The organism is Variovorax boronicumulans NBRC 103145, assembly GCF_001591345.1.
GTDB lineage: Bacteria > Pseudomonadota > Gammaproteobacteria > Burkholderiales > Burkholderiaceae_C > Variovorax > Variovorax boronicumulans.
Window position 1 is genome coordinate 1 of the sequence record NZ_BCUS01000050.1, and the last position, 43,035, is coordinate 43,035.

Below are 43,035 nucleotides of genomic sequence, written 5' to 3' on the forward strand. Positions count from 1 at the left end.
CGCTCATCGCGCGATCGGCAACCGACTGTGGTTCCTGGCGCAGACCCGCTCGGGGAAACACGCCGGACGGATCTGGATCGGTCTGACCCTCATCGACTGCAGGGGCGGCCAGGTGGCCGTCAAGAGCATGGACGAGAGCTGCGGCCCGTGCTACTTCGACTGTCCATTGGCCTTTCTGGATCGCGCCGATCCTCCGACTGGCCCCTACGCAGGACCCTGGCGCGAGAAGGTGCGCGAGTTCCATGCCAACCGAATGGCCAAGCGAGCAGCCATTCGGCAGGGGCTGCGCGTCTCGTACGACGGGCGTACCTACGAACTGCGGCGCAGCCTGGGCCGGCGCGGTTGGGAGGTACAGCGCGAGGACGGGGTGCTCTTCCGCATGAAGGCAAGGCAGCTGCAGCAAGCGACGGCGCTACCTGCGCCAGAGGCGAGGGCGCGCGCATGAAGCAATCTCAATCTCAGACCAACGTCGAGTTCGTGGTGGATCTGATGGAGTTCAGCGCCCATGGGGCGTTGATCCAGGCCTTCGTACTGCAGGCATTGACGTACTACGCGCAGAAGGTGGCCGCAGCTGAGCCTGAGGCACTGGATACCGGAATGGTCAGCGGCCATGCCTGGCGCGGCTGCGCCCTGGAGATCCAACGAAAGCTCAAGCAGCGCCTCGATAGCTAGGCCCTTCATTCCTTCTTGGGCTCCGCGAGCCCGAGCCATCCCTTCCATCCCGCAGGCCCGGACTTCTTCTCGAGCCCAGGCAGTGGGTAGGCGAGGGCGGTGCGCTGCGGCATTGATTCTCAAAGGAGAACACCTTGGTCACCACGATCTCACGAGGTGGTCTGGCGCTGCCCGCTGCGTCGACTGCACCCGCCGAACCATTCACCTATCACTTCACCCGCATCAGCCGCAATGCGAAGACCGGGCCCATGGCGGTCACGACGACGAGCGCGAACACATGTCCTGCGAACTGTGGCCTGCGGCGCAACGGCTGCTATGCCGAGAGCGGGCCGTTGGCGATTCACTGGAAAGCCGTCTCGGAAGGCTCACGCGGCTCGACCTTCGACGAGTTGCTGCAGGAGATCGGCACACTGCGTCGTCGCGCGCTGTGGCGCCACAACCAGGCAGGAGACCTGACACCATCCTCGCCGGACGTGATCGATGCTGGGTTGCTCGTCAGGCTGGCGAGGGCGAACAGGGGGCGGCGCGGGTTCACCTACACCCACTACCCGCCCACACCAGCGAACGGCGCAGCCATTCAGCAGGCGAATCAACTTGGCTTCACGGTCAACCTGAGCGCACAGACGCTGGCTCAGGCCGACAGCTACGCCAGCCTGGGGATCGCACCCGTCGTCGTGATTCTGCCGCAGGGCACCACCAAGCCAGTGCGCACGCCAGGAGGCCGTCAGGTCGTTGTGTGCCCTGCAAGCCTGGGCAACATTGACTGCCTGAATTGCGGCATCTGTCAGCAGCGTGATCGCGCCGTCATCGTGGGCTTCCCTGCCCATGGAGTAGGGGCCAAGCGTGTGGCGGCGATCTTCCTCAAGGAGGCGCCCCGGTGAGGGACGTCGATAAGACGAGAGCCTCAAGTGCACAGTCTCAAAAGGCGGACATCTCGCTCGACGAAGAATTTCTCAGCCAGGTGGACCGCGCAATGCTTGCACGCAAGCAAGCTGATCCCTCTCGCTTGGAAGAAGTGCGGCGGGCTGTGGAGGCTGAGAGTCAGCGAGCCAACTTGACGAACGCCTACGGGATTGATCGACGAAGCGATCGTGGCCGTAAGGAAATCGGTTGAAAGACGGTCTGGGCACTCCTTCACGAAACGAATTCGTGAAGGAGTGCCCAGACCGTTAGCTACGACTTCTTTTTTAGAAGTTCTCGTATCGTCTTAGAGCGAAAGAGTCCATGACTCAGAAGGCGTTCGAAGTTGCCTGCTTGGCCAAACTGTCGCTAGCTGTGAAGGCCCAATAGGTTGTTTCGGGTGTTCACCCGGAGAAGTTTTGAGAGACTGGAAATCGCCAAACCCCCAATCCACTCAAGACCCCGAACCGGATGAACACCCATAAGAATGCCCGATTGACGTACCTGCGCCGCCTGGAGATGGTTCAAGACATCACTGAGCGTGGCGTCAGCGCATCAGATGCTGCAGCCGTGCAGGGTGTCAGCGCTGTTACTGCCCGCAAGTGGCTGGCCCGCTACCTGGCTGATGGCGCGGCAGGTTTGCTGGACAAGTCCTCTCGCCCCGAGAAGTCGCCCCGCGCCATCGAGCCTCATGTGGCCCTGGCCAAGGAAGTGGAACTGCTTCGCGGGCAAGCAATCTTTGAGACGGATCATCGTGATTAGCGACTGCTATTCCTGCTACTCGTAGCAGGAATAGCAGCTCGTCACACCCCGGCGGCCTATGGAATCACTGTTCGCCGAAAAAGAACCCAGGAGGCACCGGCCAGTGCTTCCAGCCCGTCGGGGTCGGGGCGACGGGGAATGTGTGAGGGTTGAGCAGCACCCAAGCCGTCTTCTTGATCTGGCGCACCTCGGTCTCACCGCGGCTGGCCAAGATCTCCAATGCGATTTGGCAGCGCCCCTTGTTGCGCAGCGCGGTGGGGCCGTACTGGAGGATGTGGTTGCGCGGAAGCGCCATCGGGCCGTTGCGCTGCAGACAGCGGTCCCACAGCCACTTGCCCAACACATTCGCGTCCTGGAACTCCTGTGGCTGCTGCGGCTTGTCGCCGAAAATGCGCTTGAACTCTTCGAGATACCAACGGCACACGGAGACGGCGCTGCGAACTGACTCTACTTCGATCACAGTGGTGTCCGAGACCAGGCAATGGAACAGGGCGGCCACGCGAGCGACTTTTTCCGAGTGCTTGGAAGCAGCGTCCTTCACATCGGAAAAATATCCACCCGGCCCCAGTAAGCTCTCGATCGAGTTGAAGTCGTCAATCCACGCTTGCTTGGCCTCTGCAGAGAGCTTCAGAACCGTGTCCTCCACCGATTCGGGGTTGTCGGGGCAGTTTTTTTTAAGCAACTCCGAGACGCGGCGGTTGAAGAGTTCTGTCTTCGGCCACTCTGGCTCGATTCCGCTGATCATCCGCGTTCCCTGGGTCGACGGCGGGGCCGCGGGCAAGGAACGGGCGAGAAGACCGATGTCACGGATAGTGTTCTCGTTTTTCTGCACGACCCCCATACCGACTCCAAACTGGACCATGAGGGAGATGACAAAGCGCGCATCGCGTACGACAAATGATTCGCTGCTTACGCGTTCAACGTGAACGGCATCGCCGTCCATGAGCTTGTTGAGGATGCCCAAGTTCTGCATGGTCTGCGCATTGAAGACCGTAGCACCTTCGCTCGAGAAGATGCCTCCGACGGGATGGTGCAGGTGCAGCATCTTCAGCAGCGCTTGGGGCGTCGCATCTTCCGAGACCAGCTTGTACCCCTTGGGACGAACAGGCTTCATCAGATTCAGCGCGTCGACAGCGCTTTCGAGTTCTTCCGTAGGCAGGTCTTTCTTGCGCGCGTTTTTCAGGTTGCGATCCGCAGCCTTCTTTTTCGTTTCCCAGTGGTCCATGGCCAGCATGTGCTCATGCAAACGCTTCGCAAAACGTACTTCGTGCTTGGCTTGGAAGTCACGCACAGGCTGCATGTAGGTGCGGTCGGCAGAACTTTTACGCTCGCCTGATGCGGCGAAGGTCAGCAAGTTGACGCCACAGGGAGAGCGCATGCCATTGGGACGCTCGACCAGCGTCTTGCCAACGCAGGCGGTGGAAAGAGGGGCAAGCATCGCCGCGAAAACAAGCTCCTGAGGAGCTTGAATGTTGCGCTCGCCTTCTTCGAACGCATCGAAAAAGAGCTTGGGAAGGACATAGCGCGGAAACAGCAAGGCCGAGGGAGGTAGCGACAGTTCGATGTCACGCAGTTTCATATCTGAATTTCAAAAAAGAGGAGGAAAGGACGCGCGGCAAGGCGTGACCAGTCCCTGCCTGCGCTTCTGACGCAGGCAGAGGCAATCGCCGTGCCCATCCGGGTGACGATTTCTGATCAAGACCCAAGCAGTAGCGTGGCCGTCGTGGTGACTGCTGGAGAAGGGACTGGCCTACTGCCCAGGGTTGGTAAACAACTGCTGAACAGCATCCGCAGGCCAACGCAGCTTTCCGCGAGGGAGCTTGCTGGGGCGAATGCCGAAGTAGGAGTCAGTCTGCGAAAAACGCTTGCGGACGCGTGTGCGCTTGGACATGTCACGGCGAGTGAATTGGCGCGGACGGGGCGCACCATGCGGCTGGCTCACTTTTCGCTCCCTTCTTCGAGCTGAATTTCTGTCGCCTGGGGCGTCAGCTGAACCCCTCCGCAGATGGGGCAGCGGATGCCTTCCTGGCTGTCGTTGCGCTGAGCACGCGCTTCGTCAAGCAGCTTCTTGAACTTCACCGGGTGCAGCTTGATGCCATCGCGCTCAAGCGCTTCCATGATGGCGCGCTGCGTCACGCCGCGAGCGAGGGCTTGTTCGATGTTGGGATGCAACGCCGAGAACTTGGCGGCGATGGTGCGTTCGGCCGTGGGCTGGAGCGCGTCGATCGAGGTCATCAGCGTATCGATGCCTTGGATCTCGATGGTGGTAGTCATGTGGCTCATTGCTGGCTCTCCTCGATCAGCGTGGCGATCGAATCGGCCGGCCACAGCAGGCGGCGGTTCGGCAGGCGCAGCGGCTTGACGCCGAAATACGAGCCGTGATTGCTCAGGCGCTTGCGGACAGTTTGCGCATCGACCAGATGCTGCGCGGCGAACTGGTCGGTGGTGAAGCGGAAGTGATCCGCTGGAGGAGGCTGCTTGCGAATATCGAGTGCCATGATGGCTCCTTCTGAACGGTTGAAGAAAAACTTCGCGCCGGGTAGGAGTCACGTGGTCAGCGTCGTATTGCGTGGTTCATCGTGGCTCCATCCAGATGCGTGGAGCCAGTGTCAATTTAAGAACTGCGGGACACGTCCTTATAAGCGTTCGTGAACGGTCGTGATCGTTCATGAGCGGTCAGTGTCATCTGATGGAACCGCTTCGGGTAGGAGATGCGTCTCGTTGCGGTTGAGCCACTGTTGAAGGGCGGTTAAGGTAAAAGGCTCCCAAGGACGCTTCGATCCTCCGGGGATCTCGATTGTGTTGGTGCCTTTGAGTCTGAGCGCTGGGAACCGCCCGCTTCCGGCCATCTCGAGCAACTCCCCCCAAACAAGTAGGGGCCGCCAAGGCCCAGTCGAGGCTGTTCTGTCGAGCGCCTCGGCGATCTCACTAGCGATGGGCGATCTGATCTTGCGATCCTCAACCAACTCCACCATGCGTTTGGAAAAAAAGCCCGGCCTCAGGAGGGCATCATGTGGCAACTGAGCCTCAACGACCAAAGGGGGTCTATTTCGTTCCACGGCGGCATGCTGTTCCAGTTCGAGGAGGCGAGCCACCACGTTTTGCTGCACCGGAGTCGCATTTTCGAATCCTGCGAGGACGAGGAAGTGATCTAGAAACACCGGTCGACGTAGCGAGCCCCTGTATTCTTCTTCGCACCAAATTAGGAAGGAGATTGGCTCTTCCTCCGTTGGTACTTCGGAACTGCAGCCATCCTCGTCCTCGTGACATTCGGACCAATCCTTCATCACGGAGCGAGCGCTTTGCAGCTGACTGGGCCGGGCGGGAGAGATGGGATCCGACAGTTGACAAGCTTCGTCTGGGACACTGATAGCCGGCGGCACAGGTTGCACTCCGCTGATCAACATTGCACCGGTCGCGACGGTCCACTTTGGAAGCTTCAAGAAACCGGTGAACGTTGCGTTAAGGCTGTCCAGCTTCTTTAGCTCTTGTATCGTGAAGCTTGTTGATTTCATGGTCATTCGGTGTCTGGGGTGCGTGCCTGGCGGTGAATTCGACGCCGGCCTCGGTCAAAATCCAAGCTTCAATCTGGTCATGCCACTTGCGCAGCAGGTCCAGTGGCCGGCGGCGGTAGTGCTTCTCGGCGATCGCGCTGGGCTTGTGCCCCTGGATCTGCGCAATGGCACCGGCCGGCGCCTCGCACCATTCGGACAATGTGCCGAACGATCGGCGCAGGCCGTGCAGCGTGACGTGCGGCAAGTCGGCCTGTTCGAGCGCCTTGGTGTGGGCACTGCGCGGCTCGGCGAGCCTACCATCTGCTGAGGTCGGGCTTGGAAAAACCCAGGGTGACGGGCTCCAGGTGCGGCCTTGTGCTTCGAGGCGTCTGATTTGTCGCCGAGTCGGCGGTACTTCGTTCAGCCGCTTGAGTTTGAGCAGCAGGCTGGACAGATAAGGGGGAGAGGGATGGTCCGCCCTCCCGTTCCTTCCACTTTGTCGTTGAGCGTCAGGCTGCGCCAGCGGAAATCCACGTCTTCTCAGCGCAGCGCCGCCAACTCTTCGCGCCGGGCGCCAGTGAGGAGCAGGCCTTGTAGGTACGCGCTGATGACCGGGTTGGGTAGTTCGCGCACGCTGGTGAACCAGGAGGCCAACTGTTCGCGCTGCAGGCAGTCGCCCTCTTTGGCTTTCACGCGCGGCACGGCGTCCTTCACGCTGCGCGTTTGGTAACTGTCGGCGGGAATGAGCCCCTTGTAGGCCGGCGTGTCCTTGGCCCAGCGAATGAAGCCTCGCAGCAGTCGAAACGACAGGGCGGTCATCGTCGGGCGGGTGGCGGTCTCGGCCGTGAGCCATTGCGCGAGGCGGGCTCCCGTGAGGTCCGGTAGCCGCAGCGGGCGCAGCGCAGCCAGCGGACCAGCCTGGGTGAGGCCCTGTCTCCGCTTCCTGGCCACCCCGCCTTCCGAGGCGTGCTGGACGTGGTCGCTGTAGTGACGTTCGCTCCAAAACGTCTTGCGCTCCTGGATGTAGGCGTCCCACGCCTGACCAAAGAGCACATCCTGGCGTGCGGCCTCTTCTCGGCGGGCCTCCAAGGCCTGGCGCTGCTCGGCCTTCACCTCCCTGGGGTCCTTGCCCTCATTCACGAGCATCTTGAGGCGGCTAGCTTCCGTGCGCGCGCGGCCCAGTTCCCAGGCGCGTGCATCGCCGATCGTGACGCGCAGCGTCTTGCCGAACAGGCGGGACTCGAAGACGTAGGCGTGCGCACCGGCCACGGTGACCCGCAAGCCGAACCCGGGGGTCTTGGCGTCCCAATGGATGGTCTGTTGTTTGCCGGGCTCGCAGGGTAGGTTCTCTACCCGTGCAGCGGTCAGAGTCAGTTTGGTCGTCATAGATGCCTACATGGTGCCGTGTAGGCACCATGTAGGCAGGTTAGAGCAATTTTGGGCAACACCGATCTATGCAAAGAATTTTCGATAGCGATGTAAGTTATTGATTTAAAAAGAAATCACCTCCTGTATCACCATCGATCAACACAAAAGCATGTCGACTTGTTCAGATTGAAAATCCGCGTGTCGGTGGTTCGATTCCGCCCCAGGCCACCAAATTCAGTCAAAAAGCCCGACCTTCCGAGGTTGGGCTTTTTGCATTCTGGCGCCGTGTTTGGGGAATCGCGTTCGCGCTATCCGGCCCGATCCCCGTTGATGTCGTCATGCCCGCGGCGCCTGCGTTCGGCCCGCGCCTTCGCCAGCGTGGCCTGGCTCTGCTTGGCCGCCGCCTCGCAGCGCGCGTGCAGCGCGATCAGTTCCTTGTCCGTGAGCTTCTCGATGCCGATGAAGTCGTCCTCCGCGTCGGAGGTGCGGATCAGTTCGTCGAGCTTGGTCTGCAGGGCGACGCTGTCGCGGTTCTGCGTGTTCTGGATCAGGAACACCATGAGGAAAGTGACGATGGTGGTGCCCGTGTTGATCACCAGCTGCCACGTTTCCGAAAAGCCGAAGAACGGCCCCGCGACCGCCCAGGCCACGACGACGATCACGCAGACCAGGAAGGCCGCCGGGCTGCCCGTCCAGCGTGCGACGGTGTTGGCGAAGGAATCAAAGAGTCGCTCCATGCGCGTGTCCTCCAGTCGGGGCGATGCTGCCGCGGCGGTGCGCGCGAGCGCGTCAGCCGAGGCCCGCCTCGCATGGCATCGCAATTCCCCTGAGGCTGTCGGCGCATGGCGGTACGCGGCTGTGGCCTCGGACACGGCTTACACGCGTCGTCGGGTCGAGACGACAGGGCGCTTGCCGCACCGTGTCGACCATGAAGGCTCATTGCAGTCTTTCTTTCTCAACCCGGCCCTCGCTTCGGCGACCGGCCTTCAAGGAGCAACCACCCATGGCCAACGATATCCAGGCAACCACCGCGGACGCGGTGTCCAACGATCAGGTGATCGACGTTCTGAACGACCTTCTGGAGAACACGCGCGACGGCGAGTACGGCTTTCGCGCCTGCGCGAAGGAAGTCGACTCGGCGCAACTGAAGCCGGTGTTCGAAAGCCGCGCCTCGCAATGCGCCAGCGCGGCATCCGAACTCGTCGCACTCATCCGCCAACTCGGCGGCAAACCCGACGACGGCGGCACGGTCAGCGGTGCGATGCATCGCGGCTGGGTGCATGTGAAGGGCGCGGTCGGCGCGAACAGCGCGCTGTCGATGCTCGAGGAATGCGAGCGCGGCGAAGACGCGGCACTCGCGCGTTACCGCAAGGCCCTCAAGGCCGACCTGCCGGCCGAGGTGCGCATGCTGGTGCAGCGCCAGGCCGACGGTGCGCAAGCCAACCACGATCAGATCAAGGGCCTGCGCGATCAATTCCGCAGCGCCAAGGGCTGACCGGCCGGCACCCTCGGGATGCCATTCACCATGACCGGTGACAGCCGCGCGCCCGCCATGCCCCGTGCGCCGTCTGCGACGGAAGTTGCGGACGGCGTCGGCGAGCGCCTTCTCACCTTCAGCTATCTCGGCTGGTGGTTTTCGTGCGCCGCGCAGCGAGTGGACGATCAGACCTTCAGGCCCGTGGTCTTCTGTCGCGCCTATGGGGGCAGCGACGTCGAAGGCGCGGAGCAGCGCTTGCCGCCCGACACGGACAACGTCGCGTACGGCAGCGAGGCCGAGGCGCTGCGCCACGCCGAGCAGCAAGCGATTCGCTGGGCGCATGACCGCACGGGCGACGGCCAGGGCCGGTTCTGATCACGCAGCTCGGATGAGCGCGATCGTCGCGTCGTCCCGCGCGCCATTGAAGTACTGCGCCAACACGTCGCCGAACACGGGGGCTTCAGGCGCCACGATCTCGAACAGCGTCATGCAGGAGCGCAGCTTGAGATCGTCCGGCGAGCCGAAGACCTGGTGCGCATCGCTGCCGGGCAGGGCGCGCACCAACTCCGCGCAGTGGCGCAGTCGCTCACCGAGCACAGCGTGCTGCCAGTACGCCGTCGCCTCGGCGGTACCGTCGAGGCCGAAGAACTGCGCGGTCGCACTGCGGCCCAGTGCCTTCAGTTGAGGAAACACGAACCACATCCAGTGCGTGCGCTTGCGTCCCGCCGCGAGTTCCGCGCAGACCTGGGCGAAGACGGGCTCTTGCGCCGCCACGAAGCGTTCGAGGTGCCAGTCGATGGTCATGTGTTCACGCGCCCGGTGTGGTTGCAGTTGCCCGATCATGCTGCAACCGCGGCGGCAACCGAGGGTCGAGCCAGTCCATGCGCCACGCCAGCAGCAGCACCGCGCCGACCACGCAGGTGACGGCCAGCGCGCCCGCGAGGCCGTGCCGCTGGCGGTACGGATCGGGCGCGATGCGCTGGGCACCCGGTGGCACGCGCGCCGTCTGCGACAGCATGCCGCCCAGGCGCACGTTGACCTTCATGCGGCCATTGATGGCCCATCCGCTCGCATCGAGGATCGGACCCAGGCTGCGCTGGCGCAGCTTCAGCCACGCGATCAGCATGCTCGGTCCCGAGATCGCGATCACGATGCCGACGAGCGCCACCGGTATCCATTGCCCCAGGTCGACGAACTTGCCGAAGATGCCGACCAGCACCGCACTGATGCTGCCCAGCGCCACGCCGATGGCGGCCACGGTGCCGACGTCGATGCGGCTGGCGGTGGGAAGGATCGGTCCCGGCTTGGCCGGCGTCTTCGTTGACGAGGCCGCTGCGTCGGTCGGTTGGTCGGCGGTGGCGACGCGTCCGGCCAGCGTCTGCAACGCGCTCTGCGAGCCGGCCTCGCTGGCCGCCGCGCGTTTCGCCACCTGCTCCTCGATCAGCCGCACGAACTTCTTGTACGGCGCGAAGAAGGCCTGCGCCACGCTCGTGGGGTTCTCGATCAGCTTGGTGACGGTGGCGTCCCAGTCGCGGCCCTGGCGGTCGTAGAACACGCCATTGCGCCCGGCAAAAAGGAAGTCGACGTCGCCGGCCGTGAACGCGGCGACGATGCTCATCTTCTCTCCCTGGCGCGTGCAGTCGCAGTACGCGAGGCAGGTCTTCGCCAGGCCGGCCAGCGCGGCGTGCCGCGCGGTGTCCTGCACCTGCACCGTGAGCTCGCAGCTGCGCCCGTCGAGGTAGAGCGTGCCCGCCTGGAAGATCGCGCCCTCGCGCCGGTAGAACGCCCTGAACGACACGAAGTTGTGCAACAGCACGCGCAGGTCGCGCTGCAGCCGCAGCAGCTTTTCGAGGTCGGTCAGCAACCGGTTGTGGTGCTCGGCGGCCTCGTCTTCGGCAATGAGTGCGAGCAACGCGTCGCGTGTCGCGAGCAGGGCATCGATGCGTTCACGCGGCAGGCCCGCGAGCGCGTTGTCAGGGCGCGCGGCGATCCACGCGTCGCAAGGCGCGAGCCGCTCGCGCAGCACTTGCCACTGGGCTTCTTCGAGCGTGTCGCGTTCGCCGAGCAACGGCACCACCGCGTCGCGCGCGAACGCGGCCATGGCCTCGGCCCAGGCGGGATTGAGGCTCGCACCGCCCAGCGGCAATGCGCGATGGGGCGTCACCGGCGCCAGCGGCAACTCGGCCACCGGCTGCACGCTCGCATCGAAGGTGTGTCCCGCGAGTGCGTCGTAGGCTTCGGGCGAGGGGTTGAGTGCCACCACCGCCTGCACGTCGTAGGCGGCCACGCGGCAGCGCGCGAAGAAGTCGTCGACCTTGGCCGCGACCGCGCGCAGGGCCTCGGCCGCGGCCAGCGTGCGTGCGCCCAGCGGGAGCAGCGCCTCTGCGTCGCCCTGCGCATGCCAGTCGCGGACCGCTTGCGCTTCGGCCATGAAGGCCTCGGCACGTGCGCGATCGAGGCCGGGCGTCTGCTCGTGCCGGTCGGGCGTGCTGCCGTGGGTGCGCATCGCTTTCTCGATGGTGGCGTGCAGCGCGTCGTCGGTGCCGGCCGTGGCCGGCGTGACCACACCGTCGCCGTTGAAGCGCATCGCGGCCAGCCATTCGCCGCGGTCGGCAATGTCGGCGAGGGTCAGCGTGTGCGTGTCCTGCTTGCCGAGCAGGTCGAGGATGCGCCGGCCTTCCTTCGCGAGGTCGGCGCCCGGCGCGCGCGTGTCGTCGAGGTCGTCCAGCGACAGCGTGCCGCCGCCCGCGAGCAGCACGTCGGCGCTGCGCAGCCGCTCGCAGGCCCACCGGCAGGCCGCGATGACTTCGGGCGGTCGCACGCGGCCGTCGCCGTCGGTGTCGATGAGGTCGAGCGTGCGCGCATCGAAGTCGATGCCGCGCGTGGGGCAGGCGAGTGCGACCCACAGTTTCTGGTCGAGCTCGGCGATGCGTGCGATGTCCTCGCCGCTGCGGAACACCACCTGGTCCACGCCGCCCGCACGGATGAACTGCCAGCGGTGCGGCGTCGGGCCTGGCGTGTGGGTGCCGGGAAGGCCGGCGGGAACGGGGGCGGTGGCGGTCGTCAACGGGCTGATGTCCTTGGGGTGGTTGTGTGGGGTCGGGAGGAAACGGCGTGGGCTGCATGCGTCGTGCACGGCGCGGCGCCTTCCATTCGTGGGCGTCAGCCTAGATCGCGCGACGGGGCGGTCGTGAGGACAGACGGCGCGCAGCGATGTCGGTCGACGCCGACATTGCGCCCGGCGACCGCGGCATCCCACCCACGGCGAGGAGGGTCAATGTTGGGGGATTGAGCGGTTGCGCCGCACCGACTTATCCTCCGGTCGCCATGGCCGCCACACGCATCGATCTCGATCTGCCCGACGGGTGGAGTTGCTGGCTCGAACTGCAGCAATCCGCCGAAGGCGCCTGTTCGGGCAAGGCGGAACTTCGCGAGGGCAACGAGCCGCGGTGCGTGCTGGTGATTGCGCAGCAGCCGACGCGCGAGGCCGTGATCGAGCGATTGAAGTTTCGCGCCGACTACTTCGTCGGGGAGTGGCGCATGCGGCAGCGCGAAGGTGGGGCACCGCGGTCCTGAGCCTTTGGGTCTTGCGATCTTCTGCGCGGACCTCGGACTCGCAAGAAGTCGCCCCCCAAAAAGAAAAAGCGACCGTCTGAAGCGGTCGCTTTTCTTTGGATGCGCGAGGGTGCCGTCGCACCCCGGATCTCACATGCGATACGACGGCGCCGGCGAGGACACAGGTACCAGCTGGTAGCCCTGCCCGTAGACCGCGCGCAGCACGTACCCGTTTTCGCGCTGCAGCGACAGCTTTTCTGGAGAGATTTTTTGCCGTCGCTAGTTCACATGCACACTAGTTCAGTGCATTTTCGCCGTTGGCGCGACATGTCAGTGTGATGCGGTGGGCGCCAACGGTTCGACGGGCAGCGCCCGCTTGTGGGCGCTCTTGCGATGCGTCGAAAGAATCACCGCGCGCGCTGCAGCCGACACCGGCTTGCCTTCGAGGAAATCGTCGATCTGCTCGTAGCTCACGCCAAAGGCGTCTTCGTCGGGCTTGCCCGGCACCAGCGACTCCAGGTCGGCCGTGGGCACCTTGTAGACCAGCGCATCGGGCGCGCCCAGCAGCTGCGCCACCGCGCGCACGCGGCGCTTGTTGAGGCCGGTGAGCGGCGTGATGTCGGCCGCGCCGTCGCCGAACTTGGTGAAGAAACCCATGAGCGCTTCGGCCGCGTGGTCGGTGCCGATCACGAGGCCGTCGTGCGCGCCGGCCACCGCGAACTGCGCAATCATGCGCTGGCGCGCCTTGATGTTGCCGAGCACGAAGTCCTCGTGCGCCGCATCGCGAAACGCCTGCCCGCCCGCGCGCAGCGCGGCCAGCATCGCATCGGCGGCGGGGCGGATGTCCACCGTCAGCAGGCGGTCGGGGCGGATCACCGCCAGCCCGGCCTGCGCCTCGGCCTCGTCGCGCTGCACGCCGTAGGGCAGGCGCATCGCGATGAAGGTGGCGTCGCGGCCTTCGGCGCGCAGCTTCTCGACCGCGCGCTGCGCGAGGCAGCCGGCGGTCAGCGAATCGACGCCGCCGCTGATGCCCAGCACCAGCGTCTTCAGGCCGGTGCTGCGCAGGTAGTCGGCGAGGAAGTCGGTGCGCCGCGCGAGTTCGGCGGCGGCATCGAAGACGGGCGCCACGTGCAGGGCCGCGATGATCTCGCGCTGCGTGGCATCGACGGGGGAGAGGTCTGCACTCATCTGTGGGGCCTGGAAGTGAGGAAGATCAGAAATCGACAAGACTGAGGCCGATGCTCAGCACGGTGCGCTTGCGGTTGTAGTCCACCAGCGTGTCGCCATAGCCATGGAACAGCTGCGTGTGGAAGCGCAGGTTGCTCTTGGTCGGGTCGCCGATGGCCTTCAGCCATTCGAGGCGCACCGAACCGCGGCCGCTGTCGCGCAGGTTGTTGCGCACCGTGATGCCCAGCTGGTTGTCGCGGTTGAGGTTCCAGCGGCCCGTGACTTCGGCGCGGCCGATGTAGTCGGCGATGTCGGGGTTGTCGTCCTTCGCGGCGCTTTCGGACATGCGCTGCCAGACGCGGCCCGTGACGGTGAAGCGGTCGTCGAGCTCGGCGCCGCCCATCAGGTACACGCGGTTCCAGCTGCGCGACAGCGGCAGGCTCTGGCCGTTCGACTGGTGCACGATGCCCACGCCCGCATAGCGCCAGCGCCAGCCGCCGGGCAGCTTGAAGTCGGTCGGGTAGACATACATCAGCTCGGGTTCGTGGTCGGTGGTGCGGAAGGGCCGCGAGATCGCGCCGTTGAACAGCTGCCAGGTCGACTGCTGCGAGTACGCGAACCACAGCGAGTCCTTCTTGATCGGGTCGTTCTGCGTGAGCATGCCCTGCGCGAGCTTGGTGCGCACCGACAGGCCGATGCGCATTTCATTCGCCTGGTAGGCCACGGGCTCGGCCGTGTGGCCGGCCGACGGCGAGGTCGGCGGCTGGGGCTTGTCGGTGGCGGCCGAGGCCGACACCGTGAGCGGGCGGTAGCCGCGGAAGCCGAAGGTGCCGCAGTCGGTGGCGTTCTCGAGTTCCCAGAAGCGCGACAGCGTCGAGTACTGGCGGTCGCGGCAGCCTTCGGTGGTCGCGACCGAGACCACGCGCGTGGCCGGGATCGTGCCGTCCACCGGCGGCTGCGTGCTCGCGAGCACCGGCGGTGCCACGGGCACCGACACCGAGGGCAGTGTCTGTTGTTGCGACCAGCGGTCGTAGCAGGCCAGGCGCGCTTCGTTGTTCGCGCCGAGCGCGGCGCATTGCTGCCAGGTGAGTTGCGCGTCGGCCAGCGGGCTGGCGGGCTTGTCGACGGCTTGTGCTTGTGCGACAGATGCGGCGCCGAGGCATGCGGCCACGGCGGCCACGGTGCGCAGCGTGAACAGAGAAGCAGGGTGTCGTCGTGTCGTCTTCATGGCTTTCCTTCCTGTGCGACGGTTTTGCGCAGCACGAACGGGTGCGTGCGCTCGGTCGCGGCGTCGCGCCACGTGCCGCGGAACTCGCGGCCGCAGGCGCCGGGCTGCAGCGTGCCCGACCAGACGCCGCTGATGGCGCGGCCGTCCAGCGATTCGTCGATGGACAGCGCGCCCTCGTCGTCGACATCGCCCGCGAGCTGCGCGACGGTGGTTTTCGTGGCGGCACTGTCGGCGCGGCGCGTGATGGTGCCGCGCACGCCGGCGTATTCGGGGTGCTTGCCCAGCTGCACGACGGCCGTGCCGGGCAGGTCGTCGAAGCGGGCGTCCCACTGGCCGTACAGCGCCTGCAGCGGCAGCTCGCGCGCGTCGGCGGGGCAGTTGGGGTCGCGGGGCGTTGCGCAACCGGCCGCGAGGGCGGCGGCAAGCAGCGCGACTGCGACCGTCGCCGTCGTCCTCATGGCGTGGCAGCGGCCTTGGCCGCGCTGTCCAGCGCCTTGCGTGCGAACTCGGCGCGCAGCGCCTTCAGTTTCTCGCGCGGGTCTTCCTTGGTCGTGGCCTTGTCCAGGCCCATCTCGGCGATGAAGCGGCTGGGCATGCAGGGCACCATGTCGCGGCCCTGCTTGCGCTTCTTGGTCCAGCTCACGGCCAGGCTGCGCTGCGCGCGTGTGATGCCCACGTACATGAGGCGGCGCTCTTCCTGCAGGCGCTGCGTGGTCTCGTCGCTCACCACCTTCTGGCGGCCGTTGTCGTCATCGAGCTTGAAGGGCAGCAGGCCCTCGGTCACGCCGATGAGCATCACGTGCGGCCACTCCAGGCCCTTGGACGCATGCAGCGTCGAGAGCGTGACCACGTTCTGGTCCTGCTCGCGCTCGCTGATGGTCGACAGCAGCGAGATGGTCTGCGCCACTTCGAGCAGGCTCTTGTGCTCGTTCGGGTTCGTGTCGTCGGCACCTGATGCGTCGTCGAGCGAACCGCCGGCGCGTTGCGACATCCAGTCGACGAACTCCAGCACGTTGGTCCAGCGCGTGGCGGCCGCGGCCTCGCTGTCTTCGCCTTCGTACAGATGGCGCTCGTAGTCGATCTCCTTGAGCCACTCGAGCATGAAGGCGCGCGAGGCTTCGGCGCCCATGGTGCGGCGTGCGCGGTATTCCAGGTCGTTGATGTAGCGGCCGAACTCGTGCACGCCGTCGAGCGTGCGCTTGGGGATCACGCTCGGCAGCGACGGGCTGAACAGCGCCGCGAACAGGCTCAGCTTGTACTGGCTCGCGAAGCTGCCCAGGCTGGCCAGCGTGGTGTGGCCGATGCCGCGCTTGGGCGTGGTGATGGCGCGCAGGAACGCCGGGTCGTCGTCGTTGTTGACCCACAGGCGGAACCAGCCGCACAGGTCCTTGATCTCGGCGCGGTCGAAGAAGCTCTGGCCGCCCGACACCTTGTAGGGAATCTGTGCCTTGCGCAGCGCCTGTTCGAAGATGCGCGCCTGGTGGTTGGCGCGGTACAGGATCGCGAAGTCGCGGAACTCCTTGTACTGCTTGCCCTGCGACACCGTGTCGCCCGCGCGCAGGCTGATGATGCGCGCCACCGTGCGCTCGGCCTCGTGCAGCTCGGTGTCGGCATCGACGATGCGCACCGGCTCGCCTTCGCCGAGTTCGGAGAACAGCGTCTTCGGAAACAGCTTGGGGTTGGGGCCGATCACGTTGTTGGCCGCGCGAAGAATGGCGCTGGTGGAGCGGTAGTTCTGCTCCAGCTTGATGACCTTGAGCGTCGGGTAGTCGACCGGCAGCTTCTTCAGGTTGTCCAGCGTGGCGCCGCGCCAGCCGTAGATCGACTGGTCGTCGTCGCCCACCGCCGTGAACTGGCCACGCTCGCCGGCCAGCGCCTTGAGCACTTCGTACTGCGTGGCGTTGGTGTCCTGGTATTCGTCGACCAGGATGTGGCCCAGCATGGCCTGCCACTTGGCGCGCACTTCGGGGAACTCGTACAGCAGCTTCAGCGGCATGCCGATGAGGTCGTCGAAGTCCACGCTCTGGTAGGCCTGCAGCCGCTCTTCGTACTGGACCATGATCTCGGCCGTGATGCGCTCGTTGTCGTCCACCGCGGCGGCCGCGGCCTGCGCAGCGTTCAGGCCCATGTTCTTCCACTTGCTGATCGTCCACTGCCAGATGCGGGCGGTGGCGATGTCGACGGTGCCGCCGCAGTCTTTCAGGATCTTGGTGACGTCGTCGGCGTCCAGGATGCTGAAGGCCTTCTTCAGGCCCAGCACGTGGCCGTCTTCTCGCATCATGCGCACGCCCAGTGCGTGGAAGGTGCACACCACCACCTTGCGCGCGTCGCGCCCGATCAGGTCCTTGGCGCGCTCGCGCATTTCGGCGGCCGCCTTGTTCGTGAAGGTGATGGCCGCGATGCGCTCGGGCTTCAGGCCCGACTGGATCAGCCGGCCGATCTTGTGCGTGATCACGCGCGTCTTGCCCGAGCCCGCACCTGCGAGCACCAGACAGGGACCGTGCATGTAGTTGACCGCTTCTTGCTGGGCGAGATTGAGACCGTGGGACATGGGGGAGGGGGAACCGGGAAAACGGGAACGCGAAAAAGGCAGGAGGGGCCGCAGGGCGCGGCCGTCGCAAAGCGGGCAATGATACGGGCCCGGCTGCGGCCGTCCGTGTCAGCGGGCATCGCGCGACGAAGGAGGACGACAATGCCGGCGTGCTGCCTGTTTTCCTTGTTACTTTTCCTTTCTTCGCCCTGATCGCGGCCGGTTACGCCGCCGCCCGCACCCGCATCCTGCCGCTGGATGCGATCCCGGGGCTCAACACCTTCGTGCTGTATTTCGCGCTGCCCTGCATGCTGCTGCGCTTCGGCGCCGGCACGCCCATCGCGCAGCTGCTGGACGGCAGCGTTGCACTGATTTGGGGCATCTGCGCGCTGGCCGTGGTGGCGGGCGTGGTGCTGTTCACGCGCAATGTGCGTATCGGCTGGAACGACGCGGCCTTCGGCGCGCTGGTAGCGGCCTTTCCGAACACCGGTTTCATGGGCGTTCCGCTGCTGGTGGCGCTGCTGGGCGCGCAGGCCGCCGGGCCGATCATCATCACCATCGCGTTCGACCTGGTCGTGACCTCGTCGCTGTGCATCGCGCTGTCGCGGCTCGACGGTGCCGGCAGCGCGGGCCGGCACGGCGCCACGCTGGCCGCGCGCAAGGCGCTGCGCGGCATCCTCGTGAACCCGATGCCGTGGTCGATCCTGCTGGGCGTGCTGCTGTCGGCGGTGCGCTGGCAGTTGCCCGGGCCGGTCGAGCGCACCATCGCCATGCTGGCCGACGCGGCCTCGCCCGTGGCGCTCTTCACCATCGGCGCGGTGCTGGCGCGTTCGGCGCTGCTGGCGCGCGAGCACGGTGCCAGCGCCATGGTCGCTGGCGGCGATGGGCACCGGCGCCGGGCCCGCGCCGAAGGCCCCGCTGGCCGACGTGCTGCCCGTGGTGCTGGTGAAGCTGGTGCTGCATCCGCTGGCGGTCTGGGCGCTGGGGCGCGGTGCCATCGCGCTGGGGCTGCCGCTCGCACCGTCGGCGCTGGCCGTGATCGTGCTGGTCGCGGCGCTGCCGAGCGCGAGCAACGTGTCGATGCTGGCCGAGCGCTTCGGCGCCGACAACGGCCGCATCGCACGCATCATCCTGTGGACGACGGTGGCGGCGTTCTTCACCTTTCCGGTGGCGGTCGGCGCGCTGCGCTGACCGGGGGCGTCACTCGGTCAGCACGCCCAGCTTGTACGGATCGGCGTCGGAGAGCCGCTCGCACTTCGAGAAGTCGCGGCCCTGCGTGCCGTCGCAGTAGTAGGTGTTGTAGATGCGGCCGAACAGCGTCGGGCTGGCCGTGAAGAGCACGCCGTGGTCCGGCTGCCAGTTGTCCTTGGGGGCGGGCGCGGTGGCTTCCATCGGGCGGGCCGCGTCGGTGGTGCCGGGGGCGGGCGTGAAATCGGCCAGCGTCTTGCGGGCTTCCTCGCCGCGCCAGCGCACCGCCAGCTCGGCCGCCGTGGGGCGGGTCGCCACCGGCACCAGGATGCCGTTGACCTGCAAGCCGTGCCCGAAGCGGTGCGTCTTGCCGGCCAGGAAGGCGTAGGCGCAGGCCGCCATGCAATGGCCGCGCACCTCGGTCTGCACGCCGCTCTCGCGGATCGCGTCGGCGTACGCGCCGGCCGCTTCGGCGGTGCCGCCGAACGAGTCTTCGAAGACCACGGTGCGCACCGTGCCGCTGCCCAGGAGTTCGGTGAAGGCCTTGACCTTGCTGCCGTCGAGCGTGCCCGACACCACCAGCCGCCGACCCTGCAGTTCGAGTTCCGCCGCGCCCGCGGACCCTGCAGCGGCAAGGTACGAAAGCGACACGGCGACAGCCACAGCAACCCCAGCCAGAAGAGACGACGATTTCACGGCGACCTTTGCATCAAGCGAGCGGGCACGAAACACCGCGGACCCAGCGATGGAACCGCACAGGCACAGCTTGTGCAAGGGCGGGGGTACCGTCAACTCTTTTTGCAGATTATTTCGGGGTAATCCCAGGGCATGTCTAAAGGCATACCGTGCGTTATCTCTTCAGATGAATGCTTGCGTATGCAGTTGCACTGCTACAGTGGTTCCGAGTCCAAGGTGTGAAGGGTCCAAGTGGGGCGCGCGATGGCAATACTGGTTCGCATCCTGATGTGGTTGGCCTGGCTCGCTGCGGTGGGCTGGTTCTGGCATGCCGGCACGATCGGCACGGGCGCCGCGCTCGCGCTGGCCGCGCTGAGCCTCGTCGTGTTCGCCTGGCCGAACAGCATTGCGCGGCGACGGCACAACGAGCTGCGCTACGTCGACATGGGCAAGGAGCCCACCGGCTACCACTGACGACCGGCGCGGCGCGTTCGTGCAGCGCCTAGGACTTTGGTCCAATGCGCAACGACGCAGAGCTTCCTAGGATGGCGGCGCCTTACCGCCCTCCAGGAATCTCGCCGTGCCTCTTTTCTCCCCACGTTTTCGTTTCGCCCGTCTTCTGCTGCTGGCCGTTCCGATGGCCGTGCTCGTCGCCTGCGGCGGCGGGGGGGACGGCGGCTCTGGCGTCGGCTTCCTGCCGAACAGCGGCACGGGCACCACGCCCCCCGTCACCACCACCCCACCCACGACGCCGCCCGACGTGCCCGACGACGGCGATGCCCTGCGCAACGCGCCCTGGGTCGAGGGCGTGTTCCGGACCGCGAGCCTCTACAAGGACCGCTGCGCGGCGCCGCGCACCGGCACCGACTACGACGGCAAGCCCTTCGCCGACAAGACCGGCCGCACGCTCGACGAGAACAACTGGCTGCGCGCGTGGGTCAACGACACCTATCTCTGGTACGACGAGGTCCCGGACCTGGACCCCGCGCGCTACGCCACGGCCGACTATTTCGACCTGCTCAAGACCCACGCCGTGACGCCTTCGGGCAGGGACAAGGACCAGTTCCATTTCACCTACACCACCGAGGAGTGGAATGCGCTCTCGGGCGCCGGCTCGTCCGTCGGATACGGCGCGCAGTGGGCTTTCTTTGCCCTCTCCCCGCCGCGCGATCTGCGCGTGGCGTACGTGGAGCCCGGCTCTCCCGCGGCCACGACGGGCGCCGGCCTGCCGCGCGGCGCCCAGGTGCTCCAGGTCAACGGCATCGATCTGGTGAACAACGACACACAGGCAGGCATCGATGCCCTCAATGCAGCGATCTTTTCGCCCGTGTCGGGGACACCCACGCGCTTCACCGTTCTCGATGCGGGTAGCCGGACCCCGCGCGACATCACGCTGACGGCGGCGCCGGTGGTCTCGACCCCCGTCCAGAACGTCAAGACGCTCCCGAACGAGGGCCGCACGGTCGGCTACCTGCAATTCAACGACCACATCGGCACGGCGGAACTGCAACTGAAGGCCGCCATGGAGTGGCTGCGCGCGCAGCGGGCCACCGAGCTGGTCGTCGACCTGCGCTACAACGGCGGCGGCTATCTGGACCTGGCCAGCCAACTGGGCTTCATGGTCGCCGGCGAGACGCAGACGCGTGGCAAGACCTTCGAGACCGTGCGGTTCAACAACAAGCACACCGAGCGCGATCCGGTGACTGGCGACACGCTCGCGCCCACGCCGTTCTGGGCCACCACCCTGGGCTTTCTTTCTCCCATCGACCCGCCCCTTCCGCTGCCCAGCCTCGACCTGCGACGCGTCTACGTGCTCACGGGCCCCGACACCTGCTCGGCCAGCGAGGCGTTCATCAACGGCCTGCGCGGCATCGACATCGACGTGATCCAGATCGGCGACACCACCTGCGGCAAGCCCTACGGCTTCTATCCCGAGGACAACTGCGGCACCACCTATTTCAGCGTGCAGTTCCAGGGCGTGAATGCCAAGGGCTTCGGCGACTACCCGGACGGCATCGCGCCCACCTGCTTCGTGCCCGACGATTTCGGCCATGCACTTGGCGATCAGGACGAGGCGCGTCTGGCCGCCGCGCTCGCGCATCAGCGCACTGGCCACTGCCCCGCCGTACCCGCCGGGCGCTTCGCCAAGCGTGCCGTCGCCGGCCCTGCCGCGCCCTTGCTGCACAAGCCCGAAGGCCTGCGCAACCGCATCCTGCGTCCGCGCTGAAGCAGGCGCAGGCGCACGCGCCGCTCAGATGCTGTGCGGGTCCACGTCCACCAGCCAGCGGATCACGCCCTTGCCTTCGGGCGTGCGCCGCAGTTCGTGCAGCAGCGGCTGCCAGGCGGCCAGCAGGCGCTGCAGCGCGGCGCGTGAGGGGCTTTCGATGAGCATCTGCGCGCGCTCCACGTTCGCCACGCGCTGGATCGCCAGCGGCACGGCCGGGTAGCGCGTGACCAGGTCGGCGCCGGGCAGCGCCTCGGCCTGGTCGGCCGCGAGGTTCAGGAAGCCCTGCGCCACCGCCTGCTCGCGCGCGTCGGCGCGCACCAGCGCCTGGAACGCGAACGGCGGCATGGCGGCGGCCTGGCGTTCCTCCAACTGCTGCTTGGCGAAGGCTTCGTAGTCGTGCCGGCGCAGCGCCGCGAACAGCGGGTGCGGCGCGTGGTGCGTCTGGATCCACATCTCGGCCTTAGCGCCTTGCGCCGCGAGGTAGGCGGCGTCGCGGCCCGCGCGGCCGGCCGACTGCATCAAGAGGCTGAACAAGCGCTCGGGCGCGCGGAAGTCGCTGGAGAACAGCGCACCGTCGGGGTTCACGGCGGCCACCAGCGTGATGCGGCGGAAGTCGTGGCCCTTGGCGATCATCTGCGTGCCCACGAGCACGTCGACCTCGCCCGCATGCACGGCGGCGAGTTGCGATTCGAGCGCGCCCTGCTTCTTGGTGCTGTCGGCGTCGATGCGCGCGATGCGCACCGCGCTGCCGTCCGCATGCTTCACGCCCGCGAACAGCTCGGCCAGGTGCTCCTCGAGCCGCTCGGTGCCGCGGCCCACGGGCGCGATGTCGGGGTTGCCGCAGGCCGGGCAGGCGCGCGGCACGCGCTCGGTGAAGCCGCAGTGGTGGCAGCGCAGCGTGCGGTCGATCTTGTGGAACACGCGGTAGGCGCTGCAGTGCGGGCATTCGCTCTTCCAGCCGCAGTCGCCGCAGGCCAGCACCGGCGCATAGCCGCGCCGGTTCAGGAAGATCATGCTCTGCTCGCCGCGCGCGATGCGCTGGCCGATGGCGTCGAGCAGCGCGCCCGAGATCACCGTCTTCGGCGGCTGCAGGTTCATGTCCACCAGCCGCACGGCTGGCAGCGCGCCCGCGCCGATGCGCGAAGGCATGGCCAGCCGCACATAGCGCCCGCCCGGGTCGTCGCCCTCGGGCGGCCGGCTCTGGTGCCAGCTCTCGAGCGAGGGCGTGGCCGAGCCCAGGATCACCTTGGCCTTTTCGCGCTGGCCGCGCCACACGGCGAGGTCGCGCGCCGAGTAGCGCGCACCTTCCTGCTGCTTGTAGCTCGGGTCGTGCTCCTCGTCGACCACGATGAGCTTCAGCCCCGGGATCGACGCGAACACCGCCATGCGCGTGCCCAGCACGATGCGCGCGGCGCCGCTGTGCGCCGCCAGCCAGCTCGCCAGCCGCTGGGGGTTCGTCATGCCGCTGTGCAGCGACACCACGGCCTCGTCGCCGAAGCGCGCCTTGAAGCGGGCCTCGAGCTGCGGCGTGAGGTTGATCTCGGGCACCATCACCAGCGCCTGCGCCTCGGGGTCGCGCGCCAGCAGGTCGGCCACGCAGCGCAGGTAGACCTCGGTCTTGCCGCTGCCGGTGCTGCCTACCAGCAAAAAGGTGCCGGTGCCGGCCTCGATGCGGGCCAGCGCGGCCGACTGTTCGTCGGAGAGCGCGATCAGGTTCGCGGATTCGGCCGTCTCGGCCACCGGGCCGGCCGTGGTCTTGCGCTTGAGCCGGCGCGCCAGTTGGGTCGTGCTCAGGTCGCGCAGCTGCGGCGGCAGGGCGGCCAGCGCGATCTCGCCGATCGAGCGCTGGTAGTAGCGCCCGGCAAACGCCACCAGGTCGCGCCAGGCCTCGCCCAGCGGCGCGAGCGCGTCGAGCGCGGCGCCCACGGGCTTGAGCGCCATGTCGGGCTCGGCGCCCTCCAGCGAGGTCGGCTCGTTCCAGACCACGCCCAGCACCTCGCGCTTGCCCAGCGGCACCCGCACCAGCGTGCCCGGCACCAGCGGTTCGGCGCCAGCGTAGCTCAGCAGGTCACCCAGCGCGGCATGCGCGGGCGTCTGCACCGCGATGTCGAGTCGCCAGGGGCAGGAGACGTTTGTGGCGGATGTGACCGTCGGCGCGCCGGCTTCGGGCGGCGATTCGGTGGAGGGGCTGGGCGTCCTTTTTGGCAAGGTTTGTTAATGCGTTTTGGAGCAAGACCGCTTAAGTTGTTGATTTCACAGCGCTTTGGCGGTCATCCAGAGTTTCTGTGGATAACTTTGTTGACAAGACGGCTGGATAGTCGCCGAAGCCTTGATTTTCAAGGCTTCCGCTGGAATGCCTGTAAAAAAAGCAAAAATCAAAACCTATATAAATCAACCACTTAGCGTCGCTATTGGTTTAGGAGCAGAACCAACGGCCCCTCAGATAATCTTGCGCAGTGCAACACGCGTTTTGTGCATAAGTCGGGCGTCCGGGGCCGTTTTAGGGCTTGACAAACGCCGGACGACTGGCTTTCAGGGGGGCGCTGAGTCTGCCAACCGGGCGGTCGGCAGTTCACATTTGTCAGCTCAAGCGCGCAGCGCGCGCGACTGGTCGTGCACCGCCTGGACCAGCGCCGCGACGTGGTCGGGCGGCGTGAACTGGCTGATGCCGTGGCCCAGGTTGAAGATGTGCGTCGGGCCTGCCGTGGTGCGGTCGGTGTGGGGCTTGCCGAAGGCCTGCAGCACCTTGCCGACCTCGGCCTCGATGGCCGCGGGCGGGGCGAACAGCACGTTCGGGTCGATGTTGCCCTGGATCGCCTTGGCCTTGTCCTCGGTGCCTTCGGCCACGAGGCGGCGCGCGGCGGCCAGGTTCACGGTCCAGTCGACGCCGAGCACTTCGCAGTCGAGCGCGCGCATGGCGCCCAGCCACAGGCCGCCGCCCTTGGTGAAGACGATGCGCGGCACCGGCTGGCCGTCGGGGCCGTGGCGCTTCAGGCCGGCGAGCACGCGCGCGGTGTAGGCCAGGCTGAATTCGTGGAACGCGCCGTCGGCGAGCACGCCGCCCCAGCTGTCGAAGATCATCACGGCCTGCGCGCCGGCGTCGATCTGCGCATTGAGGTACGCGGCCACCGAGTCGGCATTGACCGCGAGGATGCGGTGCATCAGGTCGGGGCGGCCGTACAGCATGCTTTTCACGAGGCGGTAGTCGCTCGAGCCCGCACCTTCGACCATGTAGCAGGCCAGCGTCCACGGGCTGCCCGAGAAGCCGATCAGCGGCACGCGGCCGTTCAGCGCCTTGCGGATCGAGCCCACGGCGTCGAACACGTAGCGCAGCTTGTCCAGGTCGGGCACTTCGAGCGCGGCCACGGCCGCTTCGTCGCGCACCGGGCGCGCAAAGCGCGGGCCTTCGCCGGCCTCGAACGACAGGCCCAGGCCCATCGCGTCGGGCACCGTGAGGATGTCTGAGAACAGGATGGCGGCGTCGAGCGGGTAGCGCGCCAGCGGCTGCAGCGTGACCTCGGTGGCGTAGTCGGTGTTGGTGGCCAGCCCCATGAAGCTGCCGGCCTTGGCGCGCGTGGCAACGTATTCAGGGAGGTAGCGGCCGGCCTGGCGCATGAGCCAGACGGGCGTGTGATCGGTGGCCTGGCGCCAGCAGGCCCGCAGGAAGGTGTCGTTTTGCAAAGGGGCGAAAGGCATGGCCCGATTGTCGCAGGGCCCCCCGCGTTCGCCGTCAGTTGACCCACAGCGCACTTTGCGTTGCATCAACCCGCCCCGATGCGCCAGGGCGCGCGCCAGCCGCGAGCATCCGTTCCCGACAACAACTTCAGTCTGGAACGGACATGGCGCAGCAGGTTTTCGATGTGGTGGTGGTGGGCGCCGGCTCGGCCGGCTGCGTGCTGGCGCACCGGCTGGTGCGCGCCGGGCGCCGCGTGCTGCTGCTGGAGGCGGGCCCGCCCGACGACGACCGCTTCATCCACATGCCCGCCACCTTCGTGCGCGTGATCGGCACCGAGCGCACCTGGGCCTACGAGAGCGAGCCGCAGCCCGCCGCCGCCGGCCGCCGGATGTTCGTGCCGCAGGGCCGCACGCTGGGCGGCGGCAGCTCGGTCAACGCCATGGTCTACGTGCGCGGCACGCCCGCCGACTACGACGGCTGGGAGGCGCAGGGCTGCGAAGGCTGGGGCTGGCGCGACGTGCTGCCGTGGTTCCGCAAGGCCGAGGGCAACGCGCGCTTCGCCTGCGAGCTGCACGGCACGAACGGGCCGCTGAAGGTGAGCGACACGCGCTTTCGCCATCCGCTGAGCCTGGCCTTCCTGCGCGCCGCGCAGCAAAGCGGCCTGGCCTACAACGACGACTTCAACGGCGCCGCTCAGGCCGGCGTCGGCTTCTACCAGACCACCACCTTCGAAGGCCGGCGCGCGAGCACCGCCGCCACCTACCTCGCGGCCGTGCGCGACGACCCGAAGCTCACCGTGGTGACGGGCGCGCACGTGCTGCGCGTGCTCACGCAGGACGGCGCGGCCACCGGCGTGGTCTACCGCACGGGCCGCAACGGCAGCGGCGAAGAGGTGGTCGCCACCGCGCGCGACGAAGTGATCCTCTCGGCCGGCGCGCTCGCCTCGCCCAAGCTGCTGCTGCTCTCGGGCATCGGCCCCGGCGCGCAGCTGCAGGCGCTGGGCCTGCCGGTGGTGAAAGACCTGCCCGGCGTGGGCGAGAACTTCCAGGACCACCTGGAGGTGTCGGTCTACGGCCGCACGCGCGAGCCCGTGAGCCTGCTGGGCAACGACCGCGGCCTGGCGGCGCTGAAGCACGGCCTGCAATGGATGATGTTCGGCTCCGGCCTGCTCACCTCGAACGTGGTCGAGAGCGGCGGCTTCGTCGACACCACCGGCGAAGGCCGGCCCGACCTGCAGTTCCATGTGCTGCCCGTGCTCGTGGGCGACGTCGACCGCGAACCGCTGGCCGGCCACGGCCTGTCGATCAACCCCTGCTTCCTGCGCCCGCAGTCGCGCGGGCGCGTGGCGCTGCGCAGCACCGATCCGATGGCGCCGATCCTGTTCGACGGCGGCTACCTGCAGGCGCAGGCCGACGTCGACACGCTGGTGCGCGGCGTGAAGCTGGCGCGCCGCATCCTGCGCGCGCCGGCGCTGCGCGAGGTGGTGTCCGAAGAGCTGGCGCCGTCAGCCGCCGACGACATGTCCGACGAGGCCCTCGAGGCCTACGTGCGTGAGCGCGCCAAGACCGTCTACCACCCGAGCGGCACCTGCCGAATGGGCCGCGACGCCATGGCCGTGGTCGATGCGCGCATGCGCGTGCACGGCGTGGCCAGGCTGCGCGTGTGCGACGCCTCGGTGATGCCTTCGCTCGTCAGCGGCAACACCAACGCGCCGACCGTGATGCTGGCCGAGCGCTGCGCGGACTTCGCGCTGTCAGGCAACTGAGATTGCACGGTCGGTCAATAGCCGAAGCGCACTGAAACCTAGAGTCCTTCCCAACCAGGAGACACAGCGAATGAGTTCCCCGAATTCCATGACCGGCAAGGTCGCCTTCATCACCGGCGGCGGCACCGGCATCGGTGCGGCGGTGGCCGCGCAGTTCGTCGCGGCGGGCGGCCGCGTGGTGCTGATGGGGCGGCGCCTCGCGCAACTCGAAGCGGTGGCGACGAGGCTCGGCGGGCTCGCGGTGGCGGGCGACGCGGCCAGCACCGCCGACGTGCAGCGCGCCCTGGCCGCCGCGCGCGAACGCTTCGGCGGTGTCGACGTGCTGGTCGCCAACGCGGGCGGCCACGGCGTGGGCGACGCGCTGTCGACAGACGACGCCTCGTGGGCGCTGTCCACGCGCCTGAACCTCGACACCGCCTTCGTCTGCGCGCGCGAGCTGCTGCCCGAGCTCATCGCGCGGCGCGGCAACATCGTCGTGCTCTCGTCGCTCGCGGGCCACTTCGCGGGGCCGGGCGTGGTCGGCTACGTGACCATGAAGCACGCGCTCATCGGCCTCGTGCGTTCGCTGGCGCGCGACTATGGCCAACAGGGCGTGCGCGTGAACGCCGTGTGCCCCGGCTGGGTGCGCACCGAGATGGCCGACGAGCAGATGCAGGTGCTCGTCGACAAATACCGCCTGCCCGATGCCGACGCGGCCTACGCCCTCGTCACGCGCGACGTGCCGATGGGCCGCGCCGCCAGCCCCGACGACGTGGCGAATGCCGTGCTGTTCCTCGCCTCGCCGCTGGCCGCGATGGTCAGCGGCAGTTCGCTGATGGTCGATGGCGGTGCGTCCGCGGTCGACCTGCCCACCATCGCCTTCGCGCACGACGCCTGAGAAGAAGGAAGCAATCCATGAGCACCGACACCACCAAGCCCGCCGACTGGAAGACCTACGACCAGTTCGCCCTCGGCATCGCAACCAACCGCCTGCCTGTCACCGACGCACTCGCCGGCCAGACGCTGCGGCTCGCGCTGCCCGGCTTCCAGCTCACGCTGCAGCCGCGCGCGCAGCACACGCTCGACTGGCACGAAGACGGCGCACGCGGCGGCGAAGGCAAGGGCGACTGGTACGAGGCCATCGAGGTCGCGCCCGACACCTTCTTCCTCGACATCACGCAGGCCAGCCGCCCGAGCGAGGCGCTGACCGTGGTCCTCAACACGCGCACGGCCCGCGTGCTCGCGATCCGCTGCCGCATCATCGGCGCCGACGAGGCCGCGGGCCAGCCGCGCGTACCGCAGGACTTCTGGCCCGGCACGCTCGAAGGCGGCACTGCAACGGGGAGTGCACCGCACGCCACGCGCGACCTCATCGGCCTGCGTACCTGGCAGACCTACAGCCCCAACCACACCTACGAGCACACCTACCTGAGCGCCGAGCGCTATGCGTGGCAGTGCCTCGTGGGCGTGCAGCGCGGCCACGGCGACGTCGATCTCGCGAGCTACTGGAAGTTCGACGACGACCAGTACGTCTTCACCTTCCGCGAGTTCCTGATTCCGGTCGCATCGGTGTTCTTCTTCGACTTCGCGAGCGGCCGCTCGACCGGCAAGTTCCTCGGGCTCACCGGCACCGGCGCGATCGCCAACAACCCCGCCGGCGCCTTCATGCGCAAGGCCTCGCAGACCTTCTACCCGCCCGAGTTCGGGCCCGTCTGACCTCACCGTTGTCCAGGAGCTTTTGTCATGCGCACCCCTTACCAGATCGTGGCCGACCACTACGCCGCCTCCGACCGCCACGACCTCGCCGCGATGTTCGCCGACGTGGCCAACGACGTGCAGTGGACCGAGATGGCCGGCTTTCCCTGCGCCGGCACGCACGTCGGCCCCGCGCAGGTGGTCGAGAAGGTCTTCCAGGTGCTCGGCGCCGAGTGGGAGGGCTACCGCTTCGTGCTCGAGCGGCTGGTCGACGGCGGCGACACCGTGGTCGGCATCGGCGACTACCACGCGCGTCACCGCAAAACCGGCAAGCCGATGCAGGCCCGCGTCACGCATGTGTGGCAGGTGCAGGGCGGAAAGGTGCGGCGCTTCGAGCAGTTCACCGACACGCTGCTCGTCGCGCGCGCCATGCAGCCGTGACGCCTCTTTCTTTCGCACCCCTTCACGGAGCCCGCCCATGAATCTGCGCGACCTGTCGATCGAACACCTCGGCCAGGTGGGCCTGCTGGCGCAGCGCCGCCGCGGCAACCACATCGACGGCCACGAGGTCGTGCCCCGCAACGGGCAGTACCTGCCGGTGGTCGACCCGGCCACCGAGATGACCGTGGCCGAGGCGCCCGACAGCGACGCGGACGACGTGCACGCCGCCGTCGCCGGCGCGCGCCGCACCTTCGAGAGTGCCGCGTGGAAGTCGCTGCGCCCGGCCGACCGCGAGCGCATGCTGTACACGCTCTCGACGCTCATCGAGTCGCACGCCGACGAGCTCAGCGCGCTCGAAACCCTGCAAAGCGGCAAGCTGCGCGGCATCGCGCGCATGGTCGACGTGGGCGCGGGCGCGGAGTTCGTGCGCTACATGGCGGGCTGGGCCACCAAGCTCGAAGGCCAGACGCTCGACAACTCCATCGGCATCCCCGGTGCGCAGTGGGTCACGTACACGCGGCGCGAGCCGGTGGGCGTGGTCGCGGCCATCGTGCCGTGGAACTTTCCGCTCGCCATCGCGCTGTGGAAGGTGGCGCCCGCGCTCGCGGCCGGCTGCACCGTGGTGCTCAAGCCCTCGGAAGAAACACCGCTCACCGCGCTGCGGCTGGCCGAGCTGGCGCTGGAGGCGGGCTTTCCGCCGGGCGCGCTCAACGTGGTGTGCGGGCGCGGCGCCACGGCCGGCGCGGCGCTCGCGGCGCACCCGGACGTCCGCAAGATCAGCTTCACCGGTTCGACGGCGGTGGGCCGGCACATCGGCCACGCGGCCGTCGACAGCATGGCGCGCTTCACGCTGGAGCTGGGCGGCAAGTCGCCGCTCATCGTGCTCGGCGACGCCGACCCCGTGGCGGCGGCGCAGGGCGCGGCCAACGGCATCTTCTTTCACCAGGGCCAGGTGTGCACGGCAGGCTCGCGCGTGTACGTGCAGCGCAACCTGTTCGACGAGGTGGTGCGCCGGCTCGCGCAGGCGGCCGAGGGCCTGCACATCGGCTCGGGCTTCGACCCGAAGGCGCAGTTCGGGCCGCTGGTGTCCAAGCGCCACCTGGCGCGCGTGATGGCGCACATCGACGGTGCCGTGGCCGAGGGCGCCACGCTGGTCACCGGCGGGCGTCAGGCCTTCGACGGCGGCTGCTTCGTGCAGCCCACCGTGTTCGTCGATGCGCAGCCGTCGATGCGCATCGCGCGCGAGGAAGTGTTCGGCCCGGTCGCAACCGTGGTGCCCTTCGACGATGTCGATGAGGCAGTGCGCCTGGCCAACGACAGCGCCTACGGCCTGGCGGCCAGCGTCTGGTCGAACGACCTCTCGGCCGTGCACCGCATCGTGCCGCGCCTGCAGGCGGGCGTGGTCTGGGTCAACGCGCACAACGTGCTCGACAACGCGCTGCCGCTGGGTGGCGTGAAGCAGTCGGGCAGCGGGCGCGACCTCGGGCGCGCGGCGGTGGAGAGCTTCACCGAACTCAAGAGCGTGTGCATGGCGGTGTAGCCCCGCCCCGGTTTCGATCACCAAGAAAGAAGGAGACACCTCATGCAAAGCAAAAGACGAATCGCGCTGTCGGCCGTTGCCGGCGCGCTGGGCCTCGCCGGCTTCAGCGGCGCCTGGGCGCAGGCCAGCCCCGACTGCGGCCTCAACACCGGCAAGCCCGCCACGGGCGAGCCCATTCCCATCGGCGCGGTGGTCGGCAAGACCGGCCCCGACGACTTCAGCGCCTCGGGCCAGGCGGCGGCCGCGTACTTCAAGTGCGTCAACGCCAACGGCGGCATCCACGGCCGGCCGGTCGACTACCTCGTGCTCGACGACCAGTGGAACCCCGAGACGGCCGCGCAGGTGGCCTCCAAGCTCGTGAAAGACCGCAAGGTGGTCGCGCTCGTGGGCAGCACCAGCTTCGTGGAGTGCGGCGCCAACGCCAAGATGTACGCCGACGAGGGCGTGATGGTCATCGCCGGCACCGGCGTGCCGCGCGAGTGCTTCAACGCACGCAACTACGTGCCGGTGAATGCGGGGCCGCGCGTGTCGGCCACCATCGCCGCGATGTACGCCGCGCAGAAGTACAAGGCGAAGAAGATGGTCTGCATCATTCCGAACATCCCGAGCCTGGGCAACTGGGCCTGCGAGGGGCCGAAGGAATGGGGCAGGAAGAACGGCGTGACGGTCGAGACCCTCACCATCGACCCCGGCTCGGCCGACGCCACCTCGACCATGCTGCAGGCCGCCGCGAAGAAGCCCGATACCATCATCATGAACGTGCCCAAGGGCATCCTGGTGCCGATGCTGGCCGCGGCCGAGCAGCAGAACCTGGGCAAGAAGATCCACTTCGTGTCGGCCGCGCCGGCCTACAACGTCGACGTGCCCAAGGCCATCGGGCCGTACTGGAAGGGCAACTTCGACGTCAACCTCGAATTCAACCCGCTCGAATCGGCCGGGCCCGACAACAAGAACTGGCTCGCCGTGATGGACAAGCACGGTGCCAAGAGCGACCCGCGCGACACCTTCTCGCAGGCCGGCTACCTGGCCGCGCGCCTGGCCACGCAGGCGATGCTGAAGATGGACCCGAAGAAGATAGACCGCGCCAGCGTGACCGATGCGCTGCGCAAGGTGAGCGACTTCCGCAGCGACATCCTGTGCAAGCCCTTCTACGTGGGCAGCGGCAACCGCCACAACGCCAACAACAGCGGGCCCATGGCCAGCCCCGACGGCAACGGCTGGCGCTTCGCGCCCGGCGGCTGCCTCACGGCGGACGACCCGGAGCTGGTCGACATCCGTGCCGACGAGCAGAAGATGGGCCTGAAGTAAGCGCGCCGGGCCATGGAGGACTACCTGCCTTTCGTCATCTCGGGCCTGGGCCTGGGCGCGGTGTACGCGCTCTCGGGCGTGGGGCTGGTGGTGCTCTATCGCTCGTCGGGCGTGCTGAACTTCGCCTTCGGGGCCATCGGCGCGCTCGGTGCCTACGTGGCCTGGACGCTGCTCGAAGCCGACTGGCCGCAGGGCCTGGCGTGGTGCGCGGCGGTGCTCGCGGCCATGGCGCTGTCGCTGGCCTACGGGCGCCTCTTGGCGCCGCGCCTGTCGCACCGCGACCCGACCATCCGCAGCATCGCCACGCTGGGCTTCGCGCTCGTGGTGGTGGGTTTTACCGAATGGACCTGGGGCGAGCAGCCGCGCCGCCTCGTGCTGCCGACCGACGGCGGCGCGCTCGAATTCGTGCTGGGCGAGGTCGAGGTGCGGCTCACGCACACGCGTGCGCTCGGCCTGGCGCTGGCGGTGCTGATGATGGGCGGCGTCGGCCTGCTGCTGTCGAAGACGCGCGTGGGTCTGAAGATGCGCGCGCTGGCCAACGACCGCGACCTGAGCGCGTTGCTCGGCATCCGCGTGCTCGGCGTCGACACGGTGGCGTGGATATTGAGCGGCGCCTTCGCGGGTGTGTGCGGGTTGCTGCTGGCCAACATCGTGCGGCTGCAGGCCACGCTGCTGACCTTTCTGGTGATTCCGGCCTTTGCCGCCGCCATCATCGGCCGCCTGCATTCGCTGCCGGCGACCGTGGCGGGCGGCATCGCGATCGGCGTGCTGGAGGCGCTGGCGATCACGGTGCCGGGCTTCGCGGCCTTTCGCACCGCCACGCCGTTCCTCATCGCGCTGGCGATGATCGTCTTCTACCGCGCGGGGACGCGGTCGGCATGAACGCGTCGATCCTCGAAGGCGCCATGCCCGCGTCCGACGTCGCACCCGCAGCCCTGGCGCAGGCCACGCGCCGCGCCCGCCGCTCGCTCGTGCTCATGGTGGCCTGCGTGCTGCTGATCGGCTGGGCCGTGCCGTGGTTCGCGAACGCGTACTGGATCAAGACGCTCACCTCGTCGCTCGCGCTGTCGGTCGCGGCGGCCGGCGTGGCGCTGCTCTATGGCCAGCTCGGGCTGGTGTCGCTGTGCCAGTACGCGCTGCTCGGCGCGGGCGGCTGGGTCGCGCTGCGCGCGGGGCACGGGCTGGGCTGGCCCTTCGAGCTGTCGGTGCTCGCGGGTGGGTTGCTGTCGTGCGTCGTGGGCATGCTCGCGGGCCTGCCGGCGCTGCGGCTCAAGGGGCTGTACCTGGCGCTCGTCACGATGATGATGGCGGGCGGCTTCCAGGTGGTCGTCAACGTGACGGGCTTTCCCGATGGCGGCGCGGGCTGGCTGGGCCGCGTGTTCGGCAGCGAGCGGCTGATGATGCCGCGGCCCGCGCTGGCGCTGTCCGACGCCGCGTACTTCCGCTACGTCGCCGTGTGGCTGGCGGCGGTGCTGGCGCTGATCGAGCTGCACCGGCGCACGCGCGCGGGCCGCTCGTGGGCGCTGATCCGGCGTGGCGAGGCGGCGGCGGTGGCGGCCGGCGTGAACATCCTGCGCTACCAGACCTGGGCCTTCGGGCTCGCGGGCTTCTGCGCCGGCGTGGCCGGTGCGCTGCTCGCGGGCGGCGTGGGGCAGCTCGACGGGCGCGCCTTCACGGCGGGCGAATCGGTGATGCTGTTCGCGCTCACGGTGGTGGGCGGCGTGTACCACTGGGCCGGCGCGCTCATCGCGGGGCTGCTGCTGCGCGCGGTGCCGGCCTTGCTGACCGACTTCGGCGTCAACGGCTACCTCGCGATGATCTTCTTCGGCGTGGCGCTGCTGCATGCGCTCATCACCGCGCCGAGCGGCATCGCGGGGCAGCTGATGGGCGTGTTCGAGGCGGTGCGCAAGCGGTTTTCTGCATCGAAGGACAAGGACGCCGCGCCATGATCCGCATCGACGATCTCACCGTCGCCTTCGGCGGCGTCAAGGCCATCGACGCGCTCACGGCGCGGCTCGACGCGCCCGTGTGCGGCCTGATCGGGCCGAACGGCGCGGGCAAGACCACGCTGGTCAACGTGCTGAGCGGCCTCGTGTCGCCCAGCGCCGGCCGCGTGGCGGTGGACGGCACCGACCTGCTGGGCCTGAAGCCCATCGCGCGCGTGCGCTTCGGCCTGCGCCGCTCGTTCCAGACCGAGCAGGTGGTGGAAGACCTCAGCGTGTGGGACAACGTGCGCGCGCTGCTCGACCACGTGCCGCACGCGCGCGGCGAGGCCACAGCGCAGGTGGCGCGCGCGCTGTCGCACACGGGTCTGCTCGACGTGGCGACCGTCATGGGGCACCGCCTCAACCTGTTCCAGCGCCGCATGCTCGAACTCGCGAAGTCGCTGGTCGGCGCGCCCAAGCTGCTGCTGCTCGACGAGCCCGGCGCCGGCCTCACCGAGCAGGAGGCCGGCGTGCTGCGCCGCACGATCGGCGCGGTGCACACCTTCTGCGGCGCGCAGGTGCTGCTCATCGACCACGACGTCGACCTGATCGCCGCAACCTGCACGCAGACCCTGGTGCTCGACTTCGGCCGCCGCCTCGCGCTCGGCCCGACGCGCGAGGTGCTCGACGACCCGGCCGTGCGCAAGGCCTATCTGGGAACGGAGTGACCACCCCATGCTGAACGTGACCGATCTGCGCCTGCAACGCGGCGGCAAGGCCGTGCTGCACGGCATCGACCTGCAGGTGCCGCCGGGCGAGGTGACGGCGCTGCTGGGCGCCAACGGCGCGGGCAAGTCGAGCACCGTGATGGCCATCGGCGGCGTGCTGCCGCTCACGGGCGGGCGCATCGAGGTCGAGGGCCACGCGCTGCACGGGCAGCGGCCCGAGCGCGTGCGCGCGCTGGGCGTGGCGGTGGTGCCGGAAGGGCATCGCGTGCTCGGCGAGTTGTCGGTGCTCGACAACCTGCGCGCCGCCGCGACCGCGCTGCCCGCGGCCACGGTGGCCGATGCGGTCGAGCGCGTGCTCGGCGTGTTCCCCGAGCTGCGCGTGAAGCTCGCGCTGCCCGCGCGTTCGCTGTCGGGCGGACAGAAGCAGATGGTCTGCATCGCGCAGGCGCTCATCGGCAAGCCGCGCTACCTGGCCATCGACGAACTCTCGCTGGGGCTCGCACCCGCGGTGGTCAAGCGGCTGGTCGAGGTGGTGCAGCAGGTCGCGCGCGAGGGCGTGGGCGTGCTGCTGATCGAGCAGTTCACGACCGTGGCGCTGGCCGTGTCGAGCCGCGCCTATGTGCTGGAGCGCGGGCGCATGGCGTTCGCGGGCTCGTCGGAAGAACTGCGCAGCCGGCCGGAGATCCTGCACAGCAGCTATCTCGCGGCGGCCTAGGCGCGCTCCTTCTGCGCCTTCCGTGCGGTGGGCATCACGAAGGCCTGGAAGTGGTCGCGCAGCCGCGCGGTGAACTCCTCGGCGATGGCCGACGGCGCCGACTGCGGCGAGAACGCCATCGACACCTCGACGGGGCAGCGCGGCGACAGCGGCAGGATCTTCAGGTCGCGCGCGAACACCGAAGCCACGTAGGGGTTGACGATGCCGACGCCGGTGCCCTGCGCCGCCATCATGCAGATGGTGACCGAGTAGGTGGTCTCGACCGTGGCGGCGCATTCGATGCGGTGCTGCTGCAGCGTGCGCTGGAACTGCTGGTGGATCTCGTCGTCGGCATTCAGCGTGAGCAGCACCTGCTGCTTCAGGTCGCGCACGTGGATGGCGTCGCGGTGCGCCAGCGCATGCCCGGGATGCACGACGCACACCGCGCTGGCCTTGTGCAGGCTGACCGCGTCGAGCTGCGGCTCGTGGAAGGCGGCGGTGCTGAGCGCGACGTCGTACAGGCCGTAGAGCAGGCCTTCGCGCAAGGCGTGCGTGCCGACGGTCTGCAGGTTGACGTGCACCTCGGGGTGCAGCCGCGAGAAGGCATGGATCACCTGCGGCATCACACCGAGCCCGAGCGCCGGCGTGCAGCCTACGCGCAGCGAGCCCGCGCCCGACTTGCGCAGCACCGCCACGCTCTGCTCGATGCGGTCCAGGCCCAGGAAGTGGCGCTGCACCGTGTCGAACAGCTGGCGTGCCTCGTGCGTGGGACGCAGCCGGCCCTTGTGGATGTCGAACAGCTTGAGCCCGGTGGCATGCTGGATCTGCGAGAGCAGGCGGCTCACGGAGGGCTGCGTGGTGTGCAGCAGGGCCGCCGCGGCGGTGGTGGTGCCGGTCTGCATCACGGCGCGGAAGGCCTCGATCTGGCGGAAGTTCAACGGGCGCGACATGCGGGGGCTCCTGGGGCTGCACGGTGCAAGGCAGAAAGCATGGCATATCTTTTCTGCATAGCCTGTGAATGAAAATGAATTTTTCAGAATGATGCTGCGTTCCTAGACTGCGCCCTATCCACCCCCTCCATCGCGCCGTCGCGGCGCACAGCAAGGAAGACGCATGACACAGCAATGGCCCCGCAGGGCCGCCGGCCTTGGCCTTCTCGCACTGGCCCTGGGCGTCGCTTCGATGTCGCAGGCATCGCAGCCACAGGCCTACCCCGACCGGATGATCCGGCTCGTGGTGCCCTTCACCGCCGGCGGCAGCTCCGACGTGCAGGCCCGCATGCTGGCCGACCGGCTGGGCAAGCTGTACAAGCAGTCCGTGGTGGTCGACAACAAGCCCGGCGCCGGCGGGCACATCGGCGGCAAGTTCGTGGCCGATGCACCGGCCGACGGCTACACGCTGCTGCTCGGCTCCATCGGGCTGCACGCGACCTACGGCGTGTTCAAGAAGCTGAGCTACGACCCCGCGACCGACCTGAAGGTGGTCACGGTGCTGGCCGAAATGCCGCACGTCGTGGTCGCCAACCCCGCGCTGCCCGCCAACGACCTGAAGCAGCTGGTGGCGCTGGCGCGCAAGCAGCCGGACACCATCAACTTCGGCTCGGCCGGCGTGGGCTCGTCGGTGCACATGATCGGCGAGCTGTTCAAGCTCACGGCCAACGCACCGATCGTGCACGTGCCCTACAAGGGCAGCACGGCCGCGCTGAACGACCTGCTGGCGGGGCAGATCCAGCTGATGTTCGAGAACCCGCCGACCACGCTGGCCCACATTCGCGGCGGCAAGCTCAAGGCGCTGGCCGTGACCGGCAAGGCCCGCCTGCCGGCACTGCCCGAAGTGCCGACCGCGATCGAGTCCGGCTTCCCGGCTTTCGAGGCCACCTCGTGGACCACGGTGGCGGTCAGCGCCAAGGTGCCCGACGCCATTGCCGACAAGCTCAATGCCGACATCCGAAAGATCGTCGCCGCGCCGGAGTTCCGCCAGGGCCTGTCGGAGCAGGGCATGACGCCGGTGGCCAACACGCGCGACGCCGCGACGCGCTTCATCGCTGCCGAGAAGCTGCGCTGGGACAAGGTGATCCAGCAAGGCCGCATCGCCGCGGAGTGAGCCCATGTCGTTGAACCCACTTCTTGAGCAACCCCGCCTCGCGCCCGTGCCCTGCCGCCGCGTGGGCGATGGCGCGCAGCACCATTTCTTCGGCTACTACAACAAGAGCGCCTGGGACCGCAGCGGGCGCTACCTGCTGGCGCAGCAGGTGCCCTGGATGGACGCCGAACTCACGCCGACGGCGGCAGCACGCATCGGCTACTTCGACCTCCAGGACAACGACCGCTTCCACGCGGTGGGCGACACCACCGCATGGAACTGGCAGATGGGCAGCCAGCTGCAGTGGCTCGACGGCGCACCGGGCCGCCAGCTGGTCTACAACAGCCGCACCGGCGATGCCGATGCGTTCTACCCCGGCTTCGGCGCCACCGTGCTCGACGTCGACACCGGCGCGAAGCGCCTGCTGCCCTTGCCGATCTACGTGGTGGCGCCCGACAGCCGCTGGGCCTTGAGCGTGGACTACCGGCGCCTGTACATCACGCACCGCACCATCGGCTACAGCGAGGCCGGCGGGCCGTTCGAGCTGCCGCTGGCACCGGCCGACGATGGCATCCACGCGACCGACTTGGCCACGGGCACGGCGCGGCTGCTGCTGAGCTACGAGGACCTGCGCCGGTTTCATCCGCGCGCGTCGATGGATAAGGCGATCCACTGGGTGAGCCACATCGAGGTCAACCCGTCGTCGTCGCGCGTGCTGTTCCTGCACCGCTGGACCGAGCGCGTCGAGGACGAGACCTGCTTCCTGCATCGCCTGCTCACGATGAACCCCGACGGCTCCGACCTGCGCCTGCTGGAGTGCTCCGACCACCCGCTGCCGCAGCTGGCGGACGACTTCGACCCGACGGCCGTGGGCACCTTCGACTACGAGAAGTCCGAGTACCAGATCTCGCACCCGCTGTGGCAGGACGACGAACACATCATCGTGTGGGGTCCGCACGCCGGAAAGATCCACTACCACCTGTACCACGACCGGGTGGGCGGGGAGGTCCGCGTGATCGGCGACGGCGTGCTGGTGGAAAACGGCCACATGACCTTCTCGCCGGTGAACACGCGCTGGCTGCTGAGCGACACCTATCCCGACGCCCGCACGCACGAGCGCGTGCTGTTCCTGTTCGACATGGCCACCGGCCGTCGCCACGACCTGGGCAGCTTCTACGCCACGCCGGCGCTGAGCAAGGAGAACCGGTGCGACCTGCACCCACGCTGGCGCCGCGACGGACGGCAGGTGTGCATCGACTCCGTGCACGAATCGCAGCGGCAGATGTACATCGTCGACGTGTCGGGGATCGTGGGCGCCTAGTGCGTCAGCGCTGGCGACGCCGCCTGCTGCGCCTCGCGCCGCTGGAACTCGCGCGGCGACACGCCGTACTGCGCCTTGAACACGCGGCAGAAATGCGCGCTGCTGTTGAAGCCCCAGGCGAAGGCGATCTCGGACACCGAGGCGCGGCCGCCCGCGGCCTGGCGCAGCGCCTCGCTGCAGCGCTCCAGGCGCATCTGCCAGATGAAGCGGTCGAGCGTCTGGTCTTCGTCCTCGAACACGCGGTGCAGGTAGCGCTTGGAGCAGCGCAGCTGCTGCGCGATGAGGTCGAGCGACAGGGCCGGGTCGGCCAGGTGCGCGTGCACGAACTGCTTCACGCGCGCCTTCAGCACGCCGGGCAGCGGCTGCGCGCCGAACTGTTCGTCGGCGTGCGTGGCGAGCGTGGAGGCCAGCAGGCCCAGCACGGTGTCGCTGACCGAGCGGCCGACGGCGTTGGGCAGCGACGGCAGCTGGTCGGCCAGCGAGGTGAGGAACGAACCGAGCACCGCGTACAGCCCCTGCATGGCCGGCGTGTGGGCCTCGCAGGTGTGCAGGTCGGGCATCTTCATGCCCTTGAACTGCTGGCGCGGGATCGTGATGGCCAGCAGGCGCGAGCGCTCGGGGTTGGTGATGGCGTAGGGCACGCGCGGGTCGTACAGGCTCCAGTCGCCCGGGTGCAGGTGGAACTCGCGGTCGCGCTGCGAGATGTGGCCGTGGCCTTCCAGCTGCAGCACCAGCTTGTAGTGCTCGTCGAGCGCGATCTCGCGGTGCGTGTCGGGCCGCGCCACGCGGTGCGAGGGCGCCTCGATCATGAACATGCCCAGCGGCCCGAGCTCGTAGGCGTCCATGCGCGCGTCGAACGGGCCGGGGTCGAGGCACTGCACGCGCAGCGCGCCGAAGTACGACTCGTTGATGCGGCCCCAGCAGGCCTGCCGGTCGGCCGGGTGTTCGAGCCGGGTGCTGAAGTGGTGTGCGTTCATGCCGTGGTTCCCAGGGGGCGCCGGAAGCGCTGGTGCAGGATAGGCAGGTCGGCGCGCGCCATCATCGGTACTTCCACCCGGGGCGGGGGGGGCGGTGCGCTCCCGGTCAACGGCCGGTGCGCGCTGGGTCAATGCCCGCGGTTCACACCTCCTCAGACGACGGGCACACGGCCCGCGTCGGCCGGGTCGACATTGCGGCGGTACAGCGCGAGCGTCGCGATCAGCCCGCAGGCCGCGGCGGCCGTCATCCACAGGCCGGGCGCGCCCTTGTCGCCGGTCATTTCGATCAGGCCCGTGGCAATCGCCGGCGTGAAGCCGCCGAACAGGGCCGTGGCGAGGCTGTAGGCCAGCGAGAAGCCGGCGGTGCGCACGCTGACCGGCATCACCTCGGTGAGCGCCACCACCATCGCGCCGTTGTAGCTGGCGTACAGGAACGACAGCCACAGCTCCACCTCGAGCATGCGCGCGAAGCTCGGCGCGCCGACCAGCCACTTGAGCGACGGGTAGGCCGTGAGGATGGTCAGCACGGTGAACAGCACGAGCAGCGGCTTGCGCCCCACGCGGTCCGACAGCGAACCCATGACCGGCAGCCAGAAGAAGTTGGAAATGGCCACGCACAGCGTGACGATGAGCGCGTCGGTGGTGCTCAGGTGCAGCACGGCCTTGCCGAAGGTGGGCGTGTAGACGGTGATCAGGTAGAACGACACGGTGGTCATCGACACCAGCATCATCCCGGCGACCACGAGGCCCCAGTTGGCCACCATCGAGCGGAAGATCTCGCGCGCGTCGGGGCGGTGCTTGCGCGCCATGAACTCCTCGGTCTCCTGCAGCGAGCGGCGGATGATGAACAGCGCCGGCACGATCAGGCAGCCGACGAAGAAGGGAATGCGCCAGTAGAAGTCGCCGATCTCCTGCGGCGTGAAGGTCACGTTGAGCCAGTAGCCGAGCGCGGCGGCGACGACGATCGCCACCTGCTGGCTGGCCGACTGCCAGCTCACGTAGAAGCCCTTGCGCCCCGGCGTGGCCATTTCCGACAGGTACACCGACACGCCGCCCAGCTCCACGCCGGCCGAGAAGCCCTGCAGCAGCCGTCCGACCAGCACCAGCAGCGGCGCGATGACGCCGATGGTCGCGTAGCTGGGCACGCAGGCGATGAGCAGCGTGCCGACGGCCATCAGCGCGAGCGTGACGATCAGCCCCTGGCGGCGGCCCACGCGGTCGACGTACGCACCGAGAAAGATCGCGCCCAGCGGCCGCATCAGGAAGCCCGCGCCGAAGGTCATGAAGGTCAGCATCAGCGACGCGAACTCGTTGCCCGCGGGGAAGAAGGCCTTCGAGATCTGCGTGGCGTAGAAGCCGAACAGGAAGAAGTCGAACATTTCCATGAAGTTGCCGCCGGTCACGCGCAGGACGGTGGCGAATTTCGAGGAGGAATGCGCGTTGGCAGGCGCGGAAGTCATGGTGTGTGTCCCCTGGGGCGGTGTTGTGGGCCCAAGGGTAGGTCGGGGTTCCCGACCGGGACCTGACGGGGGGAGTCAGGTAGCTGTCAATGCAGCGCGCCGCGCAGTGGGCGGCGCGTGCACACGCATCAACTCTTGTACTTGATCGAACACCCGTACGGCCGCGTGCTCGCCATCGACACCGGTTTTCCGCCGGTCACCTCGCCCAGCGCCTGGTTCACGTAGTTGGTGGCGGTCTTGATGTCGTCCACGCGCGCCGAGGCGATGCTGTCGATGCCGCCGGCATACACCAGCGTGCCCTTGGGGTCGATGATGAAGATGTGGGGCGTGGTGCGCGCGCCGTAGACTTGGCCGATCACGCCGTCTTCGTCCATCAGCACGGCGGTCGGCGCGGCTTTTTGCGACTTCATCCAGGCGTCGAGTGCGTCGGCCTTCAGGTAGTCGCTGGCGGCGCGCTCGGTGGAGTTGATCGCGAGCCAGACCACGCCCTTGTCGGTGGCCGCCTTCTGCGTGGCCGGCATGTTGCCGCTGCCGTAGTGCTTGCGCACGAAGGGGCAGCCGGGGTTGGTCCATTCGAGCACCACGAACTTGCCCGCGAAGTCGGACAGCTTGTGCTTGGCGCCGGTGGTGTCGACGGCCACGAAGTCGGGTGCCTGCTGGCCCACGGCGGGCGCGGCGAAGGCGTTGGTGCCCATGAGGAAGGTGGCACCCAGCGCGACGGCGGCGGCCACGACGGCGCGGCGGGAAGCACGGCTGAGGGCGGCGCGCGCCTGGCGCGCGGCGCGAAGGGAGCGTGAGTCGACAGTGGGCGAGAGCGTCATGGCCAGCTTGAACTCCAAAAAACAAAATTCCAAACAACAACTGCAGCTTAGAACGGTTTCTTCAAGTGCGTGTGACAACCCATGACAGCGGCGTTGTCATCTCGTTTCAATTCACCGCATCGGCGCTCAAAGCGCTGCCAACGCGGCGCGCACCTCGTCTTTGCTGAGGATTTCGGTCAGCACGACGGGCGCCTTGCCCGGCGCCTGCAGCACGTACACGGGCACGCCGCTGCGGCCCAGCGCGGTGAGTGCGGCGGTGATGGCGGGGTCGCGGCGGGTCCAGTCGGCGCGCAGCATGGCGACCTGCTTCGTGTCGAAGTCGGCGAGCACCTCGGCGTCGGCCAGCGTGCTTTTCTTGTTGTACTGGCAGGTCACGCACCAGGCGGCGGTGAAGTCGATGAACACGGGCCGGCCCGCGGCCGCCATGTCGCTCACGCGCTGGGCCGACCACGGCTGCCAGCGTTCGCCGTCGTTCGGCGCTGAAGCCAGCTTGGCCGTCGGCTCGGGCACCTGCACGATGTTGCGGCCGATGGTGCCGGCCAGCACGGCGGTGAAGGCGATCATCAGGGTGGCGATGACGACGCGCGTGCGTCCGGTCAGCGTGAGCGCCCAGACCACGGCGGCCAGGCACACCAGCAACGCGAGCAGGGTGCCCGCGCCGTCGATGCCGCTTTGCTGGCCCAGCACCCAGACCAGCCAGGCCACGGTCGCGAACATCGGGAAGGCCAGCAGGCGGCGCAGCGTGTGCATCCACGGGCCCGGCTTGGGCAGCAGGCGCGCCACGGCCGGCACGAAGCCCGCCACCAGGTAGGGCAGCGCCAGGCCGAGGCCCAGCGCGGCGAACAGCAGCAGCGCCTGGGCCGCCGGCAGGCCGATGGCAAAGCCGAGCGAGGCGCCCATGAACGGTGCGGTGCAGGGCGAGGCGATCACCACGGCGAGCACGCCGGAAAGGAAGTCGTTGGCCAGCGGATGCTTGGCCTGCGCGCTGCACACCGACTGCGGCGCGGCGCGGCCGAACTCGAACACGCCGGCCAGGTTCAGGCCGAGCAGGGTGAAGAGCGCCGCCAGCGCCGCCACCACGCCGGGCGACTGCAGCTGGAAGCCCCAGCCGAGCTGCGCGCCGGCCGCGCGCAGCGCCAGCATGGCGCCGCCCAGCGCGAGGAACGACAGCATCACGCCGCCCGTGTAGGCCAGCCCGGCCTTGCGGTGCGCGCTGGCGTTGCCGGCCTGCCGCGCGAAGCCCAGCACCTTGATCGCGAGGATCGGGAACACGCAGGGCATGAGGTTGAGCAGCAGGCCGCCGAGCAGCGCGCCGAGCAGGGCGACCATGAAGGTGCCGGCGGGCTGGGCCTGCGCAGCGGCAGCAGGGGCCGCCGCCTG

Annotated in this window: 38 protein-coding genes and 4 pseudogenes; 22 read left to right on the forward strand and 20 right to left on the reverse strand. The window is 68.2% G+C overall.

Going from position 1 to position 43,035, the window contains the following annotated elements; genetic code table 11:
* The 4 genes and pseudogenes from VBO01S_RS32685 to VBO01S_RS31860 form a co-directional block, all read left to right on the forward strand.
* Window positions 1–445, forward strand: a 445-nt coding sequence (locus VBO01S_RS32685; protein WP_062476151.1) for a hypothetical protein, incomplete at its 5' end; no start/stop codon positions are given.
* Window positions 442–672, forward strand: coding sequence for a hypothetical protein (locus VBO01S_RS15925; protein WP_062476153.1), 231 nt, complete (start codon window positions 442–444; stop codon window positions 670–672). The genes VBO01S_RS32685 and VBO01S_RS15925, both read left to right, overlap by 4 nt.
* Window positions 673–806: 134 nt before the next feature.
* Window positions 807–1,553, forward strand: a complete 747-nt coding sequence (locus VBO01S_RS15930; RefSeq protein ID WP_255221128.1) for a DUF7227 family protein — start codon at window positions 807–809, stop codon at window positions 1,551–1,553.
* A 490-nt stretch (window positions 1,554–2,043) separates the two neighbouring features.
* Window positions 2,044–2,274 (forward strand): annotated as a pseudogene (locus tag VBO01S_RS31860) (leucine zipper domain-containing protein); the annotation flags it as partial.
* A 124-nt stretch (window positions 2,275–2,398) separates the two neighbouring features.
* Here the strand turns inward: VBO01S_RS31860 and VBO01S_RS15940 are convergent.
* From VBO01S_RS15940 to VBO01S_RS15960, 6 genes and pseudogenes are all read right to left on the reverse strand, one after another.
* Window positions 2,399–3,913 carry a YfjI family protein gene (locus VBO01S_RS15940; RefSeq protein ID WP_062476163.1) on the reverse strand — a complete coding sequence of 505 codons (1,515 nt, stop codon included), beginning with the start codon at window positions 3,911–3,913 and terminating at the stop codon, window positions 2,399–2,401.
* Window positions 3,914–4,272: 359 nt separating this feature from the next.
* Window positions 4,273–4,608: a hypothetical protein gene (locus tag VBO01S_RS15945; RefSeq protein ID WP_218005401.1), complete on the reverse strand. Its 336-nt coding sequence runs from the start codon at window positions 4,606–4,608 to the stop codon at window positions 4,273–4,275.
* 5 nt (window positions 4,609–4,613) lie between these two features.
* A complete protein-coding gene (locus VBO01S_RS15950) occupies window positions 4,614–4,832 on the reverse strand; it encodes a hypothetical protein (protein ID WP_062476169.1) in 219 nt (72 codons plus the stop codon).
* Window positions 4,833–5,000: 168 nt separating this feature from the next.
* The gene (locus VBO01S_RS32410; RefSeq protein WP_157627376.1) at window positions 5,001–5,855 is read right to left on the reverse strand and encodes a hypothetical protein; all 855 of its coding nucleotides are present in this window, start codon (window positions 5,853–5,855) and stop codon (window positions 5,001–5,003) included.
* Window positions 5,797–7,214, reverse strand: a pseudogene (locus tag VBO01S_RS15955) (tyrosine-type recombinase/integrase). Before VBO01S_RS15955 ends, VBO01S_RS32410 begins: the two are co-directional and overlap by 59 nt.
* 290 nt (window positions 7,215–7,504) lie before the next feature.
* Entirely contained in the window at window positions 7,505–7,933 is a 429-nt protein-coding gene (locus tag VBO01S_RS15960; RefSeq protein WP_062476172.1) for a low affinity iron permease family protein, read from the reverse strand.
* A gap of 266 nt (window positions 7,934–8,199) precedes the next feature.
* Here VBO01S_RS15960 and VBO01S_RS15965 point away from each other — a divergent pair, with 266 nt between their 5' ends.
* Together VBO01S_RS15965 and VBO01S_RS15970 are read left to right on the forward strand one after the other, a co-directional pair.
* Window positions 8,200–8,691, forward strand: a complete 492-nt coding sequence (locus VBO01S_RS15965; protein WP_062476175.1) for a ferritin-like domain-containing protein — start codon at window positions 8,200–8,202, stop codon at window positions 8,689–8,691.
* A gap of 30 nt (window positions 8,692–8,721) precedes the next feature.
* Window positions 8,722–9,048, forward strand: a complete 327-nt coding sequence (locus VBO01S_RS15970) for a hypothetical protein (protein ID WP_255221129.1) — start codon at window positions 8,722–8,724, stop codon at window positions 9,046–9,048.
* Here VBO01S_RS15970 and VBO01S_RS15975 read toward each other — a convergent pair whose 3' ends face one another.
* Entirely contained in the window at window positions 9,049–9,477 is a 429-nt protein-coding gene (locus VBO01S_RS15975) for a DUF1810 domain-containing protein (RefSeq protein ID WP_062476178.1), read from the reverse strand.
* A gap of 4 nt (window positions 9,478–9,481) precedes the next feature.
* The gene (locus VBO01S_RS15980) at window positions 9,482–11,740 is read right to left on the reverse strand and encodes a hypothetical protein (protein ID WP_062476181.1); all 2,259 of its coding nucleotides are present in this window, start codon (window positions 11,738–11,740) and stop codon (window positions 9,482–9,484) included.
* 146 nt (window positions 11,741–11,886) lie between these two features.
* Between VBO01S_RS15980 and VBO01S_RS15985 the strand changes: the two genes are divergently transcribed.
* Window positions 11,887–12,249 (forward strand): hypothetical protein, encoded by a 363-nt coding sequence (locus tag VBO01S_RS15985; RefSeq protein WP_218005402.1) that lies wholly within the window; start codon window positions 11,887–11,889, stop codon window positions 12,247–12,249.
* A 309-nt stretch (window positions 12,250–12,558) separates the two neighbouring features.
* Here the strand turns inward: VBO01S_RS15985 and nadE are convergent, their stop codons facing one another.
* The 4 genes from nadE to VBO01S_RS16005 are packed head-to-tail and all read right to left on the reverse strand — an operon-like array spanning window position 12,559 to window position 17,174.
* Window positions 12,559–13,416 carry an NAD(+) synthase gene (gene nadE / locus VBO01S_RS15990; protein ID WP_062476187.1) on the reverse strand — a complete coding sequence of 286 codons (858 nt, stop codon included), beginning with the start codon at window positions 13,414–13,416 and terminating at the stop codon, window positions 12,559–12,561.
* A 25-nt stretch (window positions 13,417–13,441) separates the two neighbouring features.
* Window positions 13,442–14,623, reverse strand: coding sequence for a phospholipase A (locus tag VBO01S_RS15995; RefSeq protein ID WP_062476190.1), 1,182 nt, complete (start codon window positions 14,621–14,623; stop codon window positions 13,442–13,444).
* Entirely contained in the window at window positions 14,620–15,081 is a 462-nt protein-coding gene (locus VBO01S_RS16000; RefSeq protein WP_062476193.1) for a hypothetical protein, read from the reverse strand. The genes VBO01S_RS15995 and VBO01S_RS16000 overlap by 4 nt, the downstream gene beginning before the upstream one ends.
* Window positions 15,078–17,174, reverse strand: coding sequence for an ATP-dependent helicase (locus VBO01S_RS16005; protein ID WP_062476196.1), 2,097 nt, complete (start codon window positions 17,172–17,174; stop codon window positions 15,078–15,080). Before VBO01S_RS16005 ends, VBO01S_RS16000 begins: the two co-directional genes overlap by 4 nt.
* Before the next feature lie 149 nt (window positions 17,175–17,323).
* Here VBO01S_RS16005 and VBO01S_RS16010 point away from each other — a divergent pair.
* A pseudogene (locus VBO01S_RS16010) lies at window positions 17,324–18,344 on the forward strand (AEC family transporter).
* A gap of 9 nt (window positions 18,345–18,353) precedes the next feature.
* Here VBO01S_RS16010 and VBO01S_RS16015 read toward each other — a convergent pair.
* Window positions 18,354–18,992 (reverse strand): hypothetical protein, encoded by a 639-nt coding sequence (locus tag VBO01S_RS16015; RefSeq protein ID WP_062476259.1) that lies wholly within the window; start codon window positions 18,990–18,992, stop codon window positions 18,354–18,356.
* A 288-nt stretch (window positions 18,993–19,280) separates the two neighbouring features.
* Between VBO01S_RS16015 and VBO01S_RS16020 the strand changes: the two genes are divergently transcribed.
* Entirely contained in the window at window positions 19,281–19,490 is a 210-nt protein-coding gene (locus VBO01S_RS16020) for a hypothetical protein (protein WP_062476199.1), read from the forward strand.
* A 163-nt stretch (window positions 19,491–19,653) separates the two neighbouring features.
* A complete protein-coding gene (locus tag VBO01S_RS16025) occupies window positions 19,654–21,243 on the forward strand; it encodes a S41 family peptidase (protein ID WP_062476202.1) in 1,590 nt (529 codons plus the stop codon).
* Window positions 21,244–21,267: 24 nt separating this feature from the next.
* Here the strand turns inward: VBO01S_RS16025 and priA are convergent, their stop codons facing one another.
* Together priA and hemE are read right to left on the reverse strand one after the other, a co-directional pair.
* Window positions 21,268–23,349 (reverse strand): replication restart helicase PriA, encoded by a 2,082-nt coding sequence (priA, locus tag VBO01S_RS16030; protein WP_455755310.1) that lies wholly within the window; start codon window positions 23,347–23,349, stop codon window positions 21,268–21,270.
* Between the two features lie 480 nt (window positions 23,350–23,829).
* Window positions 23,830–24,939, reverse strand: a complete 1,110-nt coding sequence (gene hemE / locus VBO01S_RS16035) for a uroporphyrinogen decarboxylase (protein WP_062476208.1) — start codon at window positions 24,937–24,939, stop codon at window positions 23,830–23,832.
* A gap of 143 nt (window positions 24,940–25,082) precedes the next feature.
* On the opposite strand from hemE, the pseudogene VBO01S_RS16040 reads away from it, so the two are divergent.
* The 10 genes and pseudogenes from VBO01S_RS16040 to VBO01S_RS16085 all read left to right on the forward strand — a co-directional run.
* Window positions 25,083–26,675 (forward strand): annotated as a pseudogene (locus VBO01S_RS16040) (GMC family oxidoreductase); the annotation flags it as partial.
* Window positions 26,676–26,754: 79 nt separating this feature from the next.
* Complete coding sequence (locus VBO01S_RS16045) at window positions 26,755–27,561, forward strand: SDR family NAD(P)-dependent oxidoreductase (RefSeq protein WP_062476213.1); 807 nt, start codon at window positions 26,755–26,757, stop codon at window positions 27,559–27,561.
* Window positions 27,562–27,578: 17 nt separating this feature from the next.
* Entirely contained in the window at window positions 27,579–28,379 is an 801-nt protein-coding gene (locus VBO01S_RS16050; protein WP_062476216.1) for a MoaF C-terminal domain-containing protein, read from the forward strand.
* Between the two features lie 27 nt (window positions 28,380–28,406).
* Entirely contained in the window at window positions 28,407–28,799 is a 393-nt protein-coding gene (locus tag VBO01S_RS16055; protein WP_062476218.1) for a nuclear transport factor 2 family protein, read from the forward strand.
* Window positions 28,800–28,836: 37 nt separating this feature from the next.
* Window positions 28,837–30,339 (forward strand): aldehyde dehydrogenase family protein, encoded by a 1,503-nt coding sequence (locus VBO01S_RS16060; RefSeq protein WP_062476221.1) that lies wholly within the window; start codon window positions 28,837–28,839, stop codon window positions 30,337–30,339.
* 42 nt (window positions 30,340–30,381) lie between these two features.
* Window positions 30,382–31,647, forward strand: a complete 1,266-nt coding sequence (locus VBO01S_RS16065; protein ID WP_062476229.1) for an ABC transporter substrate-binding protein — start codon at window positions 30,382–30,384, stop codon at window positions 31,645–31,647.
* A 12-nt stretch (window positions 31,648–31,659) separates the two neighbouring features.
* Window positions 31,660–32,529: a branched-chain amino acid ABC transporter permease gene (locus VBO01S_RS16070; RefSeq protein ID WP_062476232.1), complete on the forward strand. Its 870-nt coding sequence runs from the start codon at window positions 31,660–31,662 to the stop codon at window positions 32,527–32,529.
* Entirely contained in the window at window positions 32,526–33,596 is a 1,071-nt protein-coding gene (locus VBO01S_RS16075; protein ID WP_082818163.1) for a branched-chain amino acid ABC transporter permease, read from the forward strand. The genes VBO01S_RS16070 and VBO01S_RS16075 overlap by 4 nt, the downstream gene beginning before the upstream one ends.
* Window positions 33,593–34,300, forward strand: coding sequence for an ABC transporter ATP-binding protein (locus tag VBO01S_RS16080; protein ID WP_062476234.1), 708 nt, complete (start codon window positions 33,593–33,595; stop codon window positions 34,298–34,300). Before VBO01S_RS16075 ends, VBO01S_RS16080 begins: the two co-directional genes overlap by 4 nt.
* A 7-nt stretch (window positions 34,301–34,307) precedes the next feature.
* A complete protein-coding gene (locus tag VBO01S_RS16085; RefSeq protein ID WP_062476237.1) occupies window positions 34,308–35,015 on the forward strand; it encodes an ABC transporter ATP-binding protein in 708 nt (235 codons plus the stop codon).
* On the opposite strand, the gene VBO01S_RS16090 is transcribed toward VBO01S_RS16085, so the two are convergent.
* Entirely contained in the window at window positions 35,012–35,944 is a 933-nt protein-coding gene (locus VBO01S_RS16090) for a LysR substrate-binding domain-containing protein (protein WP_062476240.1), read from the reverse strand. The genes VBO01S_RS16085 and VBO01S_RS16090 overlap by 4 nt on opposite strands.
* Before the next feature lie 163 nt (window positions 35,945–36,107).
* On the opposite strand from VBO01S_RS16090, the gene VBO01S_RS16095 reads away from it, so the two are divergent.
* Both VBO01S_RS16095 and VBO01S_RS16100 read left to right on the forward strand, forming a co-directional pair.
* The gene (locus tag VBO01S_RS16095; protein ID WP_062476243.1) at window positions 36,108–37,097 is read left to right on the forward strand and encodes a tripartite tricarboxylate transporter substrate binding protein; all 990 of its coding nucleotides are present in this window, start codon (window positions 36,108–36,110) and stop codon (window positions 37,095–37,097) included.
* A 4-nt stretch (window positions 37,098–37,101) separates the two neighbouring features.
* Window positions 37,102–38,397 (forward strand): hypothetical protein, encoded by a 1,296-nt coding sequence (locus VBO01S_RS16100; protein ID WP_062476246.1) that lies wholly within the window; start codon window positions 37,102–37,104, stop codon window positions 38,395–38,397.
* On the opposite strand, the gene VBO01S_RS16105 is transcribed toward VBO01S_RS16100, so the two are convergent.
* From VBO01S_RS16105 to VBO01S_RS16120, 4 genes are all read right to left on the reverse strand, one after another.
* A complete protein-coding gene (locus VBO01S_RS16105) occupies window positions 38,394–39,374 on the reverse strand; it encodes an AraC-like ligand-binding domain-containing protein (protein ID WP_062476249.1) in 981 nt (326 codons plus the stop codon). The two genes, VBO01S_RS16100 and VBO01S_RS16105, sit on opposite strands and share 4 nt — an antisense overlap.
* A gap of 152 nt (window positions 39,375–39,526) precedes the next feature.
* Window positions 39,527–40,834 carry an MFS transporter gene (locus VBO01S_RS16110; RefSeq protein ID WP_062476252.1) on the reverse strand — a complete coding sequence of 436 codons (1,308 nt, stop codon included), beginning with the start codon at window positions 40,832–40,834 and terminating at the stop codon, window positions 39,527–39,529.
* A 128-nt stretch (window positions 40,835–40,962) separates the two neighbouring features.
* Window positions 40,963–41,655: a redoxin domain-containing protein gene (locus tag VBO01S_RS16115; RefSeq protein WP_174250269.1), complete on the reverse strand. Its 693-nt coding sequence runs from the start codon at window positions 41,653–41,655 to the stop codon at window positions 40,963–40,965.
* Between the two features lie 126 nt (window positions 41,656–41,781).
* A partial coding sequence (locus VBO01S_RS16120) for a protein-disulfide reductase DsbD family protein (RefSeq protein ID WP_174543669.1) occupies window positions 41,782–43,035 on the reverse strand: 1,254 nt, incomplete at its 5' end.

What these genes read in the sequence shown, in the direction of transcription:
- VBO01S_RS15925 (WP_062476153.1), top strand. Translation starts at nt 442, where the DNA reads ATGAAGCAATCTCAATCTCAGACCAACGTCGAGTTCGTGGTGGATCTG.
- VBO01S_RS15940 (WP_062476163.1), bottom strand. Translation starts at nt 3,913, where the DNA reads ATGAAACTGCGTGACATCGAACTGTCGCTACCTCCCTCGGCCTTGCTG.
- VBO01S_RS15945 (WP_218005401.1), bottom strand. Translation starts at nt 4,608, where the DNA reads ATGACTACCACCATCGAGATCCAAGGCATCGATACGCTGATGACCTCG.
- VBO01S_RS15950 (WP_062476169.1), bottom strand. Translation starts at nt 4,832, where the DNA reads ATGGCACTCGATATTCGCAAGCAGCCTCCTCCAGCGGATCACTTCCGC.
- VBO01S_RS32410 (WP_157627376.1), bottom strand. Translation starts at nt 5,855, where the DNA reads ATGACCATGAAATCAACAAGCTTCACGATACAAGAGCTAAAGAAGCTG.
- VBO01S_RS15960 (WP_062476172.1), bottom strand. Translation starts at nt 7,933, where the DNA reads ATGGAGCGACTCTTTGATTCCTTCGCCAACACCGTCGCACGCTGGACG.
- VBO01S_RS15965 (WP_062476175.1), top strand. Translation starts at nt 8,200, where the DNA reads ATGGCCAACGATATCCAGGCAACCACCGCGGACGCGGTGTCCAACGAT.
- VBO01S_RS15970 (WP_255221129.1), top strand. Translation starts at nt 8,722, where the DNA reads ATGACCGGTGACAGCCGCGCGCCCGCCATGCCCCGTGCGCCGTCTGCG.
- VBO01S_RS15975 (WP_062476178.1), bottom strand. Translation starts at nt 9,477, where the DNA reads ATGACCATCGACTGGCACCTCGAACGCTTCGTGGCGGCGCAAGAGCCC.
- VBO01S_RS15985 (WP_218005402.1), top strand. Translation starts at nt 11,887, where the DNA reads ATGTCGGTCGACGCCGACATTGCGCCCGGCGACCGCGGCATCCCACCC.
- nadE (WP_062476187.1), bottom strand. Translation starts at nt 13,416, where the DNA reads ATGAGTGCAGACCTCTCCCCCGTCGATGCCACGCAGCGCGAGATCATC.
- VBO01S_RS15995 (WP_062476190.1), bottom strand. Translation starts at nt 14,623, where the DNA reads ATGAAGACGACACGACGACACCCTGCTTCTCTGTTCACGCTGCGCACC.
- VBO01S_RS16000 (WP_062476193.1), bottom strand. Translation starts at nt 15,081, where the DNA reads ATGAGGACGACGGCGACGGTCGCAGTCGCGCTGCTTGCCGCCGCCCTC.
- VBO01S_RS16005 (WP_062476196.1), bottom strand. Translation starts at nt 17,174, where the DNA reads ATGTCCCACGGTCTCAATCTCGCCCAGCAAGAAGCGGTCAACTACATG.
- VBO01S_RS16020 (WP_062476199.1), top strand. Translation starts at nt 19,281, where the DNA reads ATGGCAATACTGGTTCGCATCCTGATGTGGTTGGCCTGGCTCGCTGCG.
- VBO01S_RS16025 (WP_062476202.1), top strand. Translation starts at nt 19,654, where the DNA reads ATGGCCGTGCTCGTCGCCTGCGGCGGCGGGGGGGACGGCGGCTCTGGC.
- hemE (WP_062476208.1), bottom strand. Translation starts at nt 24,939, where the DNA reads ATGCCTTTCGCCCCTTTGCAAAACGACACCTTCCTGCGGGCCTGCTGG.
- VBO01S_RS16045 (WP_062476213.1), top strand. Translation starts at nt 26,755, where the DNA reads ATGAGTTCCCCGAATTCCATGACCGGCAAGGTCGCCTTCATCACCGGC.
- VBO01S_RS16050 (WP_062476216.1), top strand. Translation starts at nt 27,579, where the DNA reads ATGAGCACCGACACCACCAAGCCCGCCGACTGGAAGACCTACGACCAG.
- VBO01S_RS16055 (WP_062476218.1), top strand. Translation starts at nt 28,407, where the DNA reads ATGCGCACCCCTTACCAGATCGTGGCCGACCACTACGCCGCCTCCGAC.
- VBO01S_RS16060 (WP_062476221.1), top strand. Translation starts at nt 28,837, where the DNA reads ATGAATCTGCGCGACCTGTCGATCGAACACCTCGGCCAGGTGGGCCTG.
- VBO01S_RS16065 (WP_062476229.1), top strand. Translation starts at nt 30,382, where the DNA reads ATGCAAAGCAAAAGACGAATCGCGCTGTCGGCCGTTGCCGGCGCGCTG.
- VBO01S_RS16070 (WP_062476232.1), top strand. Translation starts at nt 31,660, where the DNA reads ATGGAGGACTACCTGCCTTTCGTCATCTCGGGCCTGGGCCTGGGCGCG.
- VBO01S_RS16075 (WP_082818163.1), top strand. Translation starts at nt 32,526, where the DNA reads ATGAACGCGTCGATCCTCGAAGGCGCCATGCCCGCGTCCGACGTCGCA.
- VBO01S_RS16080 (WP_062476234.1), top strand. Translation starts at nt 33,593, where the DNA reads ATGATCCGCATCGACGATCTCACCGTCGCCTTCGGCGGCGTCAAGGCC.
- VBO01S_RS16085 (WP_062476237.1), top strand. Translation starts at nt 34,308, where the DNA reads ATGCTGAACGTGACCGATCTGCGCCTGCAACGCGGCGGCAAGGCCGTG.
- VBO01S_RS16090 (WP_062476240.1), bottom strand. Translation starts at nt 35,944, where the DNA reads ATGTCGCGCCCGTTGAACTTCCGCCAGATCGAGGCCTTCCGCGCCGTG.
- VBO01S_RS16095 (WP_062476243.1), top strand. Translation starts at nt 36,108, where the DNA reads ATGACACAGCAATGGCCCCGCAGGGCCGCCGGCCTTGGCCTTCTCGCA.
- VBO01S_RS16100 (WP_062476246.1), top strand. Translation starts at nt 37,102, where the DNA reads ATGTCGTTGAACCCACTTCTTGAGCAACCCCGCCTCGCGCCCGTGCCC.
- VBO01S_RS16105 (WP_062476249.1), bottom strand. Translation starts at nt 39,374, where the DNA reads ATGAACGCACACCACTTCAGCACCCGGCTCGAACACCCGGCCGACCGG.
- VBO01S_RS16110 (WP_062476252.1), bottom strand. Translation starts at nt 40,834, where the DNA reads ATGACTTCCGCGCCTGCCAACGCGCATTCCTCCTCGAAATTCGCCACC.
- VBO01S_RS16115 (WP_174250269.1), bottom strand. Translation starts at nt 41,655, where the DNA reads ATGACGCTCTCGCCCACTGTCGACTCACGCTCCCTTCGCGCCGCGCGC.